This window comes from Phyllobacterium brassicacearum, assembly GCF_003010955.1.
Lineage (GTDB): Bacteria > Pseudomonadota > Alphaproteobacteria > Rhizobiales > Rhizobiaceae > Phyllobacterium > Phyllobacterium brassicacearum.
Genome location: NZ_PGGO01000003.1, coordinates 168435 through 226105, shown reverse-complemented (window position 1 = coordinate 226105; position 57671 = coordinate 168435). Strand labels below are relative to the sequence as shown.

50 protein-coding genes, 1 pseudogene and 1 riboswitch (2 of these 52 cut by a window edge) are annotated in these 57671 nt (G+C 56.8%); of the genes and pseudogenes, 22 read left to right on the top strand and 29 right to left on the bottom strand.

All coding sequences use genetic code 11. The annotated features are described in order from the left end of the window. Positions 1-189 carry the final stretch of a sulfate ABC transporter permease subunit CysT gene (gene cysT, locus CU102_RS06255; RefSeq protein ID WP_106710160.1) on the top strand. It extends 654 nt beyond the left edge of the window, so 189 of the gene's 843 nt are visible here — the last part of the coding sequence; its start codon lies off the left edge, out of view; its stop codon occupies positions 187-189. Next, entirely contained in the window at positions 173-1039 is an 867-nt protein-coding gene (cysW, locus tag CU102_RS06250; protein ID WP_106710159.1) for a sulfate ABC transporter permease subunit CysW, read from the top strand. The genes cysT and cysW overlap by 17 nt, the downstream gene beginning before the upstream one ends. Before the next feature lie 24 nt (positions 1040-1063). Here cysW and CU102_RS06245 read toward each other — a convergent pair whose 3' ends face one another. The 4 genes from CU102_RS06245 to secD form a co-directional block, all read right to left on the bottom strand. Next, the gene (locus tag CU102_RS06245) at positions 1064-1624 is read right to left on the bottom strand and encodes an RBBP9/YdeN family alpha/beta hydrolase (protein WP_106710158.1); all 561 of its coding nucleotides are present in this window, start codon (positions 1622-1624) and stop codon (positions 1064-1066) included. A gap of 171 nt (positions 1625-1795) precedes the next feature. After that, on the bottom strand, positions 1796-2746 hold the full coding sequence (locus tag CU102_RS06240) for a lysylphosphatidylglycerol synthase domain-containing protein (RefSeq protein WP_106710157.1): 951 nt from the start codon (positions 2744-2746) through the stop codon (positions 1796-1798). A gap of 45 nt (positions 2747-2791) precedes the next feature. After that, positions 2792-4552: a YbaL family putative K(+) efflux transporter gene (ybaL, locus tag CU102_RS06235; RefSeq protein ID WP_106710156.1), complete on the bottom strand. Its 1761-nt coding sequence runs from the start codon at positions 4550-4552 to the stop codon at positions 2792-2794. A 182-nt stretch (positions 4553-4734) separates the two neighbouring features. After that, entirely contained in the window at positions 4735-7272 is a 2538-nt protein-coding gene (gene secD / locus CU102_RS06230; RefSeq protein WP_106710155.1) for a protein translocase subunit SecD, read from the bottom strand. Between the two features lie 720 nt (positions 7273-7992). On the opposite strand from secD, the gene CU102_RS06220 reads away from it, so the two are divergent. From CU102_RS06220 to guaD, 3 genes are all read left to right on the top strand, one after another. Continuing rightward, on the top strand, positions 7993-8706 hold the full coding sequence (locus tag CU102_RS06220) for a 2OG-Fe(II) oxygenase (protein ID WP_245425238.1): 714 nt from the start codon (positions 7993-7995) through the stop codon (positions 8704-8706). Between the two features lie 197 nt (positions 8707-8903). Then, complete coding sequence (locus CU102_RS06215) at positions 8904-10136, top strand: urate hydroxylase PuuD (protein ID WP_106710152.1); 1233 nt, start codon at positions 8904-8906, stop codon at positions 10134-10136. Next, positions 10133-11449, top strand: a complete 1317-nt coding sequence (gene guaD / locus CU102_RS06210; protein ID WP_106710151.1) for a guanine deaminase — start codon at positions 10133-10135, stop codon at positions 11447-11449. Before CU102_RS06215 ends, guaD begins: the two co-directional genes overlap by 4 nt. A 1-nt stretch (position 11450) precedes the next feature. Here the strand turns inward: guaD and CU102_RS06205 are convergent, their stop codons facing one another. The 3 genes from CU102_RS06205 to CU102_RS06195 are packed head-to-tail and all read right to left on the bottom strand — an operon-like array spanning position 11451 to position 15302. Beyond that, positions 11451-12038, bottom strand: a complete 588-nt coding sequence (locus CU102_RS06205; protein ID WP_106710150.1) for a sarcosine oxidase subunit gamma — start codon at positions 12036-12038, stop codon at positions 11451-11453. Further along, positions 12031-15018 carry a sarcosine oxidase subunit alpha family protein gene (locus tag CU102_RS06200; RefSeq protein ID WP_106710149.1) on the bottom strand — a complete coding sequence of 996 codons (2988 nt, stop codon included), beginning with the start codon at positions 15016-15018 and terminating at the stop codon, positions 12031-12033. Before CU102_RS06200 ends, CU102_RS06205 begins: the two co-directional genes overlap by 8 nt. Beyond that, positions 15015-15302: a sarcosine oxidase subunit delta gene (locus tag CU102_RS06195; protein ID WP_106710148.1), complete on the bottom strand. Its 288-nt coding sequence runs from the start codon at positions 15300-15302 to the stop codon at positions 15015-15017. The genes CU102_RS06200 and CU102_RS06195 overlap by 4 nt, the downstream gene beginning before the upstream one ends. Positions 15303-15639: 337 nt before the next feature. Between CU102_RS06195 and CU102_RS06190 the strand changes: the two genes are divergently transcribed. The 4 genes and pseudogenes from CU102_RS06190 to CU102_RS06175 all read left to right on the top strand — a co-directional run. After that, positions 15640-18087, top strand: a complete 2448-nt coding sequence (locus tag CU102_RS06190; RefSeq protein WP_425351525.1) for a mechanosensitive ion channel family protein — start codon at positions 15640-15642, stop codon at positions 18085-18087. 129 nt (positions 18088-18216) lie between these two features. Then, positions 18217-18480, top strand: coding sequence for a hypothetical protein (locus tag CU102_RS06185; protein ID WP_106710147.1), 264 nt, complete (start codon positions 18217-18219; stop codon positions 18478-18480). Positions 18481-18695: 215 nt separating this feature from the next. Further along, positions 18696-19616, top strand: a complete 921-nt coding sequence (locus CU102_RS06180; RefSeq protein ID WP_133624401.1) for a haloacid dehalogenase-like hydrolase — start codon at positions 18696-18698, stop codon at positions 19614-19616. Next, positions 19508-20209, top strand: a pseudogene (locus CU102_RS06175) (aminotransferase class III-fold pyridoxal phosphate-dependent enzyme); the annotation flags it as partial. The gene CU102_RS06180 and the pseudogene CU102_RS06175, both read left to right, overlap by 109 nt. Positions 20210-20251: 42 nt before the next feature. Here the strand turns inward: CU102_RS06175 and CU102_RS06170 are convergent. Further along, a complete protein-coding gene (locus CU102_RS06170) occupies positions 20252-21979 on the bottom strand; it encodes a hypothetical protein (RefSeq protein WP_425351524.1) in 1728 nt (575 codons plus the stop codon). 245 nt (positions 21980-22224) lie between these two features. Here CU102_RS06170 and CU102_RS06165 point away from each other — a divergent pair, with 245 nt between their 5' ends. Together CU102_RS06165 and CU102_RS06160 are read left to right on the top strand one after the other, a co-directional pair. Next, positions 22225-24741, top strand: a complete 2517-nt coding sequence (locus CU102_RS06165) for a GcvT family protein (RefSeq protein ID WP_106710146.1) — start codon at positions 22225-22227, stop codon at positions 24739-24741. Between the two features lie 190 nt (positions 24742-24931). Continuing rightward, the gene (locus CU102_RS06160; protein ID WP_342588738.1) at positions 24932-25732 is read left to right on the top strand and encodes a DUF1194 domain-containing protein; all 801 of its coding nucleotides are present in this window, start codon (positions 24932-24934) and stop codon (positions 25730-25732) included. 42 nt (positions 25733-25774) lie between these two features. Here the strand turns inward: CU102_RS06160 and CU102_RS06155 are convergent, their stop codons facing one another. Further along, the gene (locus CU102_RS06155; protein ID WP_106710144.1) at positions 25775-26773 is read right to left on the bottom strand and encodes a GlxA family transcriptional regulator; all 999 of its coding nucleotides are present in this window, start codon (positions 26771-26773) and stop codon (positions 25775-25777) included. Positions 26774-26991: 218 nt separating this feature from the next. After that, entirely contained in the window at positions 26992-27249 is a 258-nt protein-coding gene (locus CU102_RS06150) for a hypothetical protein (RefSeq protein WP_106710143.1), read from the bottom strand. A gap of 135 nt (positions 27250-27384) precedes the next feature. On the opposite strand from CU102_RS06150, the gene CU102_RS06145 reads away from it, so the two are divergent. Continuing rightward, a complete protein-coding gene (locus CU102_RS06145; RefSeq protein ID WP_106710142.1) occupies positions 27385-28287 on the top strand; it encodes a LysR family transcriptional regulator in 903 nt (300 codons plus the stop codon). On the opposite strand, the gene CU102_RS06140 is transcribed toward CU102_RS06145, so the two are convergent. The 9 genes from CU102_RS06140 to CU102_RS06100 form a co-directional block, all read right to left on the bottom strand. Continuing rightward, a complete protein-coding gene (locus CU102_RS06140; protein WP_106710141.1) occupies positions 28284-29012 on the bottom strand; it encodes a copper homeostasis protein CutC in 729 nt (242 codons plus the stop codon). The two genes, CU102_RS06145 and CU102_RS06140, sit on opposite strands and share 4 nt — an antisense overlap. After that, positions 29009-29923, bottom strand: coding sequence for an ROK family protein (locus CU102_RS06135; RefSeq protein WP_106710140.1), 915 nt, complete (start codon positions 29921-29923; stop codon positions 29009-29011). Before CU102_RS06135 ends, CU102_RS06140 begins: the two co-directional genes overlap by 4 nt. Positions 29924-29985: 62 nt before the next feature. Then, positions 29986-32013, bottom strand: a complete 2028-nt coding sequence (locus CU102_RS06130; protein ID WP_245425250.1) for an ASKHA domain-containing protein — start codon at positions 32011-32013, stop codon at positions 29986-29988. A gap of 142 nt (positions 32014-32155) precedes the next feature. Further along, a complete protein-coding gene (locus tag CU102_RS06125; protein ID WP_106710138.1) occupies positions 32156-33115 on the bottom strand; it encodes a methyltetrahydrofolate cobalamin methyltransferase in 960 nt (319 codons plus the stop codon). A gap of 10 nt (positions 33116-33125) precedes the next feature. Continuing rightward, positions 33126-33998, bottom strand: a complete 873-nt coding sequence (locus tag CU102_RS06120; protein WP_106710137.1) for a methylenetetrahydrofolate reductase — start codon at positions 33996-33998, stop codon at positions 33126-33128. A gap of 16 nt (positions 33999-34014) precedes the next feature. Beyond that, entirely contained in the window at positions 34015-34317 is a 303-nt protein-coding gene (locus tag CU102_RS06115) for a virulence factor (protein WP_099998457.1), read from the bottom strand. Between the two features lie 219 nt (positions 34318-34536). After that, the gene (locus CU102_RS06110; protein WP_245425234.1) at positions 34537-35208 is read right to left on the bottom strand and encodes an exopolysaccharide biosynthesis protein; all 672 of its coding nucleotides are present in this window, start codon (positions 35206-35208) and stop codon (positions 34537-34539) included. A 69-nt stretch (positions 35209-35277) separates the two neighbouring features. Next, positions 35278-35856 (bottom strand): DUF4893 domain-containing protein, encoded by a 579-nt coding sequence (locus CU102_RS06105; RefSeq protein ID WP_106710135.1) that lies wholly within the window; start codon positions 35854-35856, stop codon positions 35278-35280. 78 nt (positions 35857-35934) lie between these two features. Beyond that, the gene (locus tag CU102_RS06100) at positions 35935-36537 is read right to left on the bottom strand and encodes a DUF1638 domain-containing protein (protein WP_245425232.1); all 603 of its coding nucleotides are present in this window, start codon (positions 36535-36537) and stop codon (positions 35935-35937) included. Positions 36538-36628: 91 nt separating this feature from the next. Between CU102_RS06100 and CU102_RS30280 the strand changes: the two genes are divergently transcribed. Beyond that, complete coding sequence (locus CU102_RS30280; protein ID WP_106710330.1) at positions 36629-36784, top strand: entericidin domain-containing protein; 156 nt, start codon at positions 36629-36631, stop codon at positions 36782-36784. Positions 36785-36873: 89 nt separating this feature from the next. Here CU102_RS30280 and CU102_RS06090 read toward each other — a convergent pair whose 3' ends face one another. Further along, complete coding sequence (locus tag CU102_RS06090) at positions 36874-37572, bottom strand: corrinoid protein (protein ID WP_106710133.1); 699 nt, start codon at positions 37570-37572, stop codon at positions 36874-36876. A 234-nt stretch (positions 37573-37806) separates the two neighbouring features. Between CU102_RS06090 and CU102_RS06085 the strand changes: the two genes are divergently transcribed. From CU102_RS06085 to CU102_RS06075, 3 genes are all read left to right on the top strand, one after another. Further along, positions 37807-39393 carry a trimethylamine methyltransferase family protein gene (locus CU102_RS06085; RefSeq protein ID WP_106710132.1) on the top strand — a complete coding sequence of 529 codons (1587 nt, stop codon included), beginning with the start codon at positions 37807-37809 and terminating at the stop codon, positions 39391-39393. 79 nt (positions 39394-39472) lie between these two features. Continuing rightward, a complete protein-coding gene (locus CU102_RS06080) occupies positions 39473-40165 on the top strand; it encodes a hypothetical protein (protein ID WP_106710131.1) in 693 nt (230 codons plus the stop codon). Between the two features lie 143 nt (positions 40166-40308). Continuing rightward, on the top strand, positions 40309-40911 hold the full coding sequence (locus CU102_RS06075) for a PadR family transcriptional regulator (protein WP_245425230.1): 603 nt from the start codon (positions 40309-40311) through the stop codon (positions 40909-40911). 63 nt (positions 40912-40974) lie between these two features. Here the strand turns inward: CU102_RS06075 and bmt are convergent, their stop codons facing one another. Next, the gene (bmt, locus tag CU102_RS06070) at positions 40975-41988 is read right to left on the bottom strand and encodes a betaine--homocysteine S-methyltransferase (protein ID WP_106710129.1); all 1014 of its coding nucleotides are present in this window, start codon (positions 41986-41988) and stop codon (positions 40975-40977) included. Between the two features lie 89 nt (positions 41989-42077). Next, positions 42078-42908, bottom strand: coding sequence for a helix-turn-helix domain-containing protein (locus tag CU102_RS06065; RefSeq protein ID WP_106710128.1), 831 nt, complete (start codon positions 42906-42908; stop codon positions 42078-42080). Positions 42909-43014: 106 nt separating this feature from the next. On the opposite strand from CU102_RS06065, the gene CU102_RS06060 reads away from it, so the two are divergent. After that, positions 43015-44055 (top strand): fatty acid desaturase, encoded by a 1041-nt coding sequence (locus CU102_RS06060; RefSeq protein ID WP_106710127.1) that lies wholly within the window; start codon positions 43015-43017, stop codon positions 44053-44055. Between the two features lie 9 nt (positions 44056-44064). Beyond that, on the top strand, positions 44065-44832 hold the full coding sequence (locus CU102_RS06055; RefSeq protein ID WP_106710126.1) for a PhnD/SsuA/transferrin family substrate-binding protein: 768 nt from the start codon (positions 44065-44067) through the stop codon (positions 44830-44832). Here the strand turns inward: CU102_RS06055 and CU102_RS06050 are convergent. From CU102_RS06050 to CU102_RS06030, 5 genes are all read right to left on the bottom strand, one after another. Continuing rightward, positions 44809-47385 (bottom strand): GcvT family protein, encoded by a 2577-nt coding sequence (locus CU102_RS06050; RefSeq protein WP_106710125.1) that lies wholly within the window; start codon positions 47383-47385, stop codon positions 44809-44811. The genes CU102_RS06055 and CU102_RS06050 overlap by 24 nt on opposite strands. A gap of 58 nt (positions 47386-47443) precedes the next feature. Continuing rightward, a complete protein-coding gene (locus tag CU102_RS06045) occupies positions 47444-49024 on the bottom strand; it encodes a trimethylamine methyltransferase family protein (protein WP_106710124.1) in 1581 nt (526 codons plus the stop codon). Positions 49025-49141: 117 nt separating this feature from the next. Then, on the bottom strand, positions 49142-50200 hold the full coding sequence (locus CU102_RS06040) for a quaternary amine ABC transporter ATP-binding protein (RefSeq protein ID WP_425351528.1): 1059 nt from the start codon (positions 50198-50200) through the stop codon (positions 49142-49144). A 7-nt stretch (positions 50201-50207) separates the two neighbouring features. After that, positions 50208-51095 carry an ABC transporter permease gene (locus CU102_RS06035; protein ID WP_106710122.1) on the bottom strand — a complete coding sequence of 296 codons (888 nt, stop codon included), beginning with the start codon at positions 51093-51095 and terminating at the stop codon, positions 50208-50210. 128 nt (positions 51096-51223) lie between these two features. Continuing rightward, positions 51224-52225, bottom strand: a complete 1002-nt coding sequence (locus tag CU102_RS06030; RefSeq protein WP_106710121.1) for an ABC transporter substrate-binding protein — start codon at positions 52223-52225, stop codon at positions 51224-51226. Positions 52226-52584: 359 nt separating this feature from the next. Here CU102_RS06030 and CU102_RS06025 point away from each other — a divergent pair, with 359 nt between their 5' ends. Both CU102_RS06025 and CU102_RS29720 read left to right on the top strand, forming a co-directional pair. Continuing rightward, a complete protein-coding gene (locus CU102_RS06025; protein WP_106710120.1) occupies positions 52585-52932 on the top strand; it encodes a hypothetical protein in 348 nt (115 codons plus the stop codon). Between the two features lie 216 nt (positions 52933-53148). After that, entirely contained in the window at positions 53149-53286 is a 138-nt protein-coding gene (locus CU102_RS29720; protein WP_166648320.1) for a hypothetical protein, read from the top strand. Positions 53287-53603: 317 nt separating this feature from the next. On the opposite strand, the gene mmsB is transcribed toward CU102_RS29720, so the two are convergent. Both mmsB and CU102_RS06015 read right to left on the bottom strand, forming a co-directional pair. Further along, on the bottom strand, positions 53604-54494 hold the full coding sequence (gene mmsB, locus CU102_RS06020; protein ID WP_106710119.1) for a 3-hydroxyisobutyrate dehydrogenase: 891 nt from the start codon (positions 54492-54494) through the stop codon (positions 53604-53606). A gap of 29 nt (positions 54495-54523) precedes the next feature. Further along, a complete protein-coding gene (locus CU102_RS06015) occupies positions 54524-55690 on the bottom strand; it encodes an isobutyryl-CoA dehydrogenase (protein ID WP_106710329.1) in 1167 nt (388 codons plus the stop codon). Between the two features lie 107 nt (positions 55691-55797). On the opposite strand from CU102_RS06015, the gene CU102_RS06010 reads away from it, so the two are divergent. Next, complete coding sequence (locus tag CU102_RS06010; RefSeq protein WP_106710118.1) at positions 55798-57258, top strand: cobyric acid synthase; 1461 nt, start codon at positions 55798-55800, stop codon at positions 57256-57258. 56 nt (positions 57259-57314) lie between these two features. Then, a riboswitch (cobalamin riboswitch) is annotated at positions 57315-57549 on the top strand. A 49-nt stretch (positions 57550-57598) separates the two neighbouring features. After that, positions 57599-57671, top strand: partial view of a CbtB domain-containing protein gene (locus CU102_RS06005; RefSeq protein ID WP_106710117.1) — the start only. It continues 107 nt past the right edge of the window; the window shows 73 of its 180 coding nt (coding positions 1-73); it begins with the start codon at positions 57599-57601; its stop codon lies beyond the right edge, outside the window.

Genomic DNA, 57671 nt, shown 5'->3' with positions numbered 1-57671 from the left:
GTCTTCATTTCCGGCAATTTGCCTTTCGAGACGGAGGTGATGTCACTCCTCGTGTTTATCCGGCTGGATGAATATGACTATCCGGCAGCGGCCGCTTTGGCGACAGTGATGCTGGTTACGGCCTTTGTCATGCTCTTCATCACTAATTCCATTCAGGCTTGGCAGCTCCGTTATGCAGAACGCAGCTGATCTCGTTGCACCCGCAATTTCGTCCCAAGCGTCGCCTCGGCATGGTAAGCCAGCGTTGCGCCGGGTGCATTGGCTGTTGATAGCGTCAGCCATTTTCTTGTCGATCCTCTTCATCGGCGTGCCAATGCTGGTGATCTTCACCTATGCGTTCCGCGGAGGGGTTGCTGTCTATTTTTCCCAGATTACCCAGCCCGCAACCTTGCATGCGATCTGGTTGACGGTTCTGACAGCCATTGTCGTCGTTCCGATCAATATGCTGTTTGGTATCTGCGTGGCCTGGCTTGTCACACGATTCCGTTTTCCCGGACGACGGTTATTGATCACATTCGTGGAGATTCCTTTTTCCGTATCGCCCATCGTCGCCGGGGTAACCTACCTGTTTCTCTACGGTAGCCAGGGCCTGCTCGGACCTCTGCTCGACAGCTATGACATCAAGATCATGTTTACGGTGCCGGCGATCTTTCTGGTCAGCCTTTTCGTGACAAGCCCGTTTGTGGCGCGTGAGCTCATTCCGCTGATGCAGGCGCAGGGCAGCGAGGACGAAGAGGCGGCTATCACACTCGGTGCAACCGGATTGCAGACGTTCTTCTATGTGACCTTGCCGAATATCCGGTGGGCGCTGCTCTATGGCGCAGTGTTATGCAATGCACGCGTGATGGGCGAGTTTGGCGCGGTGTCCGTCGTTTCTGGCGCCATTCGGGGCCAGACGAACACGCTGCCACTGCAGATCGAGCTGCTCTTCAATGATTACAATGTTACCGGAGCATTCGCTGCTTCATCCACATTGGCGCTGATTGCGGTCGTTACGCTCGTGCTGAAATATATTCTGGAGCGGAAACAGACAAGCTAGGCTCTAAGCGAGCCCAGCAGAAATTCACGCTGCCCGCTGTGTGCGCAAGGCTTCCTGCGGCCGGCGCATTGACTCTGCGAGGATACGCGCTTCCGGCCACGAGCCAAATCCACTCTCGATGTTGATATGCCCGGCATACTTCATATCGACAAAGCCCGAGCCCCAGATGTCGGCCAAGGCCCGCGCCTTGTTGAACGACATGTGAGGGTCGTCTCTGCTCGCGGCGACGATCGACGGGAAGCCGAGGTTGTGGCGCGGCAATGGGGCAAAGCTGCGAAACTTCGGATCCTGAACCGCCATTCGCTCCGCATCCGCAGGTGCCACCAGCAAAGCGCCCGCGACATGCGCTGCCGACGGACGGCTGGCCAGATGGGAAACGAGCACGCATCCCAGGCTATGGGCAACCAGAATGGCGCCGGGAGTTTCAGCAAGGGCCGCCTCCAGCACATGAAGCCATTGCGACAGAACCGGGTTTTCCCAGTCGTCCTGTTCGACGAGACGTGCGGTCTCGTCTTCTGCCAGCCACTGCCTCTGCCAGTGCCCGTTTTCCGATCCGCGATATCCCGGAATGATCAATGTCTTCATCGGCGCCACCAACTCCTTTCACACAAATCTGCCTGAGAGGGAAAATCTTGAATGTGGCTCCAAAATAGGTTGGTGCTGCGTATCGATGAAGGAACAGCACACTAAACTTGAGGATGTCTGGAAAATATTCCTGCGTGAATCCCGATTTTCGTAAAATCAGGCCAATTGGGGTCAGGTCTCTCCGTCTTTTTTGTACCAGCGCAGAAGCAGCTGCGAGCGCTCGAAGTAAAGAACGACAAGGAGCGATAGTGCGAAGGGAATCAGCAGATAAAACAGACGGAAAATAATGAGCGCCGCGAGGACATCCGCTTGATCCATATCGGGCAGGCCGGTCAGGAATACGAGTTCCAGCACTCCAAGCCCACCCGGGGCGTGGGAGATCAGCGCAGCGGAAAATGAGACCAGGAAAATGCCGAGAATAACAAGGAAGCCGGGGTTTCCCGCGACGGGCAAGGTGAAATAGATGATTGCAGCGGCGCCGACAAGTTCCAGCGGTCCAACGATCAGTTGCTGCGCTACAACCGACAGGCGCGGGTACTCCAGCGTGAAGCGGCGAACGCGCAGTGGCCTGAAATGAAGCCAGCTGCCGAAAATATAAAGTAGCACGATCATCAGCGACCCAAATCCGAGAATGTAGCTCAAGGTGAGCGGCAGCTCGGAGTTAAATCGCCGAAGCAACCCTGGCTCGACCAACAACACGATAGCGCTGAGCGTCAATATCCCGAGCATGAAAGTGAACGAGCAAAATGCAATAAGCAGGGCAATTTCAGGCGTGCTCATGCCTTGCGAGGAATAGGCGCGATAACGCACAACGGCCCCCGAAAGGACAGATGCTCCGATGTTGTGGGACAGGGCATAGGTTGTAAACGAGCAGAGCGCGATGAACAGCCAGGAAATCTTCCGGCGAAGATGCAAGAGTGCAATGCGGTCGTACCCGGCCAGTGCAGCGTAGGCCGCCAGGGTGGAGAGGCCAGCCAAAATCCAGCGGTGCGTTGGAATTGCATAGAGGCTGTGAATCACGTCATCCAGCGAGATGCTCCGCAACTCCTTGTAGAGGAGCCATACGGAAATCCCGACGGCGGCCAGTCCAATGACCGGCCAAACGTAATCCTTCAACTTCATGCCATTTCCTACGCGGTCATTCCGGTCATCAAAATTTTCTTGTCATCATTCCGTCAATGGCCCCTCGGGCTTCGGCTCGTCAAGATCGAGAATGTGAGCGACGATACCGCGCGCGATTTCCCGTTCACCCATGATGACGGCGTCGGCGCCGAGATCCTGCAAATGCTGTACTTCCGCGTCCGAGTGAGCACGCGCGAGAATGCTGATGACGGGATTGGCAGCGCGTGCCTTAACGACGATTTGTCCAGCCTCGAAAGCGTTCGGAATGGCAAGGATCAACTGGCGGGCCCCGGCCAGATTGGCGGCGGCCAGGATATCGCCATTAGCCGCATTACCGACGATCGTCTCGATATGCTCATCGCGAAGTTTCGCCACGGTCTTATCTGCGTCTTCAATGACGAGGAAGGGCTTTCCGATTTCCTTCAAGGCATCGCCGACGAGACTGCCTACCCGGCCGTAGCCTATCAGCACCGCATGATCCGTGAGGGTCGTCGGATGAATCTCTTCAACGTCGGGCTCCTCCACCGCGGGTATATTTGTATCGGCTGCGGGCTCGACAGTCGAAGGCAGGCGCTTTTCCAGCCTTGGTCTGAGGTAGGTCACCGCCGCAAACACCAATGGATTGAGGAGTATGGAAAGGATGGCGCCGCCGAGGATCAGATCGCGGCCTTCTTCGGGTAGCATCCCCAATCCAACGCCAAGCTCTGCCAGGATGAAGGAGAACTCGCCAATTTGCGCGAGACTGGCAGAAATGATGAGGGCCGTGCCTGTCGGGTAACCGAAGGCGAGAACGATGAAGAATGCAGCGAGCGACTTGCCAATGATAATGATTGCGAGGGTAGCGAGAAGCGGAAGCGGGTCGTTGACGATGGTCATCGGATCGAACAACATGCCGACCGAGACGAAGAACAGGACGGCAAAAGCATCACGCAAAGGCAGCGACTCTTCTGCGGCTCGATGGCTGAGTTCCGACTCGCTCATGATCATGCCGGCAAAGAAGGCGCCGAGTGCCAGGGAGACGCCGAAGAGCTTGGACGCTCCGAACGCAGCACCCAAGGCAATTGCAAGCACGGCAAGGCGGAAAAGTTCACGCGATCCGGTGTGGGCAATTGCGTGCAAGGTCCAAGGAATGACCCGGCGGCCGACGATGAGCATCACTGCGACGAACGCGGCTACCTTGCCAAAGGTCAGAGCAATGACCCCGCCAACGCCGAGATTGAAATAAGAGGCGAGGGGATCGTTGGCAGCACGTATTGCGCCTTCGGACGAGCCACCTCCGTTGATGGCGCCGGCGATGGCTGGCAGCAGGACAAGGGCAAGAACCATGGCCAGATCCTCGACGATCAGCCAACCGACTGCGATGCGTCCGCGTTCGGTCTCGATCAGCCTGCGTTCCTGCATGGCTCGCAACAGGACAACGGTACTGGCGACCGAGAGAGCGAGGCCGAACACCAGACCGGCCTGCATGTTCCAGCCAAGGACCCAGGCCAGAGCTGCACCGAGCAGGGTTGCTGCGACGATCTGAACGATGGCGCCGGGAATCGCGATGGCCCGGACCGACAGGAGATCCTTCAGGGAGAAATGCAGCCCGACACCGAACATGAGCAGGATGACGCCGATTTCCGCAAGTTCGGCCGCCAGTTCCTGATCGGCGACAAATCCGGGCGTATGGGAGCCAGCGAGAACTCCGGCAACGAGATATCCGACAAGGGGAGGAATACGCAGACGATTGGCAATTGCACCGAAAATGAAGGCCAGTACAAGACCGACGACGATTGTCGCAATCAGCGGCGTTTCATGAGGCATATGTCGGCGTCTCCCCCTTCGTTTGATGAAAAAGTCGGTGATTCTGCGGACAGGTTCCTGTCGCACCAGTATTGCCTACCGAGGATGGCTTGCAAACCGCTTATCTCGATTTGCGGCGCAGGGGAGGTGATTTTTCCCCTGCGCCGCAAATAGTTAGCGTTAGATGCTGATGAATGCTGGCATCAGCTTTGAGCGAGTGGCTTTTCGCCGGAACTGCCGATGCGGTGAGCGTGGTTCTTTTCCCACCAGGTTCCCAGCAGCAGGAGAATCGGCGCCGCGATGAAGAGCGACGAGCTTGTGGCAATGATCACGCCAAAGAGCATGGGCAGGGCGAAGTTCTCAACGGCCTTGCCCCCCCAGATCGCCATTGGAAGCATGGCGAGGAAGACTGTCAGCGAGGTGTAGATACACCGCGCCAGCGTCTGGTTGATACTCAGGTCGATGATCTGCCGCAGCGGCATCTTTTTGTGGATGCGCAGGTTCTCGCGCATACGATCGTACACCACCACCTTGTCGTTGACCGAGTAGCCAATGATCGTCAGCAGCGCGGCAATGGCCGTGAGGTTGAAGTCGAGCCCCATCAACGCAAAGAAGCCAACCGTCTTGGTCGTATCCAGTATCAGGGTGGCGATTGCACCAAGTGCGAAGTGCCACTCGAACCGCCACCATATGTAAAGCAGCATGGCGAGGCTGGCGAGGATGACGGCGAGGATGCCCGAGCGCGCCAATTCTCCACTTACCTTCGGTCCGACAACCTCCGAGCTTTCGATTCTTACGCCGGGATCAAGCTGTTCAACTGCTGCCTTGACCTTGGTGACAGCTTCGGTCTGTGCCGTTTCACCGCCCTCCTGACGCTGAACGCGGATCAGCACCCGGTTATCGCCACCGGCTTGCTGCAGGGCAACTTCGCCGAGACCGAGGCCTTCGAGCGTGGAGCGCATGGTGGCGAGATCAGCTGGCTTCGAAGTCGTGACATCGACCTGGATACCGCCCTTGAAGTCGATACCATAGTTGAGGCCCGGATGGATGAACAGGACGACGGAGGCAATCGACAGGAAGATCGAAACACCGATACCGAAGAACCGCGCGTTCATGAACGAGATGTTCGTGTTTTCCGGGACGAGCTTGAAGAGGTGCTCGATGTGGATGGTCTTCATCTTCCGGCGGCGGACGATGGCCATCATGATGATGCGGACAACCGTAACCGCAGTAAACATCGAGACGAGCGCACCGATGATCATGGTGATGGCAAAGCCGCGCACCGGACCGGTACCGAACAGGAAGAGCAGGAACGTCGCGATAAGGTGAGTGGCGTTTGCGTCGACGATCGTCGAATAGGCAAGCCTGAATCCGCGGTCGACCGCGGCCATTGCACCGATACCCTTGCGCGCTTCTTCACGTATACGTTCGTTGATAAGGATATTTGCGTCGACCGCAAAACCGATACCGAGGATGATAGCGGCGATGCCGGGCAGCGTCAGCGTTGCTCCGAGCAAGCTGAGTATGCCGAACGTCAGGACCACATTGAGGGCAAGGGCTAGGTTGGCGATGAGGCCCCAGCCGCTGTAAAGAATGAAGATAAAGGCCACCACCAGCGCAAAGCCGATGAAGCCCGTCAACAAGCCCATCTTGATGACGTCGCCGCCGAGATCCGGACCGACCGTGCGTTCTTCGATGACGGTGAGTGGAGCGGGCAGGGCGCCAGCGCGCAGCAGTGCGGCGGTGGTGACGGTATCCTGAACGGTGAAGTTGCCGGTGATCTGGCCAGAGCCGCCGGTGATCGGTACCTGGATGACCGGGGCCGTCAGGACCTTGCCGTCGAGGACGATGGCGAAGGGGCGTCCGACGTTCTGGCTGGTGATGTCCGCAAACTGGCGCGCGCCTACATTGTCGAAGCGGAAGGAAATGATCGGCTGGTTGGTCTGCTGGTCGAAGGCGGCGCGAGCGTCGGTCAGACGTTCACCACTGATCGCAACACGGTCTTCCACCGGATAGGTGACGCCGGGTTCTTTCACATCAGGCAGGATTGTGACACCTGGCTGCGGGGTCTCGTCGGCATTGCGATCTGCGACCATGTGGAACGTCATCTTCGCGGTGCTGCCGAGCAGGGCTCGAAGCTGACTCGGGTCCTGCAGGCCCGGCAGCTGGACGACGATGCGATCCGACCCGACGCGCTGAATGGAAGGTTCGGCGACGCCGACCTGGTCGACACGGCGACGGACGATTTCAAGGCTCTGCTGCAAGGCGTTGTCGAGCTTGTCCTTCATGCCGGCTTCGGTGAGGGTCAGCCGGATCTGATTGTCCGTGGTGGTGATATCGATATCACTGACCGGTGCGGCAAAGCCGACCTGGGCAACCTGCGTTGTCAATTCGCGTAGCGCATTGACTGCTGCATCGCGCTGCGCCGGATCGGCAAGAGTGATGACAACACTGTCACCGGCGACACGTACGGATTGCGGCTGGATTTTCGCCGTGCGCAGATGGCCACGCGCATCATCCAGCATCGCGCGCACGCGGTCTTTCTTCAGAGCGGCGGCATCAACTTCGAGAACGAGATAAGAGCCCCCGCGAAGATCGAGGCCCAATGCGACCTGTTTCTTGGGGAACCAGCTCGGCATGGCATCGAGCTGCGCCTTGGTGAAGGCATTGGGGAGCGCGAGGACGATGCCCGCAAGAATGATAAAAATATAGGTCCAGAGAACCCATCTCGAAGTGCGCATATCTAATGTTCCGTATGAGTGCAGGCGCTGCCGAGAACTATTGCACATTCATGCTTGGCCGCCGCCAGAGTTGTTTTTGTCGTTTCCTATTGGAAACGGTGATGTCAGGCTGCGGTTAAGGGCGGAGCGCGAGCACTGAAAACAGTATCGTGGGCGAACACCACGTATGAACCGTTGTGGACCGAAATTGTACTCCTCTGGTGCACAATAACCAGCGATGGTTTTGCAGGTAGCAAGGCGCCGTCTGCACCGGTGTCAGAACGCAAGCCGCTTTTGATCTTCAAATGAAGAGCTTCGAGCGCTACCACGCGCATAGGCCGTTGAACCGGGGTCGATTGATTATCGGCCTCGTGAGCCAGGCGCGTGTCATCGTTCTTGTGAGAACTGACTTCCCTCGCGGCTAGATTGACCTCTGGGCTCGTTGCGTAAACGGTGCCCAACGCCGCTCCGATGCTGGAGACAAGCCAGAAAACAGAAATCAGGAGCGGAGCAGCGCTACGCTTTCCTGTTCTGCACTTTCCATAATGGCCCATACCAACATCCAATAGAATATTATCGCGGCGCAAAGCACCTCGCTGCGACTCTATTTATGAACTCTGACCGGCCGAGTCACTTAAAATCGTCGTCTGGGGCCGGTGGTGACCGGAAAATGTGTCGTTTTGCAAGAAACGGGTGGAACGAAACCGCCAAATTGGCACTCTAATGCAAAATGGAGAAGTCATGATGGCAGATGCAATCAACACCGTATCGTTGCTGCCATGGAACACGATCGAAACCGAGCTGGACAATTTTGGCTGTGCCGTCCTGAAAGGTGTGCTGTCAAAACTGGATTGTCACAGGCTAGCGGCAAGCTATCCGGACGACGGCCAGTTTCGTAAGCGCATTGTCATGGCTAGGCACGGATTTGGGCGCGGCGAATACAAATACTTTGCCTATCCGCTGCCCGACATCCTAACCGATCTGCGCCAGTCGCTATACCCGCCACTCGCCGGAATCGCCAATCGCTGGAACGAACAGATGGGCATTGATGTCCGCTATCCCGACCGGCATGAGGCCTTCATCGAACGGTGCCATGCGGCAGGTCAGGATCGCCCTACACCGCTGCTGCTCGAATATTCCGAAGGCGACTACAATTGCCTCCATCAGGATATTTACGGCGTGCACGTCTTCCCGCTGCAGGTGGCGTTTCTATTGTCCAGGCCAGGAGAGGATTTCAGCGGCGGAGAGTTCGTTCTGACCGAGCAGCGACCGCGCATGCAGTCGCGTGTTGAGATCGTTCCTCTACAACAGGGCGACGCGGTCCTATTTCCTGTGAGCCATCGCCCGGAGAAGGGTACGCGCGGCTACTATCGGGTGAACATGCGTCACGGCGTCAGCCGGCTGCGCAGCGGCAAGCGCCATACACTCGGCATCATTTTCCACGATTCGAAGTAAGGTTTGATATTCATGCCATGGTGGCCTGCAAATGGCGCTTTTCTGCGATCCGGTGCTCATGAACGTGAAAGTTCACTGCGTTCCGATTCTCGTTAAGCGCCATTTTCGGCTCGCCCACGATCTGAATCTCAACGCACCTTAGTTGCATCGGCCCGAGAACCACAGCATTGTGGGGCGACATATCGCATGGGGCCTCGATGGATTATCTGATTTTCTGGGAATGGCTGAGCTTCGCCGCGCGCTGGCTGCATGTGATCACGGCAATCGCCTGGATTGGTTCGTCGTTTTATTTCATCGCTCTCGATCTCGGCCTGCGCAGACACGCGAACCTGCCGCAGGGGGTGAACGGCGAGGAATGGCAGGTTCATGGCGGCGGCTTCTACCATATCCAGAAGTATATGGTCGCGCCGGCGCATATGCCGGAACACCTAATCTGGTTCAAATGGGAGTCCTATTTCACCTGGTTGTCGGGGTTCATGCTGCTCTGCATCGTCTACTATGCGGGCGCTGATCTCTACTTGATCGATCGCAATGTGTTGGACGTTTCAACGCTGGTTGCTATTCTGATCTCGCTTGCATCGATTTCGGTCGGCTGGCTGATTTATGACTTCTTGTGCAAGTCGCCACTCGCGTCCAACGACACGGCGCTGATGATCATCCTTTATGGCGTCATCGTTTTCATGGCATGGGGCTACACACACCTCTTTACCGGCCGCGCGGCATTCCTGCACCTCGGCGCCTTCACGGCCACGATCATGTCCGGCAATGTTTTTCTCCTGATCATCCCAAATCAGAAGAAGGTGGTTGCCGACCTGATCGCAGGAAAAATACCTGACCCCAAGCTCGGCAAACAGGCGAAGCAGCGCTCAACCCACAACAACTATCTGACGCTTCCCGTCATCTTCCTGATGTTGTCGAACCACTATCCGCTTGCGACCTCTACGCAGTTCAACTGGGTAATCGCCGCGCTGATTTTCATCATCGGCGTGCTGATACGTCATTATTTCAATTCGAGGCATGCGGGCACGGGCAATCCACACTGGACGTGGCTCGCCAGCACCATCCTGTTCATCGTCATCATCTGGCTTTCGACTGTTCCGAAGGCGTTGACAGGCGGCGAGCAAAGGGTTTCGCGCGCTGCCGAACCTTTCCTGATGGCCCCGAATTTTGAGCAGGTTCGCGATACGGTGATGGGCCGCTGTTCCATGTGCCATGCGGCTGAGCCTTCCTGGGAGGGCATCATGATGCCACCCAAGGACATTCGACTCGATACAGACGAGTTGATCGCGTCCCATGCGAATGAGATTTATATTCAAGCCGGGGCGAGTCACGCCATGCCTCCCGGCAATCTGACGAATATCACTGCTGATGAACGCGCGCTGCTCGTCTCGTGGTATCGTGCCGCGACAGCTGGTGAAACGAAACCATGACAGAGCTCCTTTTGCGGGGTCGCATCCTGACCTTTCACGATGAACCGCTGGCGGGTGAGGCGAGTGGGGAGGCGTTTACCTATATCGAAGATGGCGGACTGCTCATCCGCGACGGAAAAGTTGTTGCGGTCGATGAGTACGCACAAGTGCGCGCGGGTGACGGCATCGATGCGGAGGTAGCGGACCATCGCCCGCATCTGATCATGCCGGGCTTTATCGACACCCATATCCATTACCCGCAGATGCAGGTTGTCGGCTCTTATGCCGGCGCGCTCATGGAGTGGCTCAACAAATATACCTTTGTCGAAGAGCAGAAATTTTCCAATCAGGGACATCCCGAACATATCGCAACGTCATTGCTTGATGAATTGATCCGGCACGGCACAACGACCGCCGCTGCCTACTGCTCGGTGCACAAGGCGTCGGTTCAGGCATTCTTCACAGAAGCGCACCGGCGCAATATGCGCATGATTGCAGGCAAGGTCATGATGGATCGCAACGCGCCTCCCGGCCTGCTGGACACGCCGCAATCCGGTTATGACGACAGCAAGGCGCTGATCGGGGATTGGCATGGCAAAGGCCGCCAGCTCTACGCCATCACGCCGCGTTTCGCGCCGACATCATCGCCGGAGCAGCTCGAAATGAGTGGCACGCTGGTGCGCGAACACCCGGAACTGCATGTGCAGACGCATCTGTGCGAAAACACTGCTGAAATAGCTTTTGTCGCCGAACTTTTCCCCTGGAGCCGGGACTATACGCAGGTTTACGAACATTACGGTTTGCTCGGTCCGAAGACACTGCTTGGACACTGCATTCACCTTACCGACGCAGAAATAGGTTCGATCGCCAATAGCGGCTCAGTGGCGGTCTTCTGTCCAACATCCAATTTGTTCATCGGCAGCGGGCTATTCGATCTCGCGCGCCTGCGTGCGTCCGATCCTCCAGTTCGAACAGCGATTGCAACGGATATTGGCGGCGGCACGTCCTATTCGATGCTGCGCACACTGGACGAGGGCTACAAGATCCTGAACATCCAAGGTCAGCGCTACCATCCGTTGCGCTCTTTCTATCAGGTAACCCTTGGCAATGCCCGGGCGTTGTCGCTTGAGGGCACCATCGGTTCGTTTACCCCTGGAGCCGAAGCGGACTGCGTCGTGCTCAATGCCCGCGCGACACCCGCCATGCGCATTCGCATGGATACTGTCGAGACACTGGTGGAAGAGCTGTTCCTGATGCAGACCATGGGAGACGATCGGACGATCGCCGAAGTCTACGTGGCCGGCAAGGCGGCGAAAAGCATCCTGCGGAGCTGATCTACTCGACGCGATATCCTACTTCCTCAGCGGCATGCCCGAGCGTCAGCCAGAAAGAACGGGCGAAGGTGCGGAATACGTACAGATCGAAGCTTTCGTCGTCGATCCGCTGGATATTGGCATGAATGTCGTGGTGCAACGTTGCGCGGCCACTGCCAATCGGGAAGGCGTGCTCCGAAAAGTCGATCGCAAAGAGTTTTGACAACACCCATTCTGAGCGCGGTCCGCTGACGCGGATGACCGTGCGGCCGTGGGTGAGGTCGATGATCGTTCCGAGTTCAGGCGAAATGACGGAACGCAACCTTGTTTCGAGGTCTGGTGTTGCGCTGACAACAAAATATCGCCCCGGTGCGAAGCCGAATACCGATTTCTCGCCCGCTACACGGCCGAGGCCAGGCTTGTTTTGAAGTGCAAGGCCGGTTGCGCTGCCGATCGCGGTCAGCATGGCGGGAATCGCATCGCGCCAGGCTGTAACCTGAATGACCGAGAGGCCTTTTCGCTCTCGTAGCGTGACACCTATGCCAGCAGCCGCATTGCCGTGGTTGCCCGGAACAAAGTTTGCTCCTAAGGGCGATTGGGGTTCAGCCATGCATCCGGCTCCCTTCTGGATCGAACATATGGTGGCTGACAATCTCAACCGGACAGTGCTTGTCACGGAGCAAGTCCGTGGCGAAGGCTCGATTCCCGATCATGGACGTTCCGTGCTTGACGAGGGCCAATGCAATATATTTGCCAAGCGCCGGAGAATAGCATGCTGCCGTGACGTGTCCGAAACTATCGGCCGGCTCGCGCGGTACGGGATCGGTCACGATATGACTGCCGCCGGTGATGGATTGATTATCCATAGAAATGAGACCGACAAGCGAAAGCCGGTTTTCGTCCTTGAGTCCCTCGCGCCCGATCATGGCAGAGCCGATATAGGGCTTTTTCTTCGACAGCATCCAGTCGAGATGCAGGTCGTGGGCCGTCGTTCTGCCATCGATCTCTGCCCCCGTCACGTGGCCTTTTTCGATGCGCAGCGTCCCAAGCGCCTCGAGTCCGTACGGCATGATATCGAACGGATTTCCGGCCGCGAGCAAGGCCTCCCAAACCTTCGTACCGAACCCCGCGCCGCAATAGACTTCGTAGGCGAGTTCTCCGGAAAAGGAGAGACGGCAGATCATGACCGGGATGCCGTCGATCTTGCCATGGACGATACCCATGAAGGGTAGCGCAACGTTGTCGACCTTCGTGCCTATGACACAGGCTTCGAGCACGGCACGGGATTTCGGACCCGAAATCGCCGAACCGGCCCAGACATCCGTAACTGAAGTCAGATGGACGCGCAGGTCAGGCCAGATGCAGTCGGAAAAGAATTCCAGATGCTGCATAACCGTCCCGGCATTGGCAGTGGTCGTCGTCATGAGGAATTGGGTTTCCGCGAGCCGCCAGGTCGTTCCATCGTCAAAAGCGATCCCGTCTTCCCTCAACATCAGACCGTAGCGGGCCTTGCCGACCGGCAGTGTAGAAAACATGTTGGTATAGATGCGATCGAGAAATTCGGCCGCGTCGGGGCCTTGGATGTCGATCTTGCCGAGTGTCGATACATCGACAATGCCAACGCTCTGGCGTACCGCACGCGCTTCGCGGGTGTAGGCCTGTTCGACAGTTTCGCCATGGCTGCCATAGATCATCGGACGGTGCCAAAGCCCGGCCTCATAGGTCCTGGCGCTGTTCGCCAAATGCCAGTCATGCATCGGAGTCAGCCGGTGCGGGCGCAAATCGCCGTACCGCTCTCCCGCAATGGCGCCAAGGGAGACGGGTGTAAAGGGCGGCCGAAATCGCGTTGTCCCGGCTTGGGGGATCGTAATACCGCGAACGTCCGCCATGATGGCGAGACCCGGAACATTGGAGGTCTTGCCCTGGTCAGTCGCCATGCCAAGCGTGGTGTAGCGCTTCAGATGCTCGACCGAGTGAAAGCCCTCACGATAGGCCAGACGGATATCGTCGGCGGTGACATCATGCTGAAAATCGACGAACGCCTTTTGCGATTTGATAGAGGGTTCGATTTCGAATACGGGCGCTGGCGAGGCGTCCAGCATCGGCGCCTCTACGTGTGGAAGGACGAGCCTGCTCTTGGCAGAGCCCTTGGTTGCGGCATCCGATAGCACGCTGATCGTATCCATGTAGCCGGCGGCCGATCCTGTGGTCACCCAATTCTGGTTTGGTTCGGGTGGCAGGAAGGCCTGCAAATCTTCGTCCCAGTCGGGCTTGCCGCCAGCCTGGCTCGCCAGATGAATGGCCGGCGACCAACCGCCGGAAACGCCGAGGCAATCCGTCTTGATTTCCCGTGGCGCGCCTGAAACGCGACCAGTCTCAGCGTTGAAGTGCTGGACGGTAATCGAACTCAATGTCTTGCCAGCATGCGTCCCCGTTACAGCGTGAGCGAGGAGCAGTTCGGCGCCGGCTACACTGGCAATATCGCGGCAAGTGCCGGAAACATCGGAACGCACGTCAATAATCGCCGTAACGTTGACGCCAGCCTGCGACAGGGCCCGCGCAGCATCATAGGCGCTGTCGTTGTTGGTGAAGAGGGTGACGTTGTTGCCCGCTGCGACACCGTATTCGATTGCGAAGCGACGTACTGCGTCGGCGAGCATCACACCCGGGCAATCGTTGCCGGGGAAGACAATCGGACGCTCAAATGCGCCCGTCGCGAGCACGGTGCGACCGGTACGAACGACCCAGTGGCGCTGGCGTGGCTGGCCCTTCGTGCGATTGGGTTTGTAGTCGGAAACATGTTCGACCGCGGTCAGCACATTGCCGTCATAATAGCCCCAGACCGAAGTGCGTGTCAGGAAACGGACATTGGGCATGTTCGCCAGGGCGGCAGCCTTCTCGCGCGCCCAGACAGCGGGATTGCGCCCGTCGATCAGTTCTCCCGATGCGAGCAACGAGCCGCCTGCAACTGGCCGCTCTTCCGCGATGATCACTCTAGCGCCTGTGGTGGCGGCCGCTTCCGCAGCGATTAAGCCCGCCGGACCGCTGCCGACGACAAGTACGTCACAAAAGGCATTCATGCGCTCATAGCGGTCCGGATCGGCTGCCGTACCTGCCTTGCCAAGACCAGCTGCCCGGCGAATGAACTTTTCGCAGAACATCCAGAAGCGCGTTCCTCGAAGCGGTCCGATGGCCGGGCCCATGAAGGTCTTATAGTAAAACCCTGCCGAGAACAGCGGACCCGCAAGCTGGTTGACCGCCATCCAGTCGTGTTCAAGTGAAGGAAACCGGTTCTGGCTCTGGGTGACCAGGCCGTCATAGATCTCCAGCTCGGTGGTCCGGACATTCGGTTCGCGTACATCGCCGGTGAAGACCGTTACAAGCGCATTGGGCTCATCGCTTCCGGCGGCGAAGACGCCGCGCGGACGGTGATACTTGAATGAGCGTCCAAAAAGCGTGATACCGTTGGCGAGCAATGCCGAGGCGAGCGTGTCTCCTGGATGGCCGCTATAGGCCTTGCCGTCGAATGTGAATCGGACTGACTTGGAACGGTCGATGCGTCCGCCTTTGGAAAGCCGCGAACTCGTCATGCCAGTTCACCGCTTTTCGCTGAAACTGCTGCGTCCCGGGCAAACACAACTGACGAGATCGCATGGGTGGAAACGTCACGCGTGACAAGGAGGTGCTGACGGCAGCCGCCGCTGTGCAACCAATACTCGCTGTGCGAGCCGCTCGGGTTGGTGCGATCGTAGACGTAGGCGTTCCATGCCGCCCGATCATCTGATGCCGGTTCGGGCCGGGTTCGTGTTGCATCGCCCTGATAGATGAATTCGATGACGTCGCGTGGTCCGCAATAGGGGCATTTGATGATCATGATCTCATTGTCTCGAGGCGAATCGTTTCACTGGCAAGATTGTATGTTCGATAATTTGTTTCCTGGAGAGCCAGTCAACAGATTGTGCTGGAGTTGGTCAAGACAGGTGCAAATAGCAGGCAGCAATGATGTTATTTCAAAAGCTATCGGTCCCCGTGAATCATGATAACCCTTTTTACTATGCTATTGTCAGAACGCTGACGCCATCACCAGGAAAGCGGCGACCAGTATCATTGGGCCGACTTGTTCCGCCATGGAAAGCAAAAAGTGCCTTGATTGTGCCGACATGAACGGGCAAGTCGATAGATGAAAACTATTCTTGGATGGATTTGAACCTGTGATTTCTCGTTTCCTTCGCCAGATTTCTCTGACGATTGTCGCTCTGGTGCTTTTGGCTGTTTCGTTGCAGATGGCGGCAGCCCAAGCGCCGGCGCCTGTGCAAGCGCCCGTTGCAGGCATCGTTGCCGACCAGCGTCCGGCGATCGACGCGCTGAAGAAGCAGATCGCCGACTTTGCGCAGAAGAAGGAAAAGGCCGACAGTGACGCGGCATTGGCGGATTTGCGTCTGAACCTCGAAGCGACAGCAAAGAAGCTGTTGGAGATCGGGGTATCCTTCCGTCCGCGCATCACCGAAATCAATTCGCGTCTTGAGCAACTGGGACCTACTCCGGCGCAGGGACAGCCACCCGAAGCGCAGGTTGTGACCGACGAGCGTATGCGGCTGACGACGGAAAAAGCCGAAATCAATGCCGTGCTTGGCGAGACCGAAGACATGTTGATCGAAGTCAACAAGATGATCGACGGTATTGTCGACGCACGGCGTGAGCTTTTTACCGACACGCTGTCGCAGCGTGTGAATATCAACTACTCGCTTGGCAGCGAAATCGTCGATGCTTATGGCCAGGAACTGCAGACGATGAACCAACGAGTTTCATCGTGGTGGCGTTTCGTCGTAACGTTCAAATGGCAATCCATGCTGGCGGCGACCTTCTTCGCAGTGATTGCTGCGCTCGTCCTCCTGATAGGCGGTCAACGGACAATCGGCCATCTATATTTGCGCGACCCAAATATTGAGTCGCCATCCTATCTAAGCCGACTTGCTGTCGCCTTCTGGTCGACGCTGATGCGGTCGCTGACCGTCGTTGTCTTTCTGACGACAACCTACCTTTTTCTCGGCTATTTCAATGTTCTACGGCCGGATATTGCCGCGCTGATCTATATGCTCTTCTGCGTTATCGGCATTGTGTTTTTCGTCCATGCGCTGGCGCAGGCGGTGATTTGCCCGGGTGCGCCGAACTGGCGGCTGGTGCGTGTGGCCCCGAGGCCGGGGCGCATCCTGATGGTGCTGATCACCGCCACCGCAACGATCACCGGACTTGATTACATTGCCGATACGATCAACCAGATTGCTGCCTCACCATTGTCATTGACCGTTGCCAAGAGCCTCGTCGCCACGCTTCTTGTCGGGCTGCTTATCCTTGCCATGGCCTTTCTCAAACCGCTGGAGGACGAGGAGACTGGGAAAATCAAGGCTTGGCCCAAGCCAATGCGCATCTTCCTCTTTACGATTGGTCTGGTTCCGATCATTGCCGGATTTTTTGGCTATATTGGCTTTGCCCGTTTCGTGTCCCAGCAGATTGTCATCAACGGCGCGGTGGTTGTGACGATGTACCTGGGCTTCCTTACAGCCAGGGCTGTGTCGGACGAAAATGCGCTTGCCGGAACAAAACTTGGACAAGCGATCCAGACCCGCTTCGGCATGGACGAGACGACACTGGACCAGCTTGGCCTGGTGGCGAGTGTTGTCATCAACGTGTTTGTCGTGATGCTTGGCATCCCGATCATACTGCTTCTCTGGGGATTCCAATGGAGCGAGATGTCGGCATGGTTCGTGACCATCGCTACTGGCTTTCAGATCGGGTCCGTTAATATATCGCTGGTGGCAATCGCGATCGGCATCCTGCTGTTTGCTTTGTTCTACTTCTTTACGCGGTGGTTCCAGGGCTGGCTCGATAACAGGGTCATGGCTCGGGGCAAACTCGACTCGGGCGTGCGCAATTCGATCCGGACTGCCGTTGGCTATCTGGGACTCGGCATTGCAGGTGTGATCGGTATTTCGGCGGCGGGTATCAACCTTTCCAGCCTTGCGCTGGTTGCAGGCGGTCTGTCGCTCGGTATCGGTTTCGGCATGCAGGCGATCGTGTCGAACTTTGTTTCCGGCCTGATCCTCTTAGCGGAACGTCCATTCAAGGTTGGCGACTGGATCGAAACCGGCGGGGTCGGCGGCATAGTCAAGAAGATCAGCGTGCGCGCAACAGAAGTCGAGACGTTCCAGCGGCAATCGCTCATTATCCCGAATTCGTCGTTCATCAACGGTAGTGTCGGAAACTGGACGCATCGCAACAAACTCGGACGCGTGGATATTCCAATAGGGGTTTCGTACAAGGAGGATCCGCGACGTGTATACGCCATCCTGATGGACATCGCGCGTGGCCATCCGCTGGTCCTGAAAAACCCCGAACCGTTCGTTGCGTTCAAGTCGATCGTCAATTCGACGATGGAATTCGAGATGCGTGTTCACCTCGCTGACCTTTCTAATTCAGGCACCGTGCAGAACGAGATTCGCTTTACTTTGGTTGACAGGTTCACGGAGGAGGGCATCGAGATTGCGTCTCCGCAACAAGACGTGAATGTTCATATGGAAAACCCAGATGCAATCCTGGCGTTGCTTGCAGAACAGGCTAAGCCTGAACGACCGACAGAAATAAAAAAGTTCAAGTCCTAGAAGACCTTCCACCTTGCCGCAAAAACAACGGCGCGTTCAGTTGCCGTTCAGTTTGATGCCGCTATAACTGTTGTTGTAAAGGGCAGTTGGGCTCTTGATAACAGGGGCGGTGGAGACACCGGGTAAGAAATGAAGAAGTTTGCTATTGCTGTTCTTCTCAGTGTGGTCTCTGCTGGCTCGGCATTCGCTGCCAGCGTCAAGAACGATGAAGCCAGCGCCCAGACCATTGTTGTCACTGAAGGCTCAAGCAAGACTGAACTGCAGGTTGGCGCGGGCGAGACTGTTGAGTTCTGCAACGGCGGCTGTTTTGTTACCTTTCCGAACGGTGACCGCGAGGCCTTGACCGGTAGCGAGACTGTCGAAATCAAGGGTGGCAAGGTGTCGATCAAATAAGCTTGGCGGACGATAGACATCAAAATAGATTAATGACCGGCTGAGTTCCTTTTCAGCCGGCTTTTTAATTTTTGATTCACTGAAGATACTCTTTTTCAAACATTCTCCACTATTCGTTCGCTTGGTTCACTGTTCATTTTTACTTTCCCGCTAAGTCGTCGGCTGATAGGCAAGAATAATGCCGCGGTTGATAATAATGACTTCAGGGATGTGTAGTGGTGGATGCTCAGTCTGATAACAAGGCTATTGATCTCATCGTAGATCTTGATGGCACGCTCATTGCCACGGACCTGTTATTGGAAAGCGTTTTTCAGCTTCTCAAGCAGAACATGTTGTACCTCCTTCTCCTGCCGGTCTGGGCGTTGAAGAGAAAGGGCTATCTCAAGCATCAGATATCGCTGCGTGTGGCCATCGACCCTGCGACACTGCCCTATCGAGGGGACTTCGTGGCGTATCTGAGAGAGGAGCACGGCAAAGGGCGGCGATTGGTACTTGCGACGGGTGCTGCGCGCAGATTCGCTGAGAGCATTGCTGCGCATCTCGACTTCTTCGACGCGGTCCATGCTACCGAAGAAGCGCGCAATCTTACATCTACGAAGACGAGTTTCTTGCTTGCGATGTTCGGCGACGCCAAGTTTGCCTATGCGGGCAACAGCAAAGCGGACATTCCGGTGTTCAATGCGGCAAGTGAGGCGATTGTCGTCGCACCTGACCGGGCTGCAGCCAGATGGCAACGCGTGCATTCCGCCCGACTTTTCAAAGCGCCGAAGACAAGTTGGAAAGCGTTCTTCAAGATGCTGCGCGCACATCAGTGGATGAAGAACACCTTGATCTTCGTGCCGGCGATCCTCAACCATGAAATCACGGTCTGGCCAATCCTGTTGAATGCTACGATTGCGTTTGTTGCATTCTCGGCAGCTGCATCGGCCATATACATCCTCAACGATCTTTTCGATCTTCCACTGGATCGCCAGCATGCCCGCAAGCGGAACAGGGCTTTTGCGAGCGGGGTCTTCTCCATACCGTCTTGTGTGATCAGTACGGCGTTCTTTGGGTGGCAGACGAGGTCCAATGCGGCTTTGGCCGCTCTGGCCGGTTCTACGCCTTTGAGCATGCAGGGGTCGTTCCGGATGTGACGGCCCTGGCGAAATCGCTCGGCGGCGGCAAGGCCGCTGTCGGGGCGATGATTGCGCGACGCGACGTGTATATGAAAGCATATGGCACGCCGAAGACAGCAATGATCCACGCGATGGCCACCTTTGGCGGCATCGGCGAAGCCTGTGTGACGTCGATCGAGGCGATCAACGTTCTTTACGACGAGCACTTGATCGACAAAGCCGCTGCGACGGGTGACTATTTATTGCAGAGACTGGACGAGCTGAAAGCCAAATATCCGGCAATGATAAAGGATGTGCGCGGCAAGGGCCTGATGATTGGCCTTGAATTCCACGATTTCTCCAAGACCGTGCCGGTGGTCCTCCGCCCTGTTCTGGCCGTGCTCGATGACAAGCTGAAGGGCTCATTGCCGGGCTTCATCGGCAGTCATCTCCTGCGCGATCATGGCGTTCTCGTCGCCTTTACCGAATATAATCGCGATGTTGTACGCCTCGAGCCACCGTTGATTTGCGGCCGGGAACATGTCGATGCGTTCATCAAAGCACTCGACGAGGTGCTGTCACGCGGTATCGTGCGGATCGTCAAGGATTTCGTCAAAGCACAGGTGAAATGAGCCGCTCAAGCGAGAAACGCCGGGCTATTAGCCCGGCCAAGGTCACGATGATCCAGTAAGCTTGATGTCGGGCCTGAGAAGCAAGTCCCAGCAGTCGTTGAGCTTGACGACATTTCGATCTGCGAGTGCCTTTTCATAGACATTTTGCAGCAGCAGCCGTGCACTCGTGACCGGGCAAGCGGGGCGCAAAACGCCATCCGTGGCCCGGAGTGACTTCTCTTCCGCTTCTGTGAGGTCACCGACGGTCCGGAAAGGATCCGCGCCAATCTGGATATCCCGGGGCACATCGCGATCGAGAATCCATGGGAAGGGGTTGACGAAATCCAGCGTCATCAGAGTGTTCAGGCGGATACCATTGGTGTTCTCGAATTGCTTTATGGCTTTGACGACGCGATCGGCGGAGATAATCCAGTACATCTGGTAGTCGAGTTCGGAATAGAGCTGCCAACTCGGTAGTTGCCCCTGATCGGCAAGCTGGCGGTAGGTTCCCGGATTCTGCGCGTAGTGCGTCTCCAGCATTTCGGCGCGATCCATCACGTCCCGGCGGGTTGAGACGAGGCCCATGGTTTTCAGGTCCGTAACAGGTGCTGCCACATAGGTGGGCGCTATGGCGACAAAGCGCAGTGTACCGTGGACAACCTTGGTGATCGTGGGGATCGCCGTGAGAGCAACGAGACAATAGACAACCAGCCGACGCTTCTCGGTCAATGCTGAGCTCTTGGTAAGAACCCTCAGCAGAACGGGCCAGAGGAAAATGAACTCCTGGCTGCCCGTGTTCTGGGTTTCGAGAAAAATGCCGGCGACCAGCATGACGCCAATCCAAAGCCAGTCACGATCGAGCAGCGATGAGATGGCCTTGGTTGTCCGAACGTGTCCGAACTCTTTGATGGTGTCGAACACAAAGGACCGATCCAGCCAGAACAAGTAAAGGACGAGGCTTGCGGCGCCGAGGATGACATCGAGTTTGATCGAAAACACCGTGAGGAAACGGGAGAGCAGCAGACCCTCGTTTTTGCCGACAAGTACCGCGATGCTCTTCAGGTACGCGGATATCATCCCATTGTTCAGTTCGAGCGGGAGAATGGCGAGAGCGAAGATGCAAGCAGCCAGAAGGACGTGGCGCCATTTGAACCGTCCAGCAAAAATCGCAAACAAGCCGATGAGACCGCCTGCTAGGAAGCCGGTAACCTTGGTCAAAAACAGTGCCAGCATGGTCAATGCAGCGACCACTGCAAGCTTGCGGCCGGCGGGCAGGAATATCAGCGCGCTTGTCAGCACATAGAGCAGCAAGGATGTATGGCGATTGTAGATGCCAAAACCATTCACCCCAGGATAGGAATGAAACGTCTGGGTGTTGATCGGGCACAGTGCGAAGATCAGGAATGGCGCGAGTACGGCAAACGCAATCGCGCGGCTCTGTCTATCGATTGCGGCGATTGTTACGGCCATCAGCGGAGCCGCCGAGATCAGCACGGACCATTGCGCGAGAAGGGCGGGTTGCCCGCCGGGAAACAACGTCTGGAGCCAATAGAACTGGTAATAATCCAGCGCGCCGACGGGCGTCAGAAAATCCACGGCGGGAATCTGCCCAAGCGCAATTCGCTGCGCTGCATCGAGATAAATGTAGGTATCCCAGTACATGGGGCCGATTGGGACCAGCAGCGGCAGGGAAAGCAGGACGCAAAGAATGATCAGAACCATCGCCAATAAGGTCAATGGCGAACAAATCAACTGATATGGCCTGGAGGTGACATTGGAAAGATTGGACATGCTTCTACAATTCAGCTTCTTCGGCGAATGGTGACTATCTTTATGCTCCCAATTGTCCACATTGCGTTAAGCAGAAGCGCGAATTCGCTGTTGGTTTGCTGCAAAATGCGGCCAGTTTGCCGCGCGTCGCGGCGTGTTTTGGTCATGTCGCAAACAGGCCTTAGCAATAGACATATGGGGCGGCATAGTGCACAAAAATCGGCAAGAGCCGTTCCGACCATCGATCGATACCAGAGGATAGTGAAATGAAGACTGAGGCGCGTGTAGTCGTTATCGGCGGTGGAGTGGTGGGTGTTTCGACACTCTACCATCTGGCCAAAAAGGGCTGGAGTGATGTGGTTCTCATCGAACGCAAGGAACTGACATCGGGCTCGACCTGGCACGCTGCAGGACTCTTGCCCCTCTTCAACATGAGCTATTCAGTCGGCCAGATCCACAAATATTCGGTCAAGTTCTATCAGGAATTGCAAGCGGAAACCGGCATGAATGTCGGCTTCACCAATTGCAGCAATATTCGTCTTGCCCGTACCAAGGATCGCTGGGACGAGTATATGTATTATGCGGGGGTTGCCGAGACCATCGGCGTACCCGTCAAGTTGCTGACGCCGGAGCAGGTCAAGGAGATCTGGCCGCTGGCTGAAATGGATGGCATTCTTGGCGCAATCCAGCATCCTGAAGATGGTTATATCCAGCCTGCCGATCTGACGCAGGCTCTGGCCAAGGGCGCCCGTGATCGCGGCGCAACGATCTATCGCTACACGACCGTGCTCGGCATCGAACAATTGCCATCAGGGCAGTGGTTGGTGAAGACCGACAAGGGCGATATCACGGCTGAACACGTTGTATCGGCTACCGGTAACTTTGCGCGCAAGACCGGCAAGATGGTTGGTCTGGATGTGCCTGTTATTCCAGTTGAGCACCAGTATATTGTGACCGAGCCGCATCCGGCGATCCTTGAGCGTAAGGCGAAGGGGCTGCCGGAAATGGGTGTCCTGCGCGAAAGCGACAGTTCCTGGTACATGCGTGAGGAGAATGGCGGCTTGCTGCTCGGACCTTATGAAAAGGGCGCACCTGTTTGCTATGTCGATGGTCCTTCGGATGAGAGCGAATACGAGCTATTCCAGGAAGATCTCGACCGCCTCGAACCGCATATTGAAACGGCTATCGCCCGCGTTCCGGCTTTCGCTGAGGTCGGTATCAAGAAGGTATATAATGGGGCGATCGCCTATACGCCTGATGGATCGCCGATCATTGGGCCTGCACCACGCTTGAAGAATTTCTGGCTGAACGAAGGCCATTCGTTCGGCGTGACTGCTGCGGGCGGCGCTGGCTGGCAGCTCGCAGAATGGATCGTCGAGGGTGAGCCCTCAATCGACATGATGGGCGTCGATCCACGCCGCTTTGGTCCCTATGCGACCGAAGGGTACCTCAAGGAAAAGAACGAAGAAGCCTATGCTGAAGTCTTTTCGGTGCATTATCCCGATGAGGAACGTGGCGCAGCACGACCGCTGAAGCGTTCGCCGTCCTATGACCGGCAGAAGGCGCTCGGAGCAGTTTTCGGAACTGTCTACGGCTGGGAACGTGCCAATTGGTTCGCACCTCAGGGTTATGGCCTTGATGTCGCCAAGCTCGAAAAGCCGGACGTTCTGATGAATCACAATCATCCGAAGCCCGACGCCGAGGGCAAGGTCAAGGAACTCTGGTCGTTCCGCCGCTCGAATTATTTCGAGCATGTCGGTCATGAGATCAAGAATGTGACGAACAATGTCGGCCTTCTCGATATGTCCGCCTTTGCGAAGATGGAAGTTTCAGGTCCCGGGGCGCGCGCCTGGCTCGACTCGATCCTTGCGAATCGCATTCCGAAGAAGCAGGGCCGCATCGCACTTTGCCACCTCCTGACCAAACTCGGCGGCGTCCGTTCCGAATTCACCGTCTATGAATGGGCCCCCGGCAAGTTCTATCTGGTCTCGGCAGGCGCCTATGAGAACCACGACCACGACTATCTGCACAAGCGCTTGCCAACTGACGGATCGGTGACATTGCGGCCGATTACCCAGATGTATGGCGTCCTAGTGCTGGCCGGACCCAAGAGCCGTCATGTTCTGGAAAAGCTTACGCGTGCTGATCTGTCAAACGAGGCATTCCCCTGGCTCTCCGGCAAGGAAATCAGCGTGGGCACAGCTACAGCCCATGCTCTACGCGTCAATTTCGTAGGCGAGTTGGGCTGGGAGCTGCACCATCCGATCGAACAACAAAACACCATCTATGATTTGCTGCTCGAAGCCGGTGCGGAGTTTGGCATTAAACCATTTGGTATCCGCGCGATGACTGCGATGGCCGTGGAGAAATCATATCGTCTGATCCCACGCGAATTGTCGATCGAATACAATGCCTTCGAAAGCGGTCTTGATCGTTTCGTTCACCCGAACAAGGGCGAGTTCATTGGTCGCGACGCCGTAGTCAAGGCACGCGAAGAGGGTCTGAAGTGGAACTTCGTAACGCTGGAAGTGCACGTACCAGGTGTGTCCGACGTGGACGCCCGCGGCAGCGAGCCAATTTATGTCAAGGGAGAACTCGTCGGACGCGCTACCCACGGCGGGTACGGCTGGCGGCTTGGCAAGAGCCTCGCGCTTGCCATGGTGAAGCCGGACTACTCCGCGTTGGGCACTGAACTTGAAATCAAGATTCTCGGTAAAGTGCACAAGGCAACAGTCATTCCGGAGTCGCCATTCGATACTGAGAACGAGCGCTTGAAGGCGTAGATTCTGTTCCATTCTTCGGGCTGACTTGAAGACAGCGCCTGAAAGGGCGCTGTGTTTATTTATTTGTCCGCTGTTCAACAGAATGTGAACAAGATCGAAGTTGCTTTGCGTTTTGGCAATTTGAGTTAGACTTTAGTCCATGTCATCGCGAAGGAAGGCTCTCAGCAGTTTTCTAACACTGGCGGCGCTGTTGGCCAGTTTTCCCACGCATGCCCAAACAGCCGAAACCGATGTCGACGTTGAACTTGTCCTTGCGGTCGATGCGTCGCGCTCCATGGAGCCATTCGAGCAGAAAATCCAGCGGGAGGGGTACATTGCCGCTTTCCGCCGCAAGGATGTGATCGATGCCATTCGCGACGGCGTCCATGGGCGTGTCGCTATCACCTATGTGGAATGGGCAGGATCGACGCTGCAACGCACGATTGTCCCTTGGACACTGGTAGACGGCGCCGAGTCAGCGGAAAAATTTGCTGCGGCACTGGATCAGCCCATCCCATCGACACAAAGCCGAACTTCAATCTCTGGAGCCATCGATTTCAGCAGTACCTTATTCGACAATAACGGCTTCAAGGGAATGCGAAAGGTCATTGATGTTTCTGGCGATGGCGCGAACAACAATGGCCGCCCGGTTGCGGAGGCTCGTGACCAGGCACTGGCAAAGGGGATTACCGTCAACGGCTTGCCGCTGATGACCCGTGGCGATTTCTATTCCGATTGGGCGGTAAAGGACCTCGATGTTTACTACAGCAACTGCGTTATCGGCGGGCCTGGAGCATTCATGATTCCGGTCAATACCTGGGATCAATTTCCGGAAGCTGTGCGCCGAAAACTTGTCCTGGAGCTTGCCGGCATTACGCCACCCATACAAAGGGCAGATTGGACACAGCAGGGCAACCTGCCCGTCATTCTTGCCCAGGACAAACTAATGTATGATTGCCTATCCGGGGAGCGGATATGGCAGCGGCGGATGCAGGATTGGGAATCCCGCTAAGAGACACACCATCTGGCGCATCAGGCTGAATTTTCAAACGTTCTAGGCCGCTACCAACTGCTTGCGGTCAGCACGCTCCTGCTGCGGCGAACGGCCGTAAAGCTCGCGGTAGCATTTGGAAAAATGCGACGCGGAGACAAAACCGCAGGCAACCGCCACTTCCACGATCGGCATGGACGATTGGATCAACAGGTGCCGGGCACGATCAAGGCGGATTTCAAGATAGTACCGGGCAGGGGAGCGGCCCATTTCCTGACGGAAGAGACGTTCAATCTGGCGGCGCGACAGTCCGACATGGTCAGCGATTTCGATCAATGACAATGGTTCAGACAGGCGAGCTTCCATCAATTCGATGATCGTCAAGACCTTGGAGTTCTGGACGCCAAGCCGTGCACGCAGCGGCAGGCGCTGACGGTCGTGCGGGCTGCGTACGCGGTCGGTCAATGCCTGTTCGCAAACACGATTGACGATATTTTCACCAAAATCATCACCGATCAATTTCAGCATCATGTCCAGCGCTGCCGTCCCACCGGCGCAAGTGTAGATGTTGCCATCCACTTCAAAGAGGTCGGCATAGACATCAGCTTTGGGAAACGACTCGGCAAAGCCCGGCAGATTTTCCCAATGGATCGCGCAGCGTTTCCCCGAAAGCAGGCCCGCCGCAGCAAGAATATGCGCGCCAGTGCAAAGGCCACCTACGGCGACGCCGCGATTAAACTCCTCGCGCAGCCAGGCGAAAACGGACTTGTTCTGGAATTTTTCAACATGGACGCCAGAACAGACGAACACCATCGAAGGTCGCTCTCCGCCGGTCAGATATCGCCGCTCGTCCTCCAAGGACGATGTGGTGGCGCATTCTACACCGTTGGATGCGGTAACAGGCTTGGCGTCTACCGAGGCGAGACGCCAGCGATAGGCCTCGTATCCAAGCATGCGATTGGCAATGCGCAGCGGTTCAATGGCTGTCGCAAACGCGATCATCGAGAAGTTGGGGACGAGGAAAAAAACGAACGAGCGCTTGTTGAGACCGACATGATCCATAATGATTCTATGTTCCCGTAACCTGCTTCAAGGCCATGTCGCAACTGAAGTAGCAACTTCAAATCACTGGCGTGGTCTCTGGAGCTTTTTTTCAGATAGAACCATAGAATTATTCTAAATGGAAGGGATTGGCCCTGTGTCGCAAAAGCGCAGGCATCACATATGATAAAGGGAGCAGACAGGCCGTTATCTGCTCCCTCGGGTTGTTTGTGTCATGATCAGTGCCGGGACTTCAGCTTGTTGCATTCGGTGATCTGACGTTCATAAAGGTCCGGCCAACCAATGTCGCAACGGATGTCTTCGGGTAATCCGTCAAGAGCCATTTCCGTTTCCCGCAAGCGGCGTTCCCGGACGAAGACCTCGCGAGCATGGGCAATGGCTTGCACCACGCGATTCGTACGATCAACGAAAACGGTAGAGATACGTTCGGTTATGCTACTCTGGGGCCGCTGATAAAGTTCGTCACAAGTGCTCATTTCACTCTCCCTTTATACGGAGGCAATCTGAATGGCTTCCGTTTCATGATCTTGACTATCGGCTCAAGTTGATGTTCAATCAAACGAAATTATGGAACACTATGTTTCAGAAAAATTGATGGAGGATACGGCACCATGTCAGCACCCATGCATCATCCCTTCCCGATCCTGGATCTCGATGTGTTGCGCACATTCGCAATGATTGCCGAGACAGGGAGCTTTTCGAGCGCCGCCAACGCGGTCTTCCGCACGCCCTCAGCTGTCTCCATGCAGATCAAGAAGCTGGAAGAGACATTGGGCCACGTGCTGCTTGAGCGCGATGCGCGTTCGGTGAAATTGACACCGAGCGGTGAAGTTCTCCTGGGCTATGCCCGGCGCATGCTTGCGCTTAATCGCGAGACCGTGGCCAAGTTCATTGCGCCTACCGTTTCCGGTGTCGTACGCCTCGGCGCACCTGATGATATCGGGGAACGTGTATTGCCGTTCGTACTGAAGCGATTTGCCGAGTCCCATCCGGATGTGACAGTCGACGTGGTCATCGACCAGAGCAACAATCTGCGTAAACGCCTCGACGAACAGCGGCTGGATGTCACCCTGGTCAATGTGAACGAGACATTGGCCAAGGTCGACGAGGTCGAAATCCTGATGACGGAGGATATCATCTGGGCCGGTGCCAAGTGCGGTACTGCCCATGAGCGCAATCCGCTGCCGCTTTCCATGTGGGAAGAAGGATGCATCTGGCGTGCCAACGCAATCAGCGCGCTGGAAAGTGCGGGCAGGGATTACCGGGTCGCTTACATGAGTGCTCATACCATGGGCCAGCGCGCGGCCATTATTGCCGATCTCGCCGTTGCGCCTTTCTCCAAATTCCTGCTGGACGACAATATGGTACAGCTCGGCGCTGAGCACGGTCTGCCGCCACTCGGCGAATCGCGGCTCGGAATGCTCGTTGCCAAAAACGCTGGTGCACACGTCAAGGCGGTGGCCCAGCACTTGCGGGTTTATTTTGAAGGTTATGAGCGGACCGGCAGGCTCTAGACCTGCCGACTGAGGCAGTAGTTCTTCAACGCCCTGACGAGGTCCACACTCGTCTGTTTCTGCGAGGCGGTCTCGAAACCGAGCCGCCTTGCCGCTTCGCTGACCGGTGGCATGATCGAGGCACAGGAAGAATGGATTTCACCAAACGGAATACGATCGAGCAATGCCCCTGCATTGCTGATGTTGATCCCTGAACCCGGCATGACCTTGATGCGGCCATTGCTGACTTCGAAGGTCTGTTCGAGATCGTCGATGCCAGCAAAGGCGGTTAACGACCGGCCAGACGTCAAAATGCGCTCAAATCCGAGTTCGATTATGATTTCGACGGCTTCCGTGAGATCCGGAACAAGGTCGAATGCGCGATGCAGGGTGACGCCGAGCCCGTCGCACTGACGCATGAGCCGGTCCAGAGTCGTGTGGTCAAGCTGACCATCGGCGAGATTGGCGCCGAGGACTACGCCGGCAAGACCGGCACTGCGCACCGCATCGATTTCGTGCAGCATCGCGTCAATATCCGCTTCGGAAAAGACGAAATTGCCCGGACGCGGACGGATCATCGCATAGATCGGAATTGGTGAAACGGCTGCCTGCCGGATCAATCCGGGTGTTGGTGTCAGACCGCCCAACTCCAGAGCTGAACATAGTTCGACGCGATCAGCGCCGCCATTGATGGCCGCTGCCAGGCCTTCAGAACTGTCGACGCAGACTTCCAGCAAGACACTCATTTCGCGACTTCCATCAATCCAAGGACGCCAGCGCCGATCAGGCCCGGTTCGATTTTGAGTTCTGCCGGCACGACCAACGGTTTGTCGGTTTTGCGCAGGATACGCGACCTGACCGCTTCATCCAGTCGTTGGATGAGCGGCACGGAATTGGCCAACCCGCCACCAACCGGCACGATCGATGCACCAACCACATTGATTGTCATCGCAAGGGGCCCGCTGACGATGTCGATGTAGCAATCAACAGTTCGCTCCGCCGCGGTATCGCCGGCGTTCCATCGCTCGATGATCTCCGTGCTCGGCAAATTCACACCGTGCAGATGGGCGTGCAGTTTCTCCATGCCGCGGGCGGCGCCGATGGCGTCTATGCAACCGATCTGGCCGCAGCCGCAGGCAAGGCGCGGAATTGCCACCGGCGGATTGCCGGCGAGGGTGGCCGATACCGGTCCGTGCCCCCATTCGCCCGCGAAGCCGCCAGCTCCTTCGTGGATTTTGCCATTAATGACAATGCCGCCGCCGACTCCGGTACCGAGAATGACACCAAAGACGACGCGATGGCCACGACCTGCACCAACGACAGCCTCTGACAAAGCAAAGCAATCGGCATCGTTGGCAACCAGCACGGGGCGGTGCAGCTTCTCACTTAAATCATCGACAAGCTTACGACCATGGATGCACGGAATATTGGCGCAGGTGATCTTGCCCGTATCGGCATCAACGACGCCGGCGATCGAAATTGAAATGAGGCTTGCCTGGTCCGCGCCGCCGTCAGCGGCAATCTTTTCTATAGCGCCAGCGAAAGCATCGAAGTCGTGCAAGGGCGTCTGGACCTTGGGCAGTGGCCTTATATCTTCGGGCGAATGGGCAATTGCGCCCTTGATGGCGGATCCGCCGATGTCAAAGCAGGCTATCATGGCAAGCTACTTCCGGAATCAATCATGGATGTTTGATAGCGGAAATTGACTGCTGGACAAAGCTATTCGCGGTTACGCCGTGCTGCGCGGTCTTCGCGCGACCGCCGCCGCGGTGTCGCGTCGCCGGCAACGCCATCCTCGCTGACATTCTTGCGCGGCGGCAAGGTGACGGCCTGTGACAGTTTTGGGAAGGGGTCGATCTTGTTGGGCAGCGCCATTGCATTTATGAAGATCTGCTGGAAGTTCGGCTCCAGTGCAGTCTCGATCTTCTCGATACGGGCAACTTCTCTTTCTATCTCGCGACGATGAGTGCGGTTGAGCAGCGCCATAAGCGCGCCCGTGCCGGCGGCATTGCCCACTGCCTTAACCTCCGACAACTCGCAGTCGGGAATGAGGCCGAGCACCATGGCGTACTTCGGATCGATGAAGGAGCCGAAGGCGCCGGCGAAACGAATCGTGTCGACCGTCTCGACGCCCTGCTTTTCCATCAGCAGCTTTACGCCGGCATAAAGAGCGGCCTTGGCGAGTTGGATGGCACGAATATCGTTCTGTGTGACGGTAATGCGGGGTTCGCCGTCATGCAGGAGGTAGGAGAAGGTGCGGCCGTTAGCGATGATGCGCGGACTCCGCTCAGTCATCGCGCCATCAATGACGCCGTCCTCCGATATGATGCCTGAAAGATACATCTCCGCGACTACCTCGATGATCGCCGAGCCACAGATCCCGGTGACCCCAGTGGCCTTGGCGGCTTCCCCGAAGTCGTCCTCGTCGGACCATTTGTCGACGCCGATGACACGGAACTTCGGCTCGAGGGTCTGCGGGTCGATGCGCACGCGCTCGATCGCGCCCGGGGCGGCGCGTTGTCCTGACGAAATTTCGGCGCCTTCAAAGGCGGGGCCGGTCGGCGAGGAAGCGGCGACCACTCGGGTGCTGTTGCCGAGCACGATCTCGGCGTTGGTGCCGACATCGACGAGCAGCATCATTTTGTCCTGCCGGTAGGGGCCCTCCGATAGCGTCGCGCCAGCCGCATCGGCGCCGACATGGCCGGCAATGCAGGGCAGAGTATAGAGGCGCGCGCCGCGGGCGACCTCGATATCGATCTCGTGCGCCCAATACTGCAGCGGTCCAGAGACGGCAAGCGCGAACGGCGCCTGGCCGAGTTCGGTCGGATCGATACCCAGGAACAGGTGATGCATGATCGGATTTCCGACGAAGACGCAGTCGAAGATATCGTGCCGGTCGACATCGCCTTCCTCGCAGACCTTGCCGATCAACTTGTTGACCGCCTCGCGGACGGCCTTGGTCATCGCTTCGCGTCCGTCGGGATTCATCATCACATAGGAGACGCGACTCATCAGGTCTTCGCCGAAGCGGATTTGCGGATTTGATGTGCCGGACGAGGCAACGATGCGACCAGACAGCAGCGAAACCAGATGCATGGCGATGGTTGTCGAGCCAATGTCGCAGGCTATGCCGTAGGCTTCGTTCTTCAGGCCTGGATACAATCCGATGATAAAGGGCCGCGAGGAATCCATGTCGCGGTGGATGGCGGCGGTCACGCCCCAATTGCCCTTCCGCAAAATGCCCTGAATCTGGGGAATCAGATGCGGTGCGATGAGGAGGTCCTTCCAGCCCCAATCTTTTTCCAGCACGGCTTTCAGGCGGTCGAGATCGCCCAGAGGTTTGTGCATGTCGGGTTCCTCCACCTCGACATAGCAAAGCTGGACGGCGGCATTGCGCTCGATAACGCGGTTGGTGGCGGCTTTGCGGACCACCTGCGCATTGACCTGGACATCCTGGGGTACATCAACGACGAGATCGCCTTGTATCGTGGCGGAACAGGAGAGACGGCGTCCTTCGGGCAGGCCGCGCACGCGATCATAACGCTCTTCCTTCGGACCCTTGTGCGAAATGTGGTCGAGCGAGGAGACGATCTTGTGCTTGGCAAAACTGCCTTCCTGCACTTCCACCTGGCAGCGTCCACAGGTAGCACGGCCGCCACAGACGCTTTCGACATAGACACCAAGCGTACGGGCTGCTTCCAAGACCGGCGTACCAACAGCAAAACGTCCGCGCTTACCCGAGGGCATGAAGAGAACGAGCGCTTCCTTTGCCGATGCCTCTGGTGCTTTGACGGGTGCGTTCACGATCGATACTCCAAACTTACAAGGCGAGGGGCAGTTTAGCTGCCCACCGCCCATCAATGCTGGTCAATTTGCGTAACGCAAACCGTCAGCCTGCGGCGCCGCGACGCGCCTCGCGACCGCCTCGCCGCCGGCCGCCTCCAGCGGAATCGGCAGGCACAGATACTGGCGCTGCTCCGGCCGCTGCCGGCTGGTGGTCGCGATACTTCTTGATCCAATAGGTGCAATTGGCATCCGTGCCGTTCAAGACGTTGGCAGCATGAACCGCTTCCATTTCCTGGGGACGGCAGGGGTTCATGATCGCAGACGTCATGCCCGCGCCAATCACCATCGGAATGAACCCGGCATTGATGCCGTGGCGGTGCGGCAGGCCGAAGGAGATGTTCGACAGACCGCAAGTGGTGTTGACCTTGAGCTCTTCGCGCAGGCGGCGCAGCAGCGCAAAAACCTGACGTCCAGCATCACCCAGTGCGCCAATCGGCATCACCAGCGGATCGACCACAATGTCATGGGACGGGATACCGAAATCGGCGGCGCGCTCCACGATTTTCTTTGCGACGGCAAAGCGAACGTCCGGATCCATGGAAATACCAGTTTCGTCGTTGGAAATGGCGACGACCGGCACGTTGTATTTCTTGATCAGCGGCAGGATGGCTTCGAGCTTTTCCTCCTCACCAGTGACGGAATTGACGAGTGGACGGCCCTTGGCGACCTTGAGTGCAGCCTCGATCGCGGCGGTAACCGAACTGTCGATCGATAGGGGAACATCGACCAGATTCTGCACGATTTCCAGGGTCTGGACCAGCAGACCTGGCTCGGTCGCGTTGGGGTCAACAGCGGTGACACCCGCATTGACGTCGAGCATGGTCGCACCGGCGGCAACCTGCTCCAACGCATCCTTGATGACGGTGTCAAAATTGCCTTCGATCATCTCCGCAGCGAGCTTCTTGCGGCCTGTCGGATTGATCCGTTCGCCGATAACGCAGAACGGCTGGTCAAATCCGATGATGATTTCTTTGGTTGCCGAGGCAACGATCGTGCGAGTCATTCAAAATTCCTCAGCTGGCTGCGGCATTTGCAGATGTATGGGAAGCGTTGTGTACCGCCCAGGAGCCACGGTCGACAAGCCACTCCGACGACTTTTTCAGACCGCCGAACGGGAAGATGTGAATCTGTTTGATGGCAGATGCCGGGTTGGCAATTGTATGCTGTTCGATCGGGCCGACGACGCCTTCCGGCGAGTGGCTGGTTGCGAGCGCAGTCAGTGAGAGAGCATTCTTCTTCAGAAAGCTGATTGAATTGCCGACGCCGCACATTGCTGCATACTTGATGAGCGTCGTAATCTTGGCAGGGCCCGCCACGCCGAGATGCACTGGCAGGTCAACGCCATGTTCGCGAAGCGATTCCGAGTAACGGATGAAGCGATCGGCATCGAAGCCGAACTGGGTGACAACACGCAGCTTGGCACCGGTGCGCTCGCCGAAATTCTGCTTCAGGCGCAATGCTTCAATCGCGACAGCTTCGGAAAATTCGGGGCTGCCTTCGGGATGACCGGCAACGCCCATTTCGGTAATGGCGTATTTGTCGAAGAAGCCTGTTTCCAGAACCTCCATCGTGGACGAAAATTCACCGGCCTGACGCTCGAGACCACCGCCGATGACGAGTATATCGGTTACGCCAGCTTCCTCAGCGGCGCGACGGATGCGGGTTTCGAGAGCGGCCTTGGTTGAGAGACGGCGTGAGGCAAAATGAGGAACCGGCTTGTAGCCAAGGTCATGAATGCGCTTTGCCGCAGACGTCAGTGTATCCACGCTGTCGGTGCCCATATCGGTGATGTAGACGCGGGTACCTGCCGGGAACAAACCAGGCAAATCCTGCGATTCGATAGCCTGGCGTGCCGCCACTTCGATGGATGCTGCGATCTTTGTCATTGGCTTCGCTCTCAATTCATGAATTGTCATGTCCACCTGCCTTTACAAGCGCCACAAGGCGTTCCCGATCATATTCGTTGTCAATTCGCGCGAGGGCTGCATCAGCCTCGGTATCCAGATCGTCACTCACCGGCACCGGAGTGCCGCGGCGCCATTCCGCCAGATAGGCATCGGAATCCTTGGCGCCAATACGCATCGCACACATGTCGATGGCCTCGGTAAAACGGAGAGGAAGTTCACGCTTGGCTGCCTGACGTCCCTTCTTGACGGTCACTTGAGCAGGAATGTCCCGCCAATAGACGACAATGAGATCAGCCATGCAATTCACCCTCCGATGAGGACCCTTTTGCCGGAATATCGGGGTTTAAGCTTGCTATCTCACGACGTGCGTGCACTCAAATGCGACGTGCCTCAATACTGTGCTGTCGCAAGTCCCGATGCCCAAAAGGGTCCAGTAAGGCTTTGATTTGTGCGTAATCCTTGACAAAAGCAGATCCCGGTCTGCGCGGCGCGAGCTGGTGCTTTTGCGACAGCCGATTCAGAAGGGCCAAAAACTTGCCGCGTATGTAACAACGCTTGCGGCAATAAAGGCAAAGCCAAAGACAATGCTGATGGAGACCACACCGAGAATGAGCCCTCCAAGCATCAATCTGCCGTCGCGTTCACAAAGGGCGATGCCGATGATTGCTGTCGCCAGCGCCGGCAGCCAATTGGAAAGTGGCATGGGCAGGACGACCGACATGCCGAGAACGGTGGTGAAAACGCCCAGCCAGCGATCACCCTGCATGCGGCCGAATGGCCAGTTACGTGGCCGGATGAACCGCTCCAGCCACTGCAGCCAGGGCACGACCTTGTTCGATATCAAACGGAAGCGTTCAGGCGAGATGGATTTGGTCAACATAAAAGCTGGGAGCCACACCGATTCCCGACCCATCACCATCTGTACCGAGACCAGAACCAGTGGAATTCCGGTAACGACGCCAGTGCCTGGTGGCAGGGGAAGGAGATTCAGTATTGCAAAGAAAGTCAGCAACGCAGCGAAACTGCGATCGGTAAACGCATCTTCGAGCTCGGCGAATGTCACTGGCTCCGTCGCTGTTGATGCCAGATCCTCGAAGACCTGGGAGAGCGGACGCGGGTCATTGTCTGCTGTTGAATGCACAACCGCTCTGTCCGGCTTGATTTCGTGATCTGCGTCGATGGCGGCCATCTTCTCGTCTTTGTTCGTATTTTGACGCATATGGAGCGGAAATAGTGACATTGCAATGACGAAAGCGCATCAGCGCTTCAATTCAAGAATGTCCAAAAGCGATTCGCGAGCGGGGGCAGGAAGCTCGATTCGAAACGCATTGTCGCTGGTCCGGTACGCATAGCCCACCTGATCGGTGTCCAGTCCAGCGCCGTAGGCTTTCGGCTTTTCGCCCGCAATATAGCCTGCGCCGAGATAGATAAGACGCTTGTCGCTATCGGTATAAAACCGTCCCTTGGTGCGCTGGGAACCGCTTGTCTTCTCCAGCATCCACCCCGATCCGTCATCGGTAACCCGGCATTTGAACCAGCCATAGACCGTCAGCGGCGGTTCCTTGCCCAGTTTCGTTGTCCGGCATTGCCAATCGCCGACCATGTTGAAGCTCTCGCCAAAAGCCAGATTGGGTTTGGCAAGAGTTTCATCCAGTTGCTTCACGTCTGCTGCCGCGACGCCTTTTCGAGCTTCACTAATCGCCGCACTCCTGGTTTCTTCGTATTTGTCGAGCCGGGCTTGATCAGCCTTCGTAATGATCTTCGTAATTGCGCCGTCCGCATACGCGTAGCTGGCGCAAGCAAGGCAGAGTGCAATGGCAATCGCGGCACGAAACATCGCGGGAGACTCCTGCTTGGATGGACTTGTGGCTGCAATGAACGGAGAAGCCGTTCATTGATGACGTGCGAGACGGATCTAGTTAGTCGCGGCTGATTCCAGGGCAGGGATGAGATCGCCATAACCTGTTATGCGCCGCTCGTAGCCGAGCCCGAGAAAAGCGGCTGCCTGCTCGGCTTTTGCGCTCAATTCAGGATCATCCGTCTGCGCCAGATAGATCATTTTCGTGTAATTGCCGAAATACATGTCGCGCAATTCGGGATGACGATCGAGACCCAAAGGCTTGACGAGGAAGGCGTCGAAATGGCGAGCCAGAAAATCCGTCATGAAGAACGACGTCATGTCGTCGTCCCACTGCGACGCGAACGCTTCGTTTCCGGCATAAAACGAGAAGCAGTGCGGACCGGCTATTCGTTCGACACCATGTTTTTCACAGACGCGATCAAGCATTCCGCCTGTGCCGCAATCGGCATAGCCGACGAAGATGCGCGTGATGCCTTCGGCTTTGGCTTTGACGATGGCCCGATCCACCGAAGGCGCGATCTTATCCGGGTAGTGGTGATAGATCGCAGGCAGGCACTTCAGTTCTATGTGTTCCAAGCCGAACTGTTCACGGATCGCCAGGATTTCGCGCGCGATCATTCCGCACGCAATCACACGCACGGTTTCTATTGATTTCATTGACTTTTGGCTAACATTCATGGAACTGATTTTGCTCCATCGCGTTATGCGAGCGTTGGATTTAATTTTAGCAGAACGGGAGACACAGTCCATGAAACTATCACATATCGTTCCAATTGCTGCTGTACTTGCTGTTGTGGCTCTCGCTGGCTGCGCGAATACCATTCGCGGTATGGGAGCTGATACAGCTAATACGGTCAATGCGACTCAGAATGCTGGCCAGAGGGTCGCAAGGTCCGCCAACTAATTCATTGTTTGATCTGATTCGATCAGATCAGCCCAATATTCATCCGGTTGATAAACGGCCGCATCCTGATGCGGCCGTTTATGCATTCATCAGGCTCCCGAGAGCTGGTTGTGCTTGCGCTTCATGAAAGCCTTGGCCGTCTCGACCGCTACCGCTGCATCGCGGCAATAGGCATCGGCGCCAACAGCCTTGCCAAATTCCTCGTTCAGTGGTGCGCCGCCAACAAGGACGACATAATCGTCGCGTATGCCCTTTTCCTTCATCGTGTCGATGACGACTTTCATATAAGGCATCGTTGTCGTGAGCAGCGCCGACATGCCAAGGATGTCGGGCTGATGTTCGTCGATGGCAGCGAGATAGTTTTCGACCGGATTGTTGATACCGAGATCGATCACGTCGAAGCCCGCGCCTTCCATCATCATGCCGACAAGGTTCTTGCCGATGTCGTGGATATCGCCCTTGACCGTTCCGATGACGAGCTTGCCCTGTTTTGGCGCGCCGGTTGCCGCAAGAAGAGGGCGCAGGATGAACATACCGGCCTTCATGGCATTGGCCGAAAGCAGCACTTCAGGCACGAACAGAATGCCGTCGCGGAAATCCTCGCCGACAATGCGCATTCCCTCGACGAGAGCTTCGGTGAGGACCCTATAGGGTACCCAGCCACGCCCAAGGAGAATCTGGGTCCCTTCCTCGATCTCTTCCTTCAAACCATCATACAGATCGTCATGCATTTGCTCGACGAGTTCATCGTCCGAAAGCTCCGAAAGAATGATTTCATCATCGGCCATAGGTCTGCTTCCTTTCAAGCGTTATGCACATCACTGGCATTCGTTTAACATATCGGGCAAGTTGCTGAAAACACATTGCTTAAATGCGACCTCGTAAATGACGAAAACGACCGGGTGTTTGTCTCCGATGCGCCATGGCGTGCCGCACACGGAAACGCCCTTGTGGGTGTCGCGGTTAGGATTTGGTTTGATTGAGAATAAGTCTGCGCTTGCGTAGCGTTAGGAGAGAAGAAAATGATTGAGGAAACACCGGTCGATGCTCCCGCAGATGCGGAGACAAGCAGTGGACGCCGCGGGCGCGGTGCTGGCGCAGGCGCCGCCGCACGGCGCGCCGCCCGTTCCGGGGGTGGCCCTGGCAAGTCGCTCACCTACATTACGCGCAAGATCCGCACCTACGAAGTGCTGGACGACGAAGGCCTGGCACTGATCGAAGCCAATGCCGATACGGTCTTGGAAGAGATTGGCATCGAATTTCGGGATGATGCCGAAGCCCTGGCCCTATGGAAAGAAGCGGGCGCTGATGTCAAGGGCGAACGGGTGCATTTCCCCAAAGGCCTCCCGCGTTCCCTGCTGAAGACGGCGCCTTCAATCTATACACAGCACGCGCGCAATCCTGAGCGATCCGTTCAGATTGGTGGCGATGCGACCGTATTTGCGCCGGTCTATGGCCCGCCCTTCGTGCGGGATCTGGACGGCAATCGCCGCTATGCAACGATCGAGGACTTCAACAACTTCGTCAAACTTGCCTATATGGCACCGTCGATCCACCATTCCGGCGGAACAGTGTGCGAGCCGGTTGATGTTCCAGTCAACAAACGCCACCTCGACATGATCTATGCTCATATCAAATATTCCGACAAGCCATTCATGGGATCTGTCACTGCGCCGGAACGTGCGGAAGACACGATTTCGATGTGCAAGCTGGTGTTTGGCGAGCATTTTCTCGAGCAGAACACGGTTCTAACCAGCCTGATCAACGCGAATTCGCCGATGGTTTTCGATGAAACCATGGTCGGGGCGTTGAAGGTCTACGCGCGCAACAATCAGGCCTGCATCGTCACGCCGTTCATCCTCGCGGGCGCCATGAGCCCTGTCACTGTCGCAGGCACGCTGACGCAGGTCCTGGCCGAAGTCCTTGCCGGCGCATCGTTCACACAGTTGATCCGCCCGGGCGCTCCGGTCATCTTCGGTACATTCGCATCATCCATTTCCATGCAGTCGGGCGCGCCGACGTTCGGCACACCCGAGCCGTCGCTCGTTTCCTATGGCGCGGCACAATTGGCACGCCGCCTCGGCTTGCCCTTCCGTACTGGTGGCTCGCTCTGCGCCTCGAAAGTATCGGATGCCCAGGCCGCCTATGAGAGTGCCAACACGCTGAATTCGACACTACTTGCCGGTACGAACTTCGTTCTGCATTCGGCCGGATGGCTCGAAGGCGGGCTGGTCTCATCTTACGAGAAATTCATGATGGATATCGATCAGCTCGGCATGGCGCAGAAGCTGGCCGCAGGCGTCGATCTATCGGAAAACGGACAGGCCATGGACGCCATCCGGCAGGTGGGACCCGGCAGCCATTATCTCGGTTGCGACCACACCCAGGCGAACTTCCAGACCGCATTCTATCGCTCGAACATCGCCGACAACAATTCTTACGAGCAGTGGCTGGCCGAAGGCGAGAAGCGTGCAGACCAGCGTGCCAATGAGCTCGCTCGCCGCTGGCTTGAGACCTATGAAGGCCCTTACCTTGATCCGGCGATCGACGAATCCCTGAAAGAGTTCATCGCCAAGAAGAAAGCGTCGATGCCCGACGCCTTCACTTGAAAGAAGCCCGAGGACGGCCGGGCTAAAGTGGCCAATCTGATCCACAAGGAAGTCTGGGCCTCCGCGGTAAAGGGTTCTGATGCAGGATGATCTTGCAGAACCGATACGAGATCATATCGCCGCCGCGCTGGAGCCATACGGTTTGGTCCGGCGCGGCGGTTTTGCTTTCAAAGAAGCGAACCTCCGTTCGCCCTTGATCCGAGGGTTGCATTTTCGAAGCGTCGTCCTTGTCGGCCACTTCGGATCATCTATTTGGCCGCATTTCACACGGTGGTGGCAGGACCATCCGGATGCACAGGATCCGCTCGATCAATGGTCCAAAGATGTTCTGACTGCCGTTGCAGCACGATTTGGTGCGACGGCCGTGTTTCCCTCTGATCGGCCATATCTGCCCTTCCAGCAATGGGCTATGTACGCCGAGGGATTGCGTGCTTCTCCGCTCGGGATATTGATCCATCCAAAATACGGGCTTTGGCATGCCTTTCGCGGAGCGCTGCTGTTTGGTCGCGTGCTCGAATTGCCTGGCGACATTCCGCAACATCATCCCTGTGACGATTGTCAGGACAAGCCGTGCCTTTCGGCCTGCCCGGTGAATGCTTTCTCCGATGGCGGATATGATGTCGTTCGTTGTCGTGCCCATCTTGCCTCTGGAGATGGGGAGGCGTGTCTGAATGGCGGTTGCCTGGCGCGTCGCGCCTGTCCCGTGGGACGCGAGTACACCTACAGTGCGCCGCAGATGCGCTTTCACATGGATGCTTTTGCGAAGAGCTGAAGCACGTCTCCGTTATAAAAATACCTGATCTATTTCAAATGTTTAATCGAAAATGCGTTTAAAAGATATATCGTTGCCTTGATAAAAGATATATCTTTGTATAGATATAGCTTATGAAAGATATATCTAGGAGACATCATTCCATGTACGGTCATTGCAGAAATCACCACGGCCACGCCGATCACTGGTCACGCGTTGAAGCCATGTCAGGTTCGCGCGAAGGCGGCGGCCGCTTTGGCGGGCGCGGACGCGGCGGCCCGTTCGGGCGGCATCGAGGCGGCCCGTTTGGCGGGCGCGGCCCACGCATGTTCGATCCAGGCGCATTGCGCCTTGTTGTCCTCGGCTTGATCGCGGAAGAACCGCGTCACGGCTATGACGTCATCAAGGCGCTGGAGGCGAGATTCCAGGGGGCCTACAGCCCGAGTGCCGGTGCGATTTACCCGATGTTGCAAATGATGGAGGAAACCGATCTTGTCACCTCCACCACAACCGGCAACAAACGGCTCTATACGATTACAGATCAGGGGCTCGCCTATCTCGACGAGAACCGGGCCGAGCTAGACAAGATCAACGGCCAGCTCGACAACGCTTCAGGCGAGATACACAATGCTGCGTTGGGTGAAGAGATGCATGCATTGAGCTTTGCGCTTCGCTCGAAGCTTCGCAGTGGATCGCTGACAGCAGAGAAGGCCGAGCAGTTGCGCGAAATCCTGAAGAGGGTCCGCCGCGAGATCGAGGACCTCTGAGGTCGCCAGAATAGTGCTGACCAGAACCAGCGGGTGAAACCGCTGGTTCTGCGTCGGAATTATTTATGCACGCCGTCCGCGGCGTTCCCGCTTTGGCATGTCGTCAGCGTGAGCTGCGAGCTTGTTGCGCATCGGTCCGATGGTCTCGACGATTGTCTCGACAGAAGGGCGCGCGCCATGCGTGTGACTGTCGAGCGCTTTGCGCATTGCCGCCAGATGCTCGAATGATGTGCCACAGCAGCCACCAATAATCTTTGCGCCGCCATTGATTGCGAGATGGGCGTAGTCGGCCATCAGTTCCGGAGTGCCGGAATAGAAGATCTCCGCGCCGCGAAATTCCGGTATGCCGCAGTTGCCTTTGATAACAATCGTTGCGGAAGGATCGGCTTCGCTCATGTCGAGAAGAGAAGCCAAAATATCCGACGCACCGACGCCGCAATTGGCGCCAACAGCAACCGGGCGTTGCGCGAGTCCGTCGACCACACCGTGAATGTCCTTCGGCGGTAGGCCCATCATGGTCTTGCCGGCGGTATCGAATGATCCGGTATAGACATAAGGAAGGCCCACTTTGACGGCTGCCTCTGCAGCTGCGCGTATTTCGCCCGGAGCAGACATCGTCTCGATCCAAGCTACATCAACGCCGCCAGCCTTCAAGCCTTCCAGCTGTTCGGTGAAAGCCGCGACGGCGTCTTGTTCAGTCAAAGTGCCCAGCGGAACGAGTAGTTCGCCGGTTGGGCCGACCGAGCCCGCGACGATGACCTTCCGGCCTGCCTGATCAGCGACGCCGCGTGCGAGCTCCGCAGCCTTCTTGTTGAGTTCGAATACGCGATCCTGCGCATGATGCAGCTTCAGACGATGCCGAGTGCCGCCGAAAGAATTGGTCAGAATGATATCCGCGCCGGCATCGACAAATCCCTGATGCAGCGCCGTGATCTTTTCGGGCTGAGCCTCATTCCAAAGCTCGGGCGCTTCTCCTGCTTCCAGACCGGTGGCGAACAGGTTCGTCCCGGTTGCGCCGTCAGCAAGCAAAACGCCTTTTTCAGCGATGAGGTCAGCAAGTGGATTTGCAATGGTCATGGCGCATAAATTCCTGTGGGATTGAATGGATAACGATATAAAGAAGTCTTTATATGTGGTCAATAATCAATTGCGACAAGGAATGCCGATCAAACGACTTTGAGTGAGGCGACATAGTTCGCGACTTCATGGGCATTGACCTTGGCCACACGGATCAGCCCATCGAAGTGTCGCTGCATGGTTAGCACGGCTTCGGTCGTATAGAGGACCAAATACATCTCTCCGACGAATATCGCGGCGCGATAGGGGCCAAATACCGTGTAGGGAACCGAGTAGCGTTCCCGCCCATCGAACAGATAGAGCCGGAAGGATGGATACAATTCGTCGAGCAGCGACGCCATATGCTGCAACTGTTCAAGGCGTGCTTTGCGTGGAAGGTCCCTCCAGATACCGCAACCGGCCGCGAAATCCTGAAGGGTCTGGAATGGCATGCAGGCTTCCATGTCGGTGCCCGGCTGGCGATTATAGTCCAGACGGAACGCGGTTTCGCTCATCTGTGTTGCCGGGTCGCGGTGGACCATGGAGGTCTCGTAGGCAATTACACCTTGTGTGCGCAAGAGATCGGGAATGCGGGCTGGTACATAGCGTATCTTCGTGCCGGTTGCGTCCGCATGCCATTTTACAAGCAATGTCTGATTGTCAAACCCTTGTTCGATTTCGAGACTGGGGCGCAGTTCGCCGGTGATCCCTTCATCCTGGCTGAGGCCAAGTAGCCAGTCGAGCGAGACGGAATGGCGCTCTGCAATGTTGAGCAGCGTCTCGACACGGGGGAGCCGCGTGGATTGGCCAGACAGAAGCTGCGAGAGCGCAGACCGGTCGATTCCAACGGAGGCTGCGAATGACGATTGGTTCTCGCCGCTGCGCACAAGCAGGCTTTTGACACGCTCCTGAAACAAGCGGGAAAGATCGCGTTTATCCATTTTTATACAGCTTTGTTTACTTTGCACAACAATTGCACCGTTTGGTGCGCAAAATCAACACTTTCTCACAAAAATAGCATTGCTGACAGTTCCTGACAATGAGACCATGAAAAACATGGAATCAGAAAGACATACCGACATAACAGCATCCCAGCCCGCGCGACGGCGCCTCGGCATTGAGTGGCCGACCATTGGCCTAATGACCGCCTGCTACGGACTTTGGTTCATCTCCGGATATTATCTATTTCCCGTCCTGCCTGTTTTTGCACTGGCGTTAATGGCCATAGCAGTCGCGTTCCATTCGTCGCTTCAGCACGAGGTCCTGCATGGTCATCCGACTCGCAATGGCACTATCAACGAGATAATGGTGTCTCTGCCGATCGGTCTAGTGTTTCCCTATCGCCGCTACAAGCATCTGCATCTCAAGCATCACGCGGACGAGCGCCTGACGGATCCCTATGATGACCCGGAGAGCTACTACCGTGCCCTTGGCGATTGGGAAAAACTGCCTGCGCCTGTCAGAACTCTGCTCAACTGGAACAACTCGCTCGTCGGACGCGTCGTCATCGGGCCTGCACTCATGGTGATTGGCTTCGTATTCAGCGAAATCAAGTTGGTTTCCGGCGGCGACAACAAGGCTCGCACGGCTTGGCTGCTGCACGCGGCAGGGCTCATACCCACGCTTGCGATCGTATGGTTCGTATTTGGTATTCCACTCTGGATATATGCGCTGACCGCCGTGTATTGGGGCCTGTCGATCATCTCCATCCGTAGTTATTGCGAGCATCAATGGTCAGAGCGCCCGGACGGGCGGACGGTTATCGTGGAAAAATCCCCATTGGCGTTGATCTTCCTCAACAACAATCTGCATTTCGTCCATCACAAGAAGCCGACTGTGCCCTGGTATGACCTGCCGCAGCTCTATCGCGAGCAGCGCGAGGAATGGCAGCGGATGAATGGCGGTTATGTCTTCCGCAACTACTTCGAGATTCTGCGGGCCTATGCCTTTCGCAAGAAGCAGGACGTGGTTCACCCCGTGCTCCGCCGTGAACCTGCTCCAGCACGGGCTTTCCGTCCACGACGCCATGGCATAAGTTTGCAGGGTGGATCTACAGTTCCAATTCCCGCCGAGCCGCCGACAGAGTAAGCATACGACATGACACTTGTGGCGGCTTTGCCAATGTACGACTGGCCCGAATTGCGCACTGAAGTTGATGTGCAATGGGTAAGAATGCGCGACATCCTGCGCGCGAACGGATACGACGCTCCCGAACATCTCTCACGTCGCAACGCCGATCTTCCACCGGTTCCCGGCGGCATCAGAGACGCGGCGGGCACACTCATCGCACCTGATCCGGCGACACTTCCGCCGGATGAACTCGACCGGCCAACATTGTGGCTCCATCCCGATCTTCTCATAGCTCAGACCTGCTGGGGCCCTATGGAGCTCGGACTCGAACCCCATGTTCACGTGATTGGGCAGGACGACTATTCGGGCATCGAGGGTGGGGCAGGCAAACTTTACTCCAGTGCGCTCGTGATGCGCCGAGGCGAGGGGGCTGCAGCTGCGGCTCCCAAGGACGGAAAGGCATCGCTGCCTCTCGACCTGCTGCGGAACAAGAGGCTTGCATTCAACAGTCACGATTCGATGTCCGGCTATCTGGCGCTGCAACGAGACCTTGCCTCCCAGCACGAGACGCTCGATATCTTTGCCAGCCTCGTCGAAACAGGGGCGCATCGCGCGTCAATCGCGGCGGTTGCTGCCGGGAAAGCGGATGCAGCCGCCATCGACTGCAAGTCATGGGCTCTGGCCCAGCGCTATGACGAAGCGGCAAGCGCATTGGTCGTCGTTGGCTGGACGGGCAGGCGCAAGGGCCTGCCCTTTATCTCGGCCTTCGAACTACCCGCGCATCTTTTCGCCTGACGGGTCGAACGGCGGCTCGATATTGATGCGGGCGGAACGGCGGACGCCGAGAATTTCGACTTCGAACAAGCCATTGTTTTCGTTGGTCGCGAGTTCGGCCGGAACATAGCCCTGGGCCATAGAATGGCCGACATAGTGGGCGTAGCCGCCGGATGTGACCCAACCAACCACGCGCCATTCACCCTGTACGGCGCCCTTGTCGCCCTCGTCGGAAACGACCTCACCGGTTGCGTCAAAGCGCGGAGCGCCGACGCCATGACCAGCTTGCACGGTCCCGTAGTCCTTGGCGGTCTTGGCCCAGATCGGCTCATCGCCCATCACGTCAGCAGCACCCTCGCCATGCGGCACGTCAATCAAGAACGAGACCCGGCGCAACTTCGTGCTGGTTCCGGCATCGAGTTCGGCCTTTTCTCTGGCAGCTATTTCCCGGCCAATGAAATCGTTCTTGGAGAGCTTGATGAAGCGGTCCATTGAACCTTCATATGGTCCGTAGATCGGACGCAGTTCGCGGAACCAGGTCGGGAAATTCTTCTCAAGCCGCATCGAGAGGAGGGCGCGCATGCCAAAATCAACGATGTTGTATTCGGCTCCGGCATCCTTGATCGCCTGGTAGACGAGACGCTGATAGGCAGGTTCCATCCAGATTTCGTAACCGAGATCGCCAGTGTAGGAGATCCGGTTGACCATGCACAGCGCACCGCCAACAGCCGTTTCGCGGAAATCCATGAACCGGAACGCAGCATTGGAGACGTCTTCGTCGACTAGCTTGGCCAAAAGGTCACGCGATCTCGGACCTGCGATGGCCAGGCCGACAAGACTCTGGTCGAAGCGGTGGATGCGCACCGTGCCGTCCTTCGGCTGCTGCTTCTGGAACCAGCGCATGTGGTACCGCTGCGCTGCGGACGATCCCCAGATCAGAAAACGCTCATCGCCGGCCTTGGCGATGGTGAAGTCACCGATGAGTTTGCCTTCCTCGTTCAGCATGGGAGTGAGGACCAGGCGCCCGGTCTTCGGCATGGTGTTGGTCATCAGGCGCGACAGGAATGCCTCGGCGCCAGCGCCAGTCACTTCATATTTGGCGAAGTTGGCGATCTCGGTGACGCCGACGCTTGTCCGCGTTGCCCGCACCTCATTGCCGATATGCTCGAAGTCGTTCGAACGATGATAGGAAACGATATCGCGCGCTTCAGTACCTTTGGGCGCAAACCAGAGCGGGGTTTCGAGCCCCCAGGAATCGCCCATGACCGCATTCTGTGCGACCATTGTGTCGTAGAGCGGCGTGGTCTGCTGCGGCCGCGCCGCCGGCAGTTCCTCGTTGGGGAAGCGGATCGAGAAACGGCGCGAATAGTTTTCGCGTACCTTCGCATTGGTATAACGCAAGGTCGCCCATTCGCCGAAGCGCGCGACGTCCATGCCCCAAACATCGAAGCCGGGCTCGCCATGCACCATCCAGTTGGAGAGGGCGAGGCCAACGCCGCCGCCCTGGCTGAACCCGGCCATGACGGCGCAGGCTGTCCAGTAATTGGTGAGGCCAGGAACCGGTCCGACTAGCGGGTTGCCGTCCGGCGCGAACGTGAAGGGCCCATTGATGATCTGCTTGATGCCGGCCTTCTCGATTCCGGGGAAATGCTTGAAGCCGACCTCGAGGGAAGGGGCAATGCGGTCAATATCCGGTGGCAGCAATTCGTGGCCGAAATCCCACGGCGTGTTGACCGGCGACCACGGCTTTGCCGCCTTTTCATAGGTGCCGAGCAGTATGCCATTGCGCTCCTGGCGCGTATAGATCTCGCCCTTGAAATCCATGACACCGATGAGTTCGCGCCCCGTGGACTTATTGAATTCCATGACCTCAGGAACGTCTTCGGTGAGGAGATACATGTGCTCCATGGCGAGAACCGGCAGTTCAAGCCCGACCATCCGGCCGACTTCGCGGGCCCACAGGCCACCGCAATTGACGACATGCTCGGCTTTCACCGTGCCCTGTTCAGTGACGACGTTCCAGGTTCCATCGGTCTCCTGCGTCAGTTCAACAACCCGGTTGCGGAGAGTGATTTCGGCTCCGAGTTTGCGCGCAGCTTTGGCGTAGGCATGGGTCGTGCCTGACGGGTCGAGGTGACCTTCGACCGGGTCCCACATGGCGCCAACGAAGTTGGTCTCATCCATCAAAGGGAACATTGCCTTGGCTTCAGACGGCGTGATCAGTTCCGTATCCATGCCAAGATAGCGGCCACGCGCATGCGCCAGACGCAGGAAATCCATGCGTTCTGGGCTATCCGCCATCATAACGCCGCCCGTGAGGTGCAGCCCGCATGATTGTTCCGAAAGTTCCTCGATCTCCTTGTAGAGGCTGACTGTGTAAGCCTGCAGCTTGGCAACGTTCGGATCGCCGTTGAGGGTATGGAAACCGCCGGCCGCGTGCCAGGAGGAGCCGGACGTCAGTTCCGAGCGCTCGATCAGCATCACGTCCGTCCAGCCAGCGCGTGCAAGATGATAGAGCACAGAGCATCCGACAACCCCGCCGCCAATGACCACTGCTTTAACGTGCGATTTCATACTCTTATGCCTCTTTATCGTAAATGTGATTCAATGTGTTCAGAGTTTGATTCAAGCGTCAGAAGTCCGTTGGAGCGCCGCCTTCGGCCTTGCGCTTGGCGACGAAGGCGTTGATTTCCTCTTCGATCGCGGGATCGATCGCCGGTTTCTGATAGGTCGCAAGCCGCTCTTTCCAGATGCGGTTGGCGCGCTTGATGGCCGTGGGCGAGCCTGCCTCCTGCCAGCTCTCGTAATTGCGCCAGTCGGAAATGATCGGTGCATAGAAGGCGGTCTTGTAGCGGGATTGGGTGTGGGCTGTGCCAAAGAAATGGCCGCCTGGGCCGACATCGCGCATGGCATCGAGGCCCAGCGCATCCTCCGACAGATCTAGCGGTGTCAGGAATTCCGCAACCATCTGCAGGAGATCGAAATCGAGGATCATCTTTTCATAGGAACAGCAAAGCCCGCCTTCCAGCCAGCCCGCGGAATGCAGCATGAAATTGCCGCCGCCCTGGATCGCGCCCCAAAGCGAGAATACCGATTCATAGGCAGCCTGGGCATCCACCGTATTAGCTGCGCAAACGTTGGATGTGCGGTAAGGAATGCGATAACGGCGGGCCAGCTGACCGCCGACCATCTGTGCTTTCATGTATTCCGGAGTGCCAAAGGCAGGGGCACCGGATTTCATATCAACATTGGAGGTAAATCCACCATAACCGACGGGAGCGCCCTTCTTGACCATCTGCGTGAAGGAGATACCAGCTAGCGCTTCGGCATTCTGCTGGACCAAAGCTCCGGCAATCGTCACCGGGGCCATGGCGCCGGCCAGCGTGAATGGCGTGACAATGACAATCTGGCCGCGGCCCGACATCTGGATGATGCCTTCGAGCATCGGCACATCGAGCTTGAGCGGCGAATTCGTATTGATGATCGTGTAGCAGGACGCTTCGTTCTGCAGCTGCTCGTGGCTGACGCCGCGGGCGAGGCGGGCGATTTCAATTCCGTCCTGATTGCGTTCCTTGCCGAGAGAATAGATGTGAAACGGCTTGTCGGTCAGCATAGCGAGATCGCGGATGCATTCGAGATGGCGCACTGAAGGGTGGATGTCGATCGGCTCTACGGGGTAGCCGCCGGTCGTGTTGATGATATTGTGCATCTGCGCCAGTTTCAGGAAATTGCGAAAATCCGCCTGGTTACCCGAGCGCCGGCCATTGTCGGTATCAGAGCAGTTCGGCGCCGAACCCATCTGGGCAAAGATCAGATTGTTGCCGCCGAAGCGGACATTATGGGCAGGGTTGCGGGCATGCAGTGTGAATTCCGACGGAGCACATCCAACATATTCGAGGATCATGTCCTTATCGAAATGAACACGCATCGTACCGGGAGTGACATCGGCGCCGGCCTTTTTCATGATTTCGCGCGCGCCGTCATGTAGAACGTCGACGCCGATCTCCTGCAGCACTTTAAGCGATGCATCGTGGATCGATTCAAGTTCGTCATCGGAAACGATCTTTGTCGGTGCGAATGGGATTTTGAGCTGCCGAAACGGTGGCTGATCGAAAGCACCGCTTTCAACGCTGCGTGGCCGCGCCCGCCCGCCACGTCTGCCATGGTCCCGGGCTGATGCGTTCGCATCGATCTCAACTGCAGGTTCACTCATTGCTCTTGCCCTCATTCGCACCTGTCACAGGTGATGATGCACTATCGCCAGAGCAGGGCGCAGGGTGCGCGGCGTGAGCGACGCCGAGCGCAAGGGAAGCGACACCTAATGCGTTGGTTATTCCGCCGCAGCTTTCGATGTCAGATGGCTAATCGGCGTGACCATCGCTTGAATCAAATTGTTCATGCTAATGACGCCAGTAGGTTTCCCGTTATCATCAATAACCGTTGCGTATTGCTGGTTGGCGTCGGTCATTGTCTTGGCAGCTTCTTCAAGAATTGTGCCCGTTTTAACTGTCACACCGCCCGTTGCAGATGGCGCGCCGGATTGAGTGGCGATAGTGTCAACCATGATGACCCGGCCGCGATTGACCTCTTTCACGAAGCTTGAAATATACTCGTCCGCAGGTTTGAGAACGATATCCTGACCGGTTCCTTGTTGAACAACTTCACCGTCACGAAGGATTGCGATGCGATCGCCCAGCCGCAAAGCCTCATCGAGATCGTGCGTGATGAAGACGACCGTTTTCTTGATTTCCTTCTGCAGATCGAGAAGAACCGATTGCATGTCCATTCGAATAAGCGGGTCGAGCGCCGAAAATGCTTCATCCATGAGGAGGATAGGAGCATCATTGGTCAGCGCGCGAGCGAGACCGACACGCTGCTGCATGCCACCGGAAAGCTGGTTAGGATAATGATCCTCAAACCCTTTAAGGCCCACTCGGCCGATCCAGCGCCTGGCCTGTTCCTCCTGTTTTTCCCGCGACAGGCCCTGTATCTCAAGGCCATACACGGTGTTATCGAGCACGGTGCGGTGGGGCAGGAGGGCAAACTTCTGGAACACCATCGCCGTCTTGTGGCGGCGGAACTGGCGCAGATCATTCTGATTCATCTTGCAAACGTCGGCTTGGTCAACAATCACTTCGCCTGCCGTTGGATCGATGAGCCGGTTGATATGGCGGATCAACGTGGATTTACCCGAGCCCGAAAGGCCCATAACCACCTGGATGCAGCCCGCGGGCATATCGATATTGATATCGCGCAGACCGAGGACGTGGCCATGTTGTTCGTTCAGCTCGGTCTTGGACATGCCCTTCTTGACGGCGTCGACATAGGCAGAGGGTCTTTTACCAAAGATCTTGTAGAGATTCTTGATTCTGATGCCGGCGCCTTGAATGTTGCGATCAGCCATGGACGACCTCCTGATGTTTCTGAAGACGCTTGCCATAGGCCTGACTAACGCGGTCGAAGATGATGGCGATGCCGACGATGGCAAGGCCGTTGAAAAGTCCAAGTGAGAAGAACTGGCCGTTCACCGAACGCAGCACGGGCTGCCCAAGACCCTGGACACCGATCATCGACGCGATAACCACCATGGCTAGCGCCATCATGATCGTCTGGTTGATACCGGCCATAATTGTCGGAAGAGCGAGGGGGATCTGGACGTTTCTCAATCGCTGCCAACTCGACGAACCGAATGCGTCAGCTGCCTCCAGGACGTCCTTGTCAACGAGCCTGATACCAAGATTAGTCAGGCGAATCATCGGCGGAATAGCGTAGATTACCACGGCGATGAGGCCTGGCACCTTGCCGATGCCGAGCAACATCACAACCGGAATCAAATAGACGAAGCTAGGCATTGTCTGCATTACGTCAAGAATGGGATTGACCATTCGCTGGAAACCATCGGAACGCGCCATCACAATGCCAATCGGTATACCGACGACGATCGAAACGACCGTTCCGACGAAGATCATGGCGATGGTCTTCATCGCATCACTCCACATATCGAAATAGCCGATCAGGAGAAGGGTCAGGATAGTGCCGCCTACGATCTTCCAGTTGCGGCTGGCAATCCAGGCAATGCCGCCAATGAGAACGATCATGACTGGCCACGGCGTCGTCGTCATAAAACGTTCTGCCTGAATAAGGAAATACTGCAGGGGTTGAAAAAACGACTCGATGACATCGCCATACTGACGGGTGAAAGCCTTGAAACCCTCGTCCATCGCCTTTTTCAGGTTGCGCAGCGTGTCGTCATTCATATTGGGAAATGAGTAAAACCAATCCATTTGTCGGTGCCCCTTCCATAGCCACCCCAAGCGCTAAGCTTTCAGAATGGCTGAAGCGGTTGAACGTGATGGCGTTCAACCTATCAAGAGTGGGATACGGCGAAGCCTTGCTTCGCCGTATCTGACAATTATTGCACGGCAGCTTTGATCTTCTCTGCGGCTTCCGGCGAGACCCACTTTGTCCAAACCGCCTCATTGTTCTTGAGGTAATAATTGGCGCCGTCTTCACCCGTAGCCTGGTTGTCGACCATCCATGCTAGCAGCTTGTTGAATTCTTCAGTCGAAAGCTGCCGCTTTTTCAGATAGTCGAAGGCGGGGCCAGCAGCGTCGGAAAATTTCTTCGTGACAACCGTATAGATATCTGACTTCGCCCATCCATTCGGCTTTGGATCAGGGCAATCGGCAACGACAGTGCAGCGTTTCCATTCGGCTTCATCAAATGGTACGCCATTGTCGAGCTTGACCATGGGATACTTACCGAGGATTGCGGTAGGGCCCCAATAATATCCGAGCCAAGGCTCCTTGCGCTCATAGGCCTTGGCGATCGAACCATCGAGACCCGCTGCCGAACCCGTATCAACAAGCATGAAGCCGTTTTTGTCGCCGCCATACGCCTTGTAGAAGTTGGTGGTCGTGATCTGGCAAGCCCAACCCGACGGGCAATTATAAACCGCGCCCTTTTTAGGATCTTCCGGAGCGGGAAACAGTTCCGGGTGCTTCATCGCGTCCGCAATCGTCTTGATGTCCGGGTGCGCATCGGCAAAATATTTAGGGATCCACCAGCTTTCCGTGCCGCCTTCGGTAATGGCGGGCGCTGCGAGGACCAGTCTTTCTTCCTTGACGGCTTTCTCAATGAGGTCGCGGACAGTGTTGAGCCAGCCCTCCGGCGCGATGTCCGGCTGACCCTTTTCCAACATCGACGTGAACGTTGGAACCGTGTCGCCAGCAACCAGCTCGGCGTCGCAGCCATAACCTTCTGAAAGTATGATCTTGTCCAGGTTGGCCAAAGCTTCGGCCGACGGCCAGTTCATGTTGGCAATCGTAACGGTACCGCATTCCTGGGCCGATGCCGATCCGGCATAGCCGAAAAGACCAGCGGCCAAGATAGTTGAAGCGAGCAGCTTCTTCATGTGCTTTATCTCCCACTCATTTTGACAGTTCACCCGAAAACGAATTCTAACTTGGTACTGCCTTACCCAGTTGTTCGCTTATGTGCCATTTGGCATCTTTATCCCGCCAGAATGCAATGGTTTCATTGAATAAATGCGGTATATCGCGACAACGCCTATCGATATAGCGACGCCGGGATAATCTTTGCGATGTCAAATGGTACACGCTCATCAAGGCATCGTAACAAAGGAATGAACGAAAGATCAATGCTTTAGGCAATCTGACTTGATCAAACGGTTTGACCTGTGTCGCAACCTGCATATTTGTTGGAGTCGAGCATTCTCTCCCGAATTTGTATTCCACTCAAAGGGAATGGGACATGAAAACAGTCAGAAAAAAGCAGCGCCATGTCGCCGATGCGCAATTGGCCGCAATGGTTATCGCCATGCGGCTTCCGGTGATGGCGATGGAGAGCATGACGGATAAGGCAGGCCGGCCCGAGGCCAATCGTGCAGTTTCCGAAAAGGTCGCGGCGGCGATGGATGGCGTTGTTCAAGCCCAGCTGTCCGTCATGAATTCTGCGGCGACGTTCTGGCTCGACGTGATGAGCGGGAAATCACCCACGTCCTTGGTCAATGCAGCTGTCAGTAAAGCGACACGTGCGGCGCTTAAACCCGGCAGGAAGACCCTGCGTGCCAATTACAAACGTCTGGTGCCGGGCGCATAACGGGCTTCTCCATGTGCGCCATGGCACACTTTTACCGGGACTTCTGACGACTGCCGCAGCAATAAGGCTCAGCAAATCGATTTTTGCATACCGGTCATGCAAAAATGCAAGGGCCAGTACTGTAAATGCGACACGCCATGGCGAAATTTCCTGATCAAACTTTAGGCAGAAAGCGCATTTGAGCAGCAACAACGTTTTTCTCTTCGAGGTGCAGAAATGCTCTATATATTCAACCGCAATAACCGCGTGCACATTTCGTGGAATGCCACCGAAAAGCGCAATGCACCTTCCAGCAACGTAAAGAGCGGCATTGGTTCCGCGCTTTCGTTCATCTGGACACGCTCGGCCGGCTAATAGCCGCCAGCGAAGACTGCCAGTTTTGAAGCCGCTGCCTGCAAAAGGCGGCGGTTTTTCCTCATCTGCTCGATTGGTAAAATCAGAAAACCGCCCTGTCCCTGGGGAGCAGCGCGGTTTTTTGCCAAATACGCATGGCTTCCTGCCGGACGGTACGCTGGCAGAAGGAACAACTCCGGTACGCAGTACCTGATCCGGAGCGGGAAGCAGAGTCATCTGCTAACCCGTAAAGTTTTAACCGGACATCGTTACCGCGAAGTTATCGAGAGCTTAAGCAAATCTAAATTCGGCAATTTTCTCGACGTTTCTTCAAGAATTCAGTCTTGCCGTTTTGCATCTCGCAAATAGTTGATGATCCCGGAAAAATCCGAGGCTTCATGGCCTTCCGCGCCGAACCGCTCATAGATTTCCTTGGCATGGGCGCCGAGCGGGGTCGCTGCACCAACGCTTTCTGCAGCTTCCTGTGACAACTTCAGGTCCTTCAACATGAGTGCCGCCGCGAAACCTGGCTTGTAGTCATTGTTGGCGGGCGAGGTCGGGACCGGTCCAGGGACCGGACAATACGTGGTCAGCGACCAGCATTGACCCGACGAGGTCGAGGCAACGTCGAACAGGGACTGGTGCGACAGGCCTAGCTTCTCTGCCAGCGTGAAAGCTTCGCTGACACCAATCATAGAAATACCGAGGATCATGTTGTTGCAGATTTTGGCAGCCTGACCGTTGCCAGCCTCGCCGCAATGCACGATGCGGCCAGCCATTGGCTTGAGGATTGGTTCGGCTGTGGCAAATGCATCGGCACTGCCTCCGACCATGAACGTCAGCGTGCCCGCCGCTGCACCGCCGATACCGCCCGATACCGGCGCGTCGACCGATTTGAGCCCATTCGCCTGGGCGATTTCGTGGGCCTTGCGCGCAGAGTCGACGTCGATCGTCGAGGAGTCGATGAAAAGCGTACCGCTTTTTGCACTCTTGGCCACAGACTCATAGACGGAGAGCACGTGCTTTCCCGCCGGTAACATCGTGATTACGACATCGGCGCCCGCAACGGCCGCCTCGGCATTGGCCATGATCGTCACACCATTGCCCTGCGCCACATTCAGGTTCTCGGGCAAGAGGTCAAAACCGTGGACCGTGTGGCCTGCCTTGACCAGATTGGCGGCCATTGGATTGCCCATATGTCCAAGACCGATAAAAGCGACTGTTGTCATCGCAGCGTTCTCCCTGATGCAATATTGATTCAGCGGGCCGTCATGTGGCGCGCGATGATAACCCGCATAATCTCGTTTGTGCCTTCCAGAATCTGGTGAACACGCAGGTCGCGTACGATTTTCTCGACGCCGTAATCGTGAAGATAGCCATAGCCGCCGTGGATCTGTAGAGCGTCGTTGGCGACGTCAAATCCGACATCGGTGACGAAGCGCTTGGCCATCGCCGACCATTTCGAGGCGTCATGCGCTTTGTGGTCGAGCTTTGCGGCCGCAGTGTAGAGCAGCATGCGGGCCGCACTCAGTTCCGTCTCCATGTCGGCCAGCTTGAACTGCAACGCCTGAAATTGGTTGATCGTCTTGCCGAACGCCTTGCGTTCGGAAGCATAGGCAACCGCCTTGTCGAGCGCCGACTGCGCCCCGCCGAGCGAGCAGGCAGCTATGTTGAGGCGTCCGCCATCAAGCCCGCCCATGGCAATGCGAAAGCCATCACCCTCCTCGCCAAGCCGGTTTTCAACAGGAACCCGGCAGTTCTCAAAAATGACTTGCCTTGTGGACTGGGCGTTCCAGCCCATCTTGTGCTCATTGGCACCGAATGCCAGTCCGGGCGCATCCTTGGGAATGACGAGCGCGGATATTCCCTTGGGGCCATCTTCGCCTGTGCGAACCATCGTGACGTAGATATCAGAATCGCCTGCACCAGAAATGAACTGCTTGGCGCCGTTCAGCACATAATGATCGCCCTCGCGGATTGCACGGGTCTTCAGCGCCGCAGCATCCGAACCGGAATTGGGCTCGGTCAGGCAGTAGCTCGCCAACAACTCCATGGACGTCAGTTGCGGCACGAAGCGCTGGCGCTGCTCCTCATTACCGAAGAGATCAATCATCCATGTGCCCATATTGTGGATCGATATGAAAGCCGAGAACGCTGGACAGGCGGCTGACAGCGCCTCGAATATCAGCACCGCGTCCAGCCGCTTGAGTCCTGAGCCGCCCACGTCTTCGCGCACATAGATGCCGCCCATGCCGAGCGGGCCGGTTTCACGGATCACATCTGCCGGAAAATGCTTGTCGCGATCCCAGGCGAGCGCATGGGGCGCCACGCGATCAGCGGCAAACGCCCTGGCCATGTCCTGGATCACCAGTTGATCCTCGTTGAGCTCGAACTGACCGGCAGCCGAATCGACCAGCGTGTCCATGGTAACCTCCCTGTATTCTTGTTCTTTGCACTCTATCCCAAGCATCAAGTGGTGCAACGATTTGCATGGGACTAGGAAGAGAAAGACATATCCGCTACTCAAAGCCCATGACGCACGCAATCATGTTGCAGGGAACTGGCTCTGATGTTGGGAAATCGGTCCTGGTGGCCGGACTTTGCCGGCTCGCGCGTAATCGCGGGCTGAAAGTTCGTCCGTTCAAGCCGCAGAACATGTCGAACAACGCTGCGGTCAGCGATGATGGCGGCGAGATCGGCCGGGCACAATGGTTGCAGGCACTCGCATGCGGCGTACCCTCGTCGGTTCATATGAATCCCGTGCTCCTGAAACCGCAATCGGAGACCGGCAGCCAGATCATTGTCCAAGGCAAGGTCTGGGGACAGGCCAAGGGCCGGGACTACCAGAAATTCAAGGCACAGCTCCTCGATGCTGTCATGGCGTCGTGGGACATCGTATGCGAGGGGGCTGACCTCGTAATAGTCGAGGGAGCTGGTTCGCCTGCAGAGATCAACTTGCGGGCAGGCGACATCGCCAATATGGGCTTTGCCACGCGCGCGCATGTGCCGGTTGTCCTTGTCGGAGACATTGACCGGGGAGGTGTGATTGCATCCATCGTCGGAACGCACGCAATCCTGCAGCCAGAAGATCGTGGCATGATCATGGGCTATATCATCAACAAGTTTCGTGGCGACGTCTCGCTATTTGACGATGGCCTGCGAGCAATAACACAATTTACCAACTGGCCATCTTTTGGAGTGGTCCCTTGGTTGAAGGACGCATCCCGGCTCCCGGCGGAAGATTCTGTTGTCCTGGAACGTCTGGTCAAGGGTGAGGGGCGCGCATTGAAAATCGCTGTTCCTGTCCTCGACCGCATTGCTAATTTCGACGATCTCGATCCGCTCATGGCAGAACCACAAGTGGATGTGGTCATGGTGCGAAGCGGTGAGAGGTTGCCCGCTGATGCAGGGCTCGTGATTATTCCCGGCTCCAAATCGACAATCTCCGATCTGCTGCACTTCCGAGAAAACGGCTGGGACCGCGATCTTGAAATGCACCGGCGACGCGGGGGGCATATCGTAGGCATTTGCGGCGGTTATCAGATGCTCGGCCGGACGGTGCGTGATCCGGACGCGATTGAAGGCAGCGTCACCGAGGTCGAGGGGCTCGGTCATCTTGATATCGACACGATCATGGAGCCGGAAAAGACCGTCCGCAATGTCGAAGCGCATTCGCTGCAATTCGATTTGCCGTTGAGGGGTTACGAAATTCATCTTGGGCGAACGACGGGGCCCGATTGCTTGCGGCCGGCTGCGCGTATCAACGGCGTACCGGATGGAGCGACGTCCGAAGACAGAAAGGTTTTCGGTACCTATCTGCATGGGTTGTTCGGCGCGGATGCCTTCAGGGCGGCATTGTTACGATCCATGGGAATCGCCGCTGACGCGTTCAACTATAATGCTGGAGTTGAAGCGGCTCTTGATTCCATAGCCGGCCAACTGTCTGATGTACTCGATACCGACGGGCTATTCGCACTCAAAGTACAACGATGACGCGGCAACAGTGCTTGATGTCGCAGTTTCGTTTGACATTCCTGGCGCTTGATGAATAACGTCAAATTATGATTGGTTCCCGAACCGGCCAAAGGCCAAGGGATCAAAAGGGAATGCGACGGCCGTACCCATCAGGGCGGCTTAACCGCAGCCGACCCCGCGACTGTAGAGCGGCGAGGGTCAATGTCAGCGCCTGAAGCGAAAGCGGATGGCAGCCACTGGGAAACCGGGAAGGCGGCATTGATCTTGCGACCCGTGAGCCAGGAGACCTGCCAGTCATAGGGTAATAGTGCCCAAAACCGAAGGGGATAGTCCCTTCTGGCCCTGCACGGAGGTTGTTATGGCTGCTGCTCGTACTTCGACTACGATTTCTCTCCCGCTCGCATCGCGTCTGACGACGGCGGTGTTCTCGC

Coding starts and splice junctions, on each gene's coding strand:
- CU102_RS06025 (WP_106710120.1), top strand. CDS start 52,585: ATGAAAACAGTCAGAAAAAAGCAGCGCCATGTCGCCGATGCGCAATTG.
- CU102_RS06130 (WP_245425250.1), bottom strand. CDS start 32,013: ATGCCCTCGGGTAAGCGCGGACGTTTTGCTGTTGGTACGCCGGTCTTG.
- CU102_RS06010 (WP_106710118.1), top strand. CDS start 55,798: ATGACGCACGCAATCATGTTGCAGGGAACTGGCTCTGATGTTGGGAAA.
- CU102_RS06100 (WP_245425232.1), bottom strand. CDS start 36,537: ATGAAATCAATAGAAACCGTGCGTGTGATTGCGTGCGGAATGATCGCG.
- CU102_RS06135 (WP_106710140.1), bottom strand. CDS start 29,923: ATGATAGCCTGCTTTGACATCGGCGGATCCGCCATCAAGGGCGCAATT.
- CU102_RS30280 (WP_106710330.1), top strand. CDS start 36,629: ATGAAACTATCACATATCGTTCCAATTGCTGCTGTACTTGCTGTTGTG.
- CU102_RS06150 (WP_106710143.1), bottom strand. CDS start 27,249: ATGAGCACTTGTGACGAACTTTATCAGCGGCCCCAGAGTAGCATAACC.
- guaD (WP_106710151.1), top strand. CDS start 10,133: ATGACAGAGCTCCTTTTGCGGGGTCGCATCCTGACCTTTCACGATGAA.
- CU102_RS06090 (WP_106710133.1), bottom strand. CDS start 37,572: ATGGCCGATGATGAAATCATTCTTTCGGAGCTTTCGGACGATGAACTC.
- CU102_RS06060 (WP_106710127.1), top strand. CDS start 43,015: ATGAAAAACATGGAATCAGAAAGACATACCGACATAACAGCATCCCAG.
- CU102_RS06085 (WP_106710132.1), top strand. CDS start 37,807: ATGATTGAGGAAACACCGGTCGATGCTCCCGCAGATGCGGAGACAAGC.
- CU102_RS29720 (WP_166648320.1), top strand. CDS start 53,149: ATGCTCTATATATTCAACCGCAATAACCGCGTGCACATTTCGTGGAAT.
- CU102_RS06205 (WP_106710150.1), bottom strand. CDS start 12,038: ATGGCTGAACCCCAATCGCCCTTAGGAGCAAACTTTGTTCCGGGCAAC.
- CU102_RS06195 (WP_106710148.1), bottom strand. CDS start 15,302: ATGATCATCAAATGCCCCTATTGCGGACCACGCGACGTCATCGAATTC.
- CU102_RS06170 (WP_425351524.1), bottom strand. CDS start 21,979: ATGTCCAATCTTTCCAATGTCACCTCCAGGCCATATCAGTTGATTTGT.
- CU102_RS06125 (WP_106710138.1), bottom strand. CDS start 33,115: ATGACTCGCACGATCGTTGCCTCGGCAACCAAAGAAATCATCATCGGA.
- CU102_RS06050 (WP_106710125.1), bottom strand. CDS start 47,385: ATGAAATCGCACGTTAAAGCAGTGGTCATTGGCGGCGGGGTTGTCGGA.
- CU102_RS06065 (WP_106710128.1), bottom strand. CDS start 42,908: ATGGATAAACGCGATCTTTCCCGCTTGTTTCAGGAGCGTGTCAAAAGC.
- CU102_RS06030 (WP_106710121.1), bottom strand. CDS start 52,225: ATGAAGAAGCTGCTCGCTTCAACTATCTTGGCCGCTGGTCTTTTCGGC.
- bmt (WP_106710129.1), bottom strand. CDS start 41,988: ATGACCATTGCAAATCCACTTGCTGACCTCATCGCTGAAAAAGGCGTT.
- CU102_RS06115 (WP_099998457.1), bottom strand. CDS start 34,317: ATGGCTGATCTCATTGTCGTCTATTGGCGGGACATTCCTGCTCAAGTG.
- CU102_RS06075 (WP_245425230.1), top strand. CDS start 40,309: ATGTACGGTCATTGCAGAAATCACCACGGCCACGCCGATCACTGGTCA.
- ybaL (WP_106710156.1), bottom strand. CDS start 4,552: ATGCCTCATGAAACGCCGCTGATTGCGACAATCGTCGTCGGTCTTGTA.
- cysW (WP_106710159.1), top strand. CDS start 173: ATGCAGAACGCAGCTGATCTCGTTGCACCCGCAATTTCGTCCCAAGCG.
- CU102_RS06120 (WP_106710137.1), bottom strand. CDS start 33,998: ATGACAAAGATCGCAGCATCCATCGAAGTGGCGGCACGCCAGGCTATC.
- CU102_RS06245 (WP_106710158.1), bottom strand. CDS start 1,624: ATGAAGACATTGATCATTCCGGGATATCGCGGATCGGAAAACGGGCAC.
- CU102_RS06220 (WP_245425238.1), top strand. CDS start 7,993: ATGATGGCAGATGCAATCAACACCGTATCGTTGCTGCCATGGAACACG.
- CU102_RS06110 (WP_245425234.1), bottom strand. CDS start 35,208: ATGGCCGCCATCGACGCAGATCACGAAATCAAGCCGGACAGAGCGGTT.
- CU102_RS06080 (WP_106710131.1), top strand. CDS start 39,473: ATGCAGGATGATCTTGCAGAACCGATACGAGATCATATCGCCGCCGCG.
- CU102_RS06215 (WP_106710152.1), top strand. CDS start 8,904: ATGGATTATCTGATTTTCTGGGAATGGCTGAGCTTCGCCGCGCGCTGG.
- secD (WP_106710155.1), bottom strand. CDS start 7,272: ATGCGCACTTCGAGATGGGTTCTCTGGACCTATATTTTTATCATTCTT.
- CU102_RS06045 (WP_106710124.1), bottom strand. CDS start 49,024: ATGAGTGAACCTGCAGTTGAGATCGATGCGAACGCATCAGCCCGGGAC.
- mmsB (WP_106710119.1), bottom strand. CDS start 54,494: ATGACAACAGTCGCTTTTATCGGTCTTGGACATATGGGCAATCCAATG.
- CU102_RS06145 (WP_106710142.1), top strand. CDS start 27,385: ATGTCAGCACCCATGCATCATCCCTTCCCGATCCTGGATCTCGATGTG.
- CU102_RS06140 (WP_106710141.1), bottom strand. CDS start 29,012: ATGAGTGTCTTGCTGGAAGTCTGCGTCGACAGTTCTGAAGGCCTGGCA.
- CU102_RS06165 (WP_106710146.1), top strand. CDS start 22,225: ATGAAGACTGAGGCGCGTGTAGTCGTTATCGGCGGTGGAGTGGTGGGT.
- CU102_RS06240 (WP_106710157.1), bottom strand. CDS start 2,746: ATGAAGTTGAAGGATTACGTTTGGCCGGTCATTGGACTGGCCGCCGTC.
- CU102_RS06185 (WP_106710147.1), top strand. CDS start 18,217: ATGAAGAAGTTTGCTATTGCTGTTCTTCTCAGTGTGGTCTCTGCTGGC.
- CU102_RS06200 (WP_106710149.1), bottom strand. CDS start 15,018: ATGACGAGTTCGCGGCTTTCCAAAGGCGGACGCATCGACCGTTCCAAG.
- CU102_RS06015 (WP_106710329.1), bottom strand. CDS start 55,690: ATGGACACGCTGGTCGATTCGGCTGCCGGTCAGTTCGAGCTCAACGAG.
- CU102_RS06105 (WP_106710135.1), bottom strand. CDS start 35,856: ATGTTTCGTGCCGCGATTGCCATTGCACTCTGCCTTGCTTGCGCCAGC.
- CU102_RS06035 (WP_106710122.1), bottom strand. CDS start 51,095: ATGGATTGGTTTTACTCATTTCCCAATATGAATGACGACACGCTGCGC.
- CU102_RS06055 (WP_106710126.1), top strand. CDS start 44,065: ATGACACTTGTGGCGGCTTTGCCAATGTACGACTGGCCCGAATTGCGC.
- CU102_RS06155 (WP_106710144.1), bottom strand. CDS start 26,773: ATGGATCATGTCGGTCTCAACAAGCGCTCGTTCGTTTTTTTCCTCGTC.